Origin of the sequence: Hyunsoonleella ulvae (assembly GCF_016827605.1) — a bacterium.
GTDB classification, from domain to species: domain Bacteria; phylum Bacteroidota; class Bacteroidia; order Flavobacteriales; family Flavobacteriaceae; genus Jejuia; species Jejuia ulvae.
Genome location: NZ_JAEPJQ010000003.1, coordinates 115,343 through 173,013, shown reverse-complemented (window position 1 = coordinate 173,013; position 57,671 = coordinate 115,343). Strand labels below are relative to the sequence as shown.

48 protein-coding genes and 1 tRNA gene (2 of these 49 running past the window's edge) are annotated in these 57,671 nt (G+C 32.5%); 22 read left to right on the top strand and 27 right to left on the bottom strand.

Annotation, left to right across the window (positions count from 1 at the left end):
- Together JS605_RS09755 and JS605_RS09750 are read left to right on the top strand one after the other, a co-directional pair.
- Positions 1-213: the 3' portion of a HopJ type III effector protein gene (locus tag JS605_RS09755; protein ID WP_203257533.1), read on the top strand. The gene continues 132 nt to the left of window position 1, outside the view; 213 of the gene's 345 nt are visible here — the last part of the coding sequence; the start codon falls outside the window, past its left edge; the stop codon is at positions 211-213.
- A 40-nt stretch (positions 214-253) separates the two neighbouring features.
- Entirely contained in the window at positions 254-829 is a 576-nt protein-coding gene (locus JS605_RS09750) for a uracil-DNA glycosylase family protein (protein WP_203257532.1), read from the top strand.
- A gap of 141 nt (positions 830-970) precedes the next feature.
- Here JS605_RS09750 and JS605_RS09745 read toward each other — a convergent pair whose 3' ends face one another.
- The 5 genes from JS605_RS09745 to JS605_RS09725 all read right to left on the bottom strand — a co-directional run bounded on the left by JS605_RS09745 (position 971) and on the right by JS605_RS09725 (position 10,657).
- Positions 971-1,603, bottom strand: coding sequence for a toxin-antitoxin system YwqK family antitoxin (locus JS605_RS09745; RefSeq protein ID WP_203257531.1), 633 nt, complete (start codon positions 1,601-1,603; stop codon positions 971-973).
- 322 nt (positions 1,604-1,925) lie between these two features.
- Positions 1,926-6,497: a TonB-dependent receptor plug domain-containing protein gene (locus tag JS605_RS09740; protein ID WP_203257530.1), complete on the bottom strand. Its 4,572-nt coding sequence runs from the start codon at positions 6,495-6,497 to the stop codon at positions 1,926-1,928.
- A gap of 4 nt (positions 6,498-6,501) precedes the next feature.
- A complete protein-coding gene (locus tag JS605_RS09735; protein ID WP_203257529.1) occupies positions 6,502-9,336 on the bottom strand; it encodes a carboxypeptidase-like regulatory domain-containing protein in 2,835 nt (944 codons plus the stop codon).
- A gap of 153 nt (positions 9,337-9,489) precedes the next feature.
- Positions 9,490-10,002: a hypothetical protein gene (locus JS605_RS09730; protein WP_203257528.1), complete on the bottom strand. Its 513-nt coding sequence runs from the start codon at positions 10,000-10,002 to the stop codon at positions 9,490-9,492.
- A 64-nt stretch (positions 10,003-10,066) separates the two neighbouring features.
- The gene (locus JS605_RS09725; protein ID WP_203257527.1) at positions 10,067-10,657 is read right to left on the bottom strand and encodes a carboxymuconolactone decarboxylase family protein; all 591 of its coding nucleotides are present in this window, start codon (positions 10,655-10,657) and stop codon (positions 10,067-10,069) included.
- Positions 10,658-10,715: 58 nt separating this feature from the next.
- Between JS605_RS09725 and JS605_RS09720 the strand changes: the two genes are divergently transcribed.
- The 3 genes from JS605_RS09720 to JS605_RS09710 are packed head-to-tail and all read left to right on the top strand — an operon-like array spanning position 10,716 to position 14,149.
- Positions 10,716-11,138: an OsmC family protein gene (locus tag JS605_RS09720; RefSeq protein ID WP_203257526.1), complete on the top strand. Its 423-nt coding sequence runs from the start codon at positions 10,716-10,718 to the stop codon at positions 11,136-11,138.
- A gap of 51 nt (positions 11,139-11,189) precedes the next feature.
- Positions 11,190-12,881 (top strand): single-stranded-DNA-specific exonuclease RecJ, encoded by a 1,692-nt coding sequence (gene recJ / locus JS605_RS09715; RefSeq protein ID WP_203257525.1) that lies wholly within the window; start codon positions 11,190-11,192, stop codon positions 12,879-12,881.
- A 2-nt stretch (positions 12,882-12,883) separates the two neighbouring features.
- Positions 12,884-14,149, top strand: coding sequence for an MFS transporter (locus tag JS605_RS09710; protein WP_203257524.1), 1,266 nt, complete (start codon positions 12,884-12,886; stop codon positions 14,147-14,149).
- 15 nt (positions 14,150-14,164) lie between these two features.
- On the opposite strand, the gene JS605_RS09705 is transcribed toward JS605_RS09710, so the two are convergent.
- Together JS605_RS09705 and JS605_RS09700 are read right to left on the bottom strand one after the other, a co-directional pair.
- Positions 14,165-14,884 (bottom strand): phytanoyl-CoA dioxygenase family protein, encoded by a 720-nt coding sequence (locus JS605_RS09705; RefSeq protein WP_203257523.1) that lies wholly within the window; start codon positions 14,882-14,884, stop codon positions 14,165-14,167.
- 34 nt (positions 14,885-14,918) lie between these two features.
- On the bottom strand, positions 14,919-15,689 hold the full coding sequence (locus JS605_RS09700) for a UDP-2,3-diacylglucosamine diphosphatase (protein ID WP_203257522.1): 771 nt from the start codon (positions 15,687-15,689) through the stop codon (positions 14,919-14,921).
- Positions 15,690-15,788: 99 nt separating this feature from the next.
- Here JS605_RS09700 and JS605_RS09695 point away from each other — a divergent pair, with 99 nt between their 5' ends.
- Positions 15,789-17,360 carry a hypothetical protein gene (locus JS605_RS09695; RefSeq protein ID WP_203257521.1) on the top strand — a complete coding sequence of 524 codons (1,572 nt, stop codon included), beginning with the start codon at positions 15,789-15,791 and terminating at the stop codon, positions 17,358-17,360.
- Here JS605_RS09695 and JS605_RS09690 read toward each other — a convergent pair.
- From JS605_RS09690 to JS605_RS09670, 5 genes are all read right to left on the bottom strand, one after another.
- Positions 17,357-18,655, bottom strand: a complete 1,299-nt coding sequence (locus tag JS605_RS09690) for a M48 family metalloprotease (protein WP_203257520.1) — start codon at positions 18,653-18,655, stop codon at positions 17,357-17,359. The two genes, JS605_RS09695 and JS605_RS09690, sit on opposite strands and share 4 nt — an antisense overlap.
- Positions 18,656-18,854: 199 nt before the next feature.
- The gene (locus JS605_RS09685) at positions 18,855-19,304 is read right to left on the bottom strand and encodes a 6-pyruvoyl trahydropterin synthase family protein (RefSeq protein ID WP_203257519.1); all 450 of its coding nucleotides are present in this window, start codon (positions 19,302-19,304) and stop codon (positions 18,855-18,857) included.
- 124 nt (positions 19,305-19,428) lie between these two features.
- Complete coding sequence (locus tag JS605_RS09680) at positions 19,429-19,596, bottom strand: hypothetical protein (protein ID WP_203257518.1); 168 nt, start codon at positions 19,594-19,596, stop codon at positions 19,429-19,431.
- A gap of 33 nt (positions 19,597-19,629) precedes the next feature.
- Positions 19,630-20,964, bottom strand: a complete 1,335-nt coding sequence (locus JS605_RS09675; protein ID WP_203257517.1) for an MATE family efflux transporter — start codon at positions 20,962-20,964, stop codon at positions 19,630-19,632.
- Positions 20,961-21,461 carry a GNAT family N-acetyltransferase gene (locus JS605_RS09670; RefSeq protein ID WP_203257516.1) on the bottom strand — a complete coding sequence of 167 codons (501 nt, stop codon included), beginning with the start codon at positions 21,459-21,461 and terminating at the stop codon, positions 20,961-20,963. Before JS605_RS09670 ends, JS605_RS09675 begins: the two co-directional genes overlap by 4 nt.
- A gap of 61 nt (positions 21,462-21,522) precedes the next feature.
- Between JS605_RS09670 and JS605_RS09665 the strand changes: the two genes are divergently transcribed.
- On the top strand, positions 21,523-22,317 hold the full coding sequence (locus tag JS605_RS09665) for a universal stress protein (RefSeq protein WP_203257515.1): 795 nt from the start codon (positions 21,523-21,525) through the stop codon (positions 22,315-22,317).
- Positions 22,318-22,324: 7 nt separating this feature from the next.
- Here JS605_RS09665 and JS605_RS09660 read toward each other — a convergent pair whose 3' ends face one another.
- From JS605_RS09660 to JS605_RS09650, 3 genes are all read right to left on the bottom strand, one after another.
- Complete coding sequence (locus tag JS605_RS09660) at positions 22,325-23,425, bottom strand: adenylate/guanylate cyclase domain-containing protein (RefSeq protein WP_203257514.1); 1,101 nt, start codon at positions 23,423-23,425, stop codon at positions 22,325-22,327.
- A 36-nt stretch (positions 23,426-23,461) separates the two neighbouring features.
- Positions 23,462-24,076, bottom strand: coding sequence for a hypothetical protein (locus JS605_RS09655; protein WP_203257513.1), 615 nt, complete (start codon positions 24,074-24,076; stop codon positions 23,462-23,464).
- A 174-nt stretch (positions 24,077-24,250) separates the two neighbouring features.
- A complete protein-coding gene (locus JS605_RS09650) occupies positions 24,251-26,749 on the bottom strand; it encodes a hypothetical protein (RefSeq protein ID WP_203257512.1) in 2,499 nt (832 codons plus the stop codon).
- A gap of 246 nt (positions 26,750-26,995) precedes the next feature.
- Here JS605_RS09650 and JS605_RS09645 point away from each other — a divergent pair.
- Positions 26,996-27,069 (top strand) — tRNA-Ala (locus JS605_RS09645).
- 33 nt (positions 27,070-27,102) lie between these two features.
- On the opposite strand, the gene JS605_RS09640 is transcribed toward JS605_RS09645, so the two are convergent.
- The 5 genes from JS605_RS09640 to JS605_RS09620 form a co-directional block, all read right to left on the bottom strand.
- Entirely contained in the window at positions 27,103-28,779 is a 1,677-nt protein-coding gene (locus tag JS605_RS09640) for a glycerol-3-phosphate dehydrogenase/oxidase (protein WP_203257511.1), read from the bottom strand.
- A gap of 2 nt (positions 28,780-28,781) precedes the next feature.
- Positions 28,782-29,630 carry an alpha/beta hydrolase family protein gene (locus tag JS605_RS09635; protein ID WP_203257510.1) on the bottom strand — a complete coding sequence of 283 codons (849 nt, stop codon included), beginning with the start codon at positions 29,628-29,630 and terminating at the stop codon, positions 28,782-28,784.
- Positions 29,631-29,632: 2 nt separating this feature from the next.
- Positions 29,633-32,389: a PD-(D/E)XK nuclease family protein gene (locus JS605_RS09630; RefSeq protein WP_203257509.1), complete on the bottom strand. Its 2,757-nt coding sequence runs from the start codon at positions 32,387-32,389 to the stop codon at positions 29,633-29,635.
- Between the two features lie 80 nt (positions 32,390-32,469).
- Positions 32,470-33,873 (bottom strand): OmpA family protein, encoded by a 1,404-nt coding sequence (locus JS605_RS09625; protein WP_203257508.1) that lies wholly within the window; start codon positions 33,871-33,873, stop codon positions 32,470-32,472.
- A 171-nt stretch (positions 33,874-34,044) separates the two neighbouring features.
- On the bottom strand, positions 34,045-37,188 hold the full coding sequence (locus tag JS605_RS09620) for a UvrD-helicase domain-containing protein (RefSeq protein WP_203257507.1): 3,144 nt from the start codon (positions 37,186-37,188) through the stop codon (positions 34,045-34,047).
- A 122-nt stretch (positions 37,189-37,310) separates the two neighbouring features.
- Here JS605_RS09620 and JS605_RS09615 point away from each other — a divergent pair, with 122 nt between their 5' ends.
- Positions 37,311-37,919: a superoxide dismutase gene (locus JS605_RS09615; protein WP_203257506.1), complete on the top strand. Its 609-nt coding sequence runs from the start codon at positions 37,311-37,313 to the stop codon at positions 37,917-37,919.
- 516 nt (positions 37,920-38,435) lie between these two features.
- On the opposite strand, the gene JS605_RS09610 is transcribed toward JS605_RS09615, so the two are convergent.
- The 5 genes from JS605_RS09610 to purN all read right to left on the bottom strand — a co-directional run bounded on the left by JS605_RS09610 (position 38,436) and on the right by purN (position 42,992).
- Entirely contained in the window at positions 38,436-40,334 is a 1,899-nt protein-coding gene (locus tag JS605_RS09610) for an amidophosphoribosyltransferase (protein ID WP_203257505.1), read from the bottom strand.
- Between the two features lie 87 nt (positions 40,335-40,421).
- Positions 40,422-41,348, bottom strand: a complete 927-nt coding sequence (locus tag JS605_RS09605; RefSeq protein ID WP_203257504.1) for a PfkB family carbohydrate kinase — start codon at positions 41,346-41,348, stop codon at positions 40,422-40,424.
- Positions 41,349-41,437: 89 nt separating this feature from the next.
- Positions 41,438-42,079 carry a ribonuclease H1 domain-containing protein gene (locus JS605_RS09600; protein WP_203257503.1) on the bottom strand — a complete coding sequence of 214 codons (642 nt, stop codon included), beginning with the start codon at positions 42,077-42,079 and terminating at the stop codon, positions 41,438-41,440.
- Between the two features lie 31 nt (positions 42,080-42,110).
- The gene (locus JS605_RS09595) at positions 42,111-42,419 is read right to left on the bottom strand and encodes a hypothetical protein (RefSeq protein WP_203257502.1); all 309 of its coding nucleotides are present in this window, start codon (positions 42,417-42,419) and stop codon (positions 42,111-42,113) included.
- A gap of 6 nt (positions 42,420-42,425) precedes the next feature.
- Positions 42,426-42,992: a phosphoribosylglycinamide formyltransferase gene (purN, locus tag JS605_RS09590; RefSeq protein ID WP_203257501.1), complete on the bottom strand. Its 567-nt coding sequence runs from the start codon at positions 42,990-42,992 to the stop codon at positions 42,426-42,428.
- 184 nt (positions 42,993-43,176) lie between these two features.
- On the opposite strand from purN, the gene JS605_RS09585 reads away from it, so the two are divergent.
- The 8 genes from JS605_RS09585 to JS605_RS09550 all read left to right on the top strand — a co-directional run bounded on the left by JS605_RS09585 (position 43,177) and on the right by JS605_RS09550 (position 50,240).
- Positions 43,177-43,410, top strand: coding sequence for an acyl carrier protein (locus JS605_RS09585; protein ID WP_009778413.1), 234 nt, complete (start codon positions 43,177-43,179; stop codon positions 43,408-43,410).
- Positions 43,411-43,423: 13 nt separating this feature from the next.
- On the top strand, positions 43,424-44,674 hold the full coding sequence (gene fabF, locus JS605_RS09580; protein WP_203257500.1) for a beta-ketoacyl-ACP synthase II: 1,251 nt from the start codon (positions 43,424-43,426) through the stop codon (positions 44,672-44,674).
- 7 nt (positions 44,675-44,681) lie between these two features.
- Positions 44,682-45,422, top strand: a complete 741-nt coding sequence (gene rnc / locus JS605_RS09575) for a ribonuclease III (protein ID WP_203257499.1) — start codon at positions 44,682-44,684, stop codon at positions 45,420-45,422.
- A 115-nt stretch (positions 45,423-45,537) separates the two neighbouring features.
- Complete coding sequence (locus tag JS605_RS09570) at positions 45,538-46,023, top strand: IPExxxVDY family protein (protein ID WP_203257498.1); 486 nt, start codon at positions 45,538-45,540, stop codon at positions 46,021-46,023.
- Entirely contained in the window at positions 46,023-47,465 is a 1,443-nt protein-coding gene (gene pyk / locus JS605_RS09565) for a pyruvate kinase (RefSeq protein WP_203257497.1), read from the top strand. Before JS605_RS09570 ends, pyk begins: the two co-directional genes overlap by 1 nt.
- 302 nt (positions 47,466-47,767) lie before the next feature.
- Positions 47,768-48,343, top strand: a complete 576-nt coding sequence (locus JS605_RS09560) for an RNA polymerase sigma factor (RefSeq protein WP_239000321.1) — start codon at positions 47,768-47,770, stop codon at positions 48,341-48,343.
- Positions 48,330-49,079: a hypothetical protein gene (locus JS605_RS09555; protein WP_203257496.1), complete on the top strand. Its 750-nt coding sequence runs from the start codon at positions 48,330-48,332 to the stop codon at positions 49,077-49,079. The genes JS605_RS09560 and JS605_RS09555 overlap by 14 nt, the downstream gene beginning before the upstream one ends.
- Before the next feature lie 78 nt (positions 49,080-49,157).
- Entirely contained in the window at positions 49,158-50,240 is a 1,083-nt protein-coding gene (locus JS605_RS09550) for a hypothetical protein (RefSeq protein ID WP_203257495.1), read from the top strand.
- Positions 50,241-50,344: 104 nt separating this feature from the next.
- Here the strand turns inward: JS605_RS09550 and dinB are convergent, their stop codons facing one another.
- A complete protein-coding gene (dinB, locus tag JS605_RS09545) occupies positions 50,345-51,445 on the bottom strand; it encodes a DNA polymerase IV (RefSeq protein ID WP_203257494.1) in 1,101 nt (366 codons plus the stop codon).
- 114 nt (positions 51,446-51,559) lie between these two features.
- On the opposite strand from dinB, the gene JS605_RS09540 reads away from it, so the two are divergent.
- Genes JS605_RS09540 through JS605_RS09530 form a run of 3 tightly spaced genes read left to right on the top strand, consistent with a single transcriptional unit; the run spans position 51,560 to position 53,468 of the window.
- Positions 51,560-52,033, top strand: a complete 474-nt coding sequence (locus JS605_RS09540) for a CYTH domain-containing protein (protein WP_203257493.1) — start codon at positions 51,560-51,562, stop codon at positions 52,031-52,033.
- Positions 52,030-52,593, top strand: coding sequence for a YciI family protein (locus JS605_RS09535; protein ID WP_203257492.1), 564 nt, complete (start codon positions 52,030-52,032; stop codon positions 52,591-52,593). The genes JS605_RS09540 and JS605_RS09535 overlap by 4 nt, the downstream gene beginning before the upstream one ends.
- On the top strand, positions 52,593-53,468 hold the full coding sequence (locus JS605_RS09530; protein ID WP_203257491.1) for an endonuclease/exonuclease/phosphatase family protein: 876 nt from the start codon (positions 52,593-52,595) through the stop codon (positions 53,466-53,468). Before JS605_RS09535 ends, JS605_RS09530 begins: the two co-directional genes overlap by 1 nt.
- 3 nt (positions 53,469-53,471) lie before the next feature.
- Here JS605_RS09530 and pbpC read toward each other — a convergent pair whose 3' ends face one another.
- Entirely contained in the window at positions 53,472-55,823 is a 2,352-nt protein-coding gene (gene pbpC / locus JS605_RS09525) for a penicillin-binding protein 1C (protein ID WP_203257490.1), read from the bottom strand.
- Between the two features lie 126 nt (positions 55,824-55,949).
- On the opposite strand from pbpC, the gene JS605_RS09520 reads away from it, so the two are divergent.
- Together JS605_RS09520 and JS605_RS09515 are read left to right on the top strand one after the other, a co-directional pair.
- Positions 55,950-57,299 (top strand): hypothetical protein, encoded by a 1,350-nt coding sequence (locus tag JS605_RS09520; RefSeq protein ID WP_203257489.1) that lies wholly within the window; start codon positions 55,950-55,952, stop codon positions 57,297-57,299.
- 344 nt (positions 57,300-57,643) lie between these two features.
- On the top strand, positions 57,644-57,671 hold the start of the coding sequence (locus JS605_RS09515; RefSeq protein WP_203257488.1) for a hypothetical protein. The gene runs 1,301 nt beyond the window's last position; 28 of the gene's 1,329 nt are visible here — the first part of the coding sequence; it begins with the start codon at positions 57,644-57,646; the stop codon falls past the right edge of the window.

The window sequence follows — 57,671 nt, the reverse complement described above, 5'->3', positions numbered from 1 at the left end:
GTAACAGGGCAAAATTCTGGCTCTTGTAAACTATTTGCTTTTGCTGAAGCGCAAAACTTAACAAAAGATGAAACTTTAGCGTGTTTTGGTAAGTATTATTTTGTAGATGTACTACAAGACCCTAATGGGGACGGACATCAAAATATTAGAAACTTTATGAAAACGGGTTTTGAGGGCTTGTCTTTTAACAACACACCTTTACAAAAAAAATGATTTATTATTCTGAACTAGTTTCAAAATCTCATATTATCTTTTGCAACAATTACTTCAAGACATAAAAAACTGCACCATCTGCAAAGGGCATTTACCATTAGGACCTCGCCCTGTGGTATCTGCACATCCAGATTCTAAAATTGTAATTATCGGGCAAGCTCCTGGTACAAAAGTACATGCTTCTGGGGTGCCTTGGGATGATGCCAGTGGCAAGCAACTAAGAAAATGGTTAGGTGTAAGTGATGACATGTTTTATGATGACACCAAATTTTCTATCGTACCTATGGGATTTTGTTACCCTGGAAAAGGAAAAACAGGCGATTTACCTCCTCGCCCAGAATGTGCACCTCAATGGCATAAACCTTTATTTGATAAATTGAAACATGTTGAGCTGGTTATTCTAATTGGCATGTATGCCCAAAACTATTATTTAGGCAAACAAGCAAAAAAAACGTTAACGGAAACTGTTAAGAACTACCATGAATATTTACCAAAGTATCTAACACTACCCCATCCATCCCCAAGAAATAGATTTTGGTTAACTAAGAACCCTTGGTTTGAGGTTGAGGTTTTGCCAGAGTTAATGAAACAGGTAAAAACTATCCTGAATTTGTAATAAGGTTATTAATGTTTTTAGGGATTGATTTCTTTCAGTTTGAAAAACAACTAAATACAAAATAAACATTAAACCATTATATAACAAAAACAGCCTTTCACTAAGGGAAGGCTGTTTTAAATCAGTGCAGTTAAAGGTTTTCTAATCTCTACTAATATCGTTAATGGTTATTTGATTGTTACCAGCATTATATGGTAAAATATCTTCAGAAATCATTTTACCATCTTTATAGACCCTAATGGTTTTTGTATTGTTTTTTGCTGATATTTTAGAGGTTAAATTCCCCTTTTCATCATAAACTAAAGATGAAATTACTTCATCATTTTTCTTTCTGGTTTCAGAGCGCACCTGTCCCCCTTCATAATACTCTATAATCTTACCGTATGGGACACCTCTGTTATATGCTGAAAACTTTTTTAATTTTCCAGACATATAATACAGCAAGTCTTCTCCATGAAGTTTTCCATCATAATACTTAGAATGTGTAAATACTTTACCATTGTTGTGATAAATAATATAGTCCCCATTTAACACACCCTGTTTCACAGTAAATTCTTCCCATTTTTTAATTGAGTCCCCAACAATGTAATGGCCATCCATTATTTGTTTTGTAGAGTTTTCTCTATGAATTTTCTTTCCATTGTGAGAATAGATAGAGTAAGAATCTCTTGGAATAAACTTTGGACCCTCGTTTTTTACCTCGGTTTTACAATTAAGTAAACATAAAAATGCACACAAAAACAGTGCTTTTAAAGTAATCGTAGATTTTTTCATATTTAGATTGGTATAATTGGTTGCCCCTAAAGTAACAACAAACTCTTAAAAAACAAGTTATTATGTAAAAATAATCGACGAAATGCACTTTTTTATATAAATTTAGGTTTATTATGCACAATGTAACTAGTAAAACATTATCAAAAAAATAAGTATAAAACCTAGATATTCATGTAGCAAGTTTATGTTTACAAAAGAGTAAACTTTTACTTCTAATTGATGATGACTATTTAAAAAATTAAATAGTTCCAATCTTTTTTTGTGAAAAAAACCTCCCTATTTATAGAGAGGTTTCAAATACTAAGAGGCATAAAGCATCCGTTTAATTTTCAATATTTAGAGAGTTTCCAAAAATCCAAGTTTTATATTCATCGCCGTAATATAAATATGCTGTACTTGCCGGTGCTTTGTAATGTCCTGCAATATCTGCCTTTAGATCTAAACGTAGCGTTTTGGTTTGGCTACTGCCAAAATCTCTCCAATAAAACACTAAATAATTATCAAAAACTTCGTAGAAAGCTACCTTTTGTTGTTCTAAAATTTCCTTAAGCTGCCATGGTTGTACTGTGGTTCCTGAGGGGATACCTATTATTGCTGTTACCATTCCCAATGGTTCTTTACTTGTATTTTCAACATTTAGAGTCATACTAACATTATCTCCTACTTTATAAGATGTATTAGTATTGGCAAAAACAGTTTCTAATTTTAAAGGACACTTTGTTGAAGTATCGGGTAAGGCACTATCCCAAGATACATTTAATGCATAAGGGAAGGTAGCATTTGGATTGCTATAGTGTATTTCAACGGTTTGACTACCCTCTTTAAAGTAACTAGAAAGCTCACTTAATACAATTTTACCATTACCATCAACCTTTAATTTTTCTTGAAATTCATTTCCATTTATTACTAACCTTATTGTGTCATTAGCATTGATTATTTTTTGTTTTTCCAACTTAGTATAAGTAATTAATGCTTTTAGAGCCATTACGGTAGCTTGTGTAGAACCAAACCTACCATAGCTTCTTTTACTTAACAGGTGTTCTATACCTTTTACTATTAAAGTTTTATCTATTGTGTTTTCCTTTAACAATACAAGTAAACTAAAGGCCAGTGTTTCAATATTCTTAGAATTACCATAGGATCTTGTTATAGTATTTTTTACTGGTAAGTTCTCAAAACCGTATTTATCAATATTACTCTTAATGTTTTCAACTAAAACTTTGGCGTTTTCTAACTTCTTTAAATTATAACTTGCAAGTGCTAAAAGTGCCATCTTGTAGGTGTCATTGCTATTTAAGGCATCTTTATAGGCTGTATTATACTCCAAATTAAAATCTGTTTTTATTTTGGCTTCACTTAATGCATATACTATATAAGCGTTGGCTACATCAATAGGCGAGCTCCTAAAACTATCATATCCTTTATTGCTTTTGTGAAAACCTCCTAAACCATCTCTTTTACTTATTAGCCATTTTACAGTTCTATCAATCATTTTTTGATCTACACCTTCAAATACTGCTTTCATCTCGGTAAATTCAATTATCCCATAAGCAGTTAAAGTCTCATGTGGTGGCGTATGCCCAAACCATTCAAAACCACCTTTTTTCGTTTCAAAACTAACAAGACGTTCGTATCCTTTTTTGATATAGTCCATCGCTTTCGCCTCAATTTCTGGATTACTTTTTCCAGTTTCTTTTAAATATTGTAATACCATAATATTAGGGTAGGTAGAGGATGAGGTTTGCTCAAAACAACCATAAGGCTGCCTTAAGATGCCCTCAATACCGTTCATTACATCTCCAACTACATCTGTGTAAATATTAAACTCTGCCTTTATGCTGTTGCCAACAACATGATTAATTTCAAAACTAAATGATTGTGATTTAGATCCTGAAACCGACATTTCTGTTGGAAAATAAGGACTTAAAATGGTTGCTTTTCGTTTTACAACATCAAAACTATGTTCTGATTTAAAATTTGCTGCAATGGTTACATCTTCTGCTTTTTCTAAAGGAACAATCTTAATGTTTTTAACGACAGATTGTTTAGCTTCCATAGTAATTTTAGACTCATAAGAATCTAATATTTTTAAATGTTTTGGTAGTATTAATTCCAGGTTTCCTGAAATACGCTTTTCTGTATCGTTGGTAATTGTAATTGGTAAAACAACAGTATCGTTTAAAACCATGTAATTTGGCGATTTAAAATCTACATTTATAAATTTATTTGTGGCATACGTTGTTTCATTTCTACCTACCAGCCCATTAAAACCAACACCTTCGGCTGTAATTTTAAAAGATGTAATAGCATCAGAATTATAAAATTCAAATTTAGCCTTACCAAGTTCATCAGTTTGTATTACTGGGTTCCAATAAATGGTTTGTCTAAAATCAGTACGTTCCTCTGGTACTATTTCACTATTATACTTTGGCACATAAAATACTTTTGAAGCATACGTTTTTTCGTTTTGAGACGCCTCATAATAATAAAAAACAGCCGATGCATAGTTGTTGTACTTAGCATTGTTTAACTTTTTCTTACCCCAGTTTCCATATAAACCTTTGCTTTTAGTAGTAATTACTATAACGCCATTTGCTCCTCGGCTACCATATAAAGAAGTTGCTGCTGCATCTTTTAGAACAGATAGCTCACTAACATTATTAAAATCTATATCACTAATTTTTTGTGGTACGCCATCTACAATGATTAGTGGACTGCTATTACCCTTAAAACTACTTGCGCCTCTAATATATACCTTAGAACTAGTTCCTGGAGCAAACCCATCAGAAATTGTAACTCCGGAAACACGCCCTTGGAGTGCTTTTACAGCAGCATTAGTATCCGATATATCTTCTGATTTTACATAACTAACAGCACCGGTAACCGTACTTTTTTTACTAACTCCATAACCAATAACCACAACTTCATCTAAAGCATCTGTATCTTCGTTTAAAGCAATATTTGTGATGGCTTTTTGCTTAATATTAGTTTTTAACGGTTTGCTGTTTTTTAAAAAAAGTTTTGATTGTTCTTCCTGCGATATATCTTTCTTGTTTAGGTTATTTGTAATAACTCCGTTTTTATATTTGTTTTTAATAATGCGCAATTTTTTACCATCATCAGTGTAAGCAAGTAAAACAAGGGTTGCCAAAGCTGTAGATTTAAATTGAAATTCGCCCTCATCATTGGTTTTAAATACCAAAACATTATAACCGTCTTTATTGAATAATAACAAATTGGCTTTAACAGGCTTTCCTTTTTTATCTACTACAACTCCTGAATACATACCTTTTATTTCTGGCTGAAACACTGCATTTTCATAAGTTATAATCGGTTTCTTAATATAATTTCTCCACCCATGAGTTAACATTACATAGTCTAAAGCAGCATAAGATTTCGGTTCTTTAGGATTGAAATAAAAAGAAGGTTTATGAATTTTTCCTTTTAATTCTGAAGACAATAATAAGCCAGACAAAATATGGTCTTGTTTATCATCAGCGAAAGATAATAACTTATTATCGGCAACGGCAACTGATATATTTGAGGGTATTGGTCTACCATTTATATCTGTTGTTGTAATAGTAGCTTTTACTTTTTCTCTTGTTTTATAAATGGATTTATCCAATGCAATATCTACCTTAAGTTGTTTGCGGGCATTTAAAAAAACCAACCGCTCTGCCATTACCGTTTGCTTTCTATCTAGAATGCTAAATTTTGTAATTCCCATAGGAAATTTTTCAGTCTCAATTTTAATAATTCCCTCAGAGGGAGAAATACGTTTACTAACAAGTATTTTTGTACCATTGGACACCTCTAAGAATAATGGTTTTTTCTCTGACGAGAAGATGTTAACCTTAGCGTCTATGCTATCTGTAATTACTGAAAATTTAGTGCCGAAGTTATGAACTTCAGGAAGTTGAATTCGTCTTTCTGAAATAAAAGGAGTTTTTATTTTTGCAAAATACGATGTGTTTTTTGCCAACATATCAAAGGCTCCCATGCCATCATGAAAACTCTTAAAGGTTTTAATGATATTGCCATTTTCATCAAGAATATTACCTGAAACGTCAACAGGTTCCCCAAACTCGTTAATTGCTTTAAATGCTATTTTGTTGGTGGTATTTGCAATAATTTTTCCGCTTTCAGGAAAAAACTGTAAATCGATATTATCTAAAACAACAGGTACACTTCTCGATATAGATTCAGTATTTCCCTTATAAGGCATTAACACATTTAGAACAACATCAGTTGTATTTAAATCCTCTGGTAATACAAATGTTGGGTTAGCTTTACCTTTGTTATCTGTGAGTATAGTTTTTGTAATTATAGTTTCGCCTTTTACAGAAACTTTACACGTTACAACTTTTTGTTTTAAAGGATTATTCTTAAGATCTTTTGCTTCAAAATTTGCAATAACTTTTGATGCTTTCCCATAGCCTTCTTTTTCAAATTTTAAATTTAGTAAAACGTTTGGTTTTACTATTTTTTGAATAGTGATTTGTTTTGTAAAAAAAGATGTTGTGCCAAAATTGCGCATCCAGTTGGTGTAAGTTTTTAAGGTGTAAATACCGCCAACCCAATTGCTATTAATATCAAAATCGCCATAAGCATATCCATTTTCAACTGAAAGCCTAATTGTTTTTACTACCGCTCCTTTTGGAGAAATTAATTCGGCAATCATTATATCGCTAGTACTTGAAATAGTATTGCTTTTAGTTACAATATAGGATTTAAACCAAATGGTTTCTCCAGGGAAATAAAACGATCTATCAGTTTGAGTATATATTTTTTCAATTGGTGCTTTTTTACCAGATATTGATGTGAAAGACACCAACGAAATTACTGTTATAAAGAGTACTATAGTGTGTTTAAATTGACGTTTTATATGTATCATAATATTATATTTTAAGGTTGATATTTACACCTACTTCGCTGGTAAGTGGTACGTTAAAAAAATTAAGTCCGTTTGCTGAAGTATTGTCGTATAGATTGCCGTAGGGCGAAGCTCCATGAAACTTTGTCCATGTTATGAGATTATTGGCATAAATACCCACATCCAAAGAGCGAATAAAATCGTCTTTGGCATTTTCTTTAAAAGTATAATTAAGATGTATTGATTTTAAATTGATATAACTCCCGTCTTCAATAGCATTCTCGGCTATGCCTTCAAAACCATAACGTACAAATCGGTTGTCTGAAACTGGAAGGTTTGGATTATAAAAATCTACTGGAACCGTATTTGTGACACCTTGGGCATTTACACCGTCAAACACAAAATTACTTATGTTTCTTTCAATGGCACTTTGCTGGGATGTACCAAAATAATTCAATACATTTTGTGTACCATTCCAAATATCTCCACCTTTTTGAAAATCTATTAAAAAATTAAGAGTAAAGTCGTGTAATGTTATTTGATTATTAAAACCAAGATTGAATTTGGGAATAGGATTCCCAATTATTTGGGGCTCAGGATGCACCAGTGGAAATCCATCGCTGCCAATTATAAGTTTATTGTTTTCATCTCTAGCAAAAGCTGAGCCGATAATAACACCCGCTAGATGCCCTTCAATCAAGTTTCTTGATACTGTTGAGAAACCGGCAATAGGTATAGAAATTCTATTATTTAACACCTTAAACACTCTGGGTCTATATGTGGAAAACGTAAGTTTAGGATAATATTTAAAATTGTTTGCGAAGTCTATGTATGCGCCTAAAGCTATTTCAACACCAGAGTTTTTAACATTTGCCACATTATCTAACCTAAATGTATTGTTTTCAAAAATGGGGAATACCGTATTTTTTGTAGTATTTGTAAAATGGGTAAAACCAAAATCAAAATGCGATCCTAATGCTCTAAATTGAAAATTAAAGTTAAACTCTAGGTTTTGTTTCTCTTCAAGGTTTAGGGTATTATCAATAAATAAATCATTAATTTCCCTGTAGCTTAGAGTCTCTTCAGGACGAAGGTTTAAACTATTATGACTGAGATTTTCGTACAACAAACTAGCATCGTTAATGTCTCGCGATGCGCTTGCAGAGAGTGTTATATTGTAAAAATCGTAAACATCAATAATATCGTCTAACTTCCATTTAACCTGCAATGCTGGTAAAAACCATGCATTCTTTTGTATGGATGAAGCATAAGAGTTATTACTTAAACCAATAATTAAGTCATCATAATTTAAATTATAAGTTAGTTTTTGTTGTAGCCTTAAAACGTGCCTAAACAGGTATTTTTCGTTGGAAATGGTTGTTTGAGGATTATTGAATGAATCATTAAACCCTTCAGCTTGAAAGAGACTATATTTTAAATCTTCATAAAGATAATCTGTAGATGAGTTAAGATTGAATTGTGATTGATTAACTTTCTTTTCAAAATTAAAATTCACGAGTGCATTTACTTTGTTATTATTCCAACTTCTATCGCTTAAATAACCTTCTACAAAACCATTAGTATTACGAATTACACCAAAATATTGTTGGTTTTTAAAACCACTGTAATTCACTTTTGCCACCATGGTATTGTCTTCTGAAATTTTCAATTCATTTGAAAGTGCGGCAATAAATCCTGTATGTGTTTCTTTGTTTCTATTATTTTGAAATAACCAATTAGGATTATTGAATCTATTTGGACTAAAACTTCGTTGTGTACCATCTGGTAAAGTTGAACTTTGATTGTTTGAAAAACTTGGAGGTGTAATCCATGTATTGAAAAGTAGGTTGTTTTGAAATCCGTTAATATTTGGCTGATTACTTTGTTGGCTATTAAATTTCACAAAAGCATTCCACACATGTTCATGATTAAGATTGTTTTCATATTTTAATATCATATTATTAGAATTGTTTCTTTCCTTATTATAAAGGTCTTTTTGCGATTTGTGGGTCATATCAAATCTAAACGAAGAAGCATTAGTATTGATATTGAAAAACAGGTTGTGGGTAGCATTTAAACTCGCATTAAAAATAGAATTATCATATGCATTAGAAGATAGGCCGTTGCCATTTCCTATATTTACCAATTGCCCATTAGTATCGTATGGATAGCTAGCACCATTAAATTCTAGTAGATTTAACTGTGGCCCATAAGAAAAAACAGTTCCTGTTTCTGGACCTTGAAATGTAAAAGTACCATTATTGGAAGCACCTTGGCTGTATGTGTTTTGTAGTTTTGGTAAGTTGCGCTGTTTTACAAACTGAAATCCGTTGATGGTTTTTAAACCAACTTCAAAATAAATATCTGGATCAAAATACGTAAGTTTAACCTTGTCTTCCTTAATATCAATAGTCTTAATCCTGTTATGTTCGAAACTGGAATTTCTATTGTAACTTCTTGGGGAATCTGCAATTGAGGTAATTACAAATTCTGACGATTTATAATTTTCTAAAGCATTTATATAAGCATTACTCTTTATCAATTCAGCAGGTACCTTTTCTGTAATTACCGTTTCTGAAGATGTACCAAACATATCTGAGGTTACAGTAACTTCTTTTGTAGCAAACCCTATATACTTGAATACTAGAGCATCGCCTACACTACAAGTAATGCTGTAATTGCCATCAAAATCTGTTGTTACACCAGTAGTTGTACCTTTTATCTGAATGTTAACACCTGGTAATGGATAACCCTCATTATCTTTTAAAACCCCTGAGACTATACCTTGTTGAGCATATGCTGAAAAGAAAGATAAAGTAAATAAAAGTACAAATAGAACTTTGGTTAGATGTGTTTTCATTTGGTTTAGTCTTTAGATACATCAAACCTAATTCTGAAAATAGTATTACAAAACCAAAAATGAGTGAAGTGTCCTTTTTATTGAGTAAACAACAACCATTAAAAAACCTCTCCATTTCTGAAGAGGTTATAACTTTTAAAATGATGAAAATGTCTAATCCTTCTCCAAAAACTTGTTCTCTTTCTTTAATTTATTGGCTTCCATAGAATTCCAAATACCATAAACTAAGAATGATACAATAATGATTTTCCACAAAATGCCTCTAAGAACCAGTTCAGGATTGATGAAATATAACAATCCGTAATAACTTAAAATAACTATTAACGCTAAGGATAGAAATAGAATGGGTTTCTTAGAAGAAAAATAGCCCAAAACTCCTAATAACAATCCAAGAATAATGTAAAAAGAAGTATCAAAAACACTCTTTGTTTTAAAATAAATCAAAATAGCGTTTAGTATTTGAAACCCAGCAATAATGTATAAAATACGTTGTGCTTTTTCTTGAGACTCTTTGGCATCTCCTATTTTAGACTTATTAGAAATTTGCCTTCCTATAAAGATAGCCTTCTCTTTATCTGTCCCTGATAACGGAAAACCACAATTTTCGCAATCTATTTCTACCTGAGAAATTATTTCATTACAGTTTGGGCATCTTAGTTCTTCCATGTGTATATTAGTTTATTCAAAAGTGAGATTATTCTAATTATTGAGATTATTGCTTTCTCAGAAATCACACATGCTTCCCCTTTTCCCAACCGTGTTTTCCTAAATATTGCTCTCCACTTTCTACCGCACCATCTTCAATACTAGTACCCATAGAGTCATTCCATCTATTTAAATACCCAAATAAAGAAATAACACCTAACATTTCTACAATTTCGCCTTCATCCCAATACTCATATAAACGTTTTTTAATAGCTTCATCTACTGCATTTGGCACTTGCGAAGCAGCTAGACTAAAATCTAAAGCAGCACGCTCTGCTTCACTAAAAGCAGGATGTGTTCTGTATTCCCAAATGTTATCGAGCTGTTCTTGTTCTGCACCATAACGTTCGGCTGCCCTAATAGCATGGGCTTGACAATAGCGACACCCCGTAGCGTTGCTACTTACCCAGGCAATCATGCGTTTTAAGGCCGAAGTTACACGCCCCTCATTAGCCATAACCGCTTTATTTAAATTAATAAAAGCTTTACTAATGGCTGGGCGACGCTGCATGGTTAATACCGAGTTTGGACAAAACCCCAAAGTTTCATTGAAGAACTTAGCAAGTTCTTTAGTTTCTAAATCATGCTCTGGAGATAATGGTGTTACTAAAGGCATATTTTTATTTATTAAATAGTATTTTTGACTACTACAAGAAACAAAAATAATTAGAAAGATGGCAGTTAAAGTTTCCACAAAATGGTTAGGTAACATGCGGTTTGAAAGTACAAATCCATCAGGTCATAATTTATTTATTGATGCAGGCGAAGAAAATGGTGGCAAAAGCGAGGGGTATCGCCCCAAAGCATTAATGCTCTCAGGGTTAGCAGGGTGCTCAGGATTGGATGTTGCAGCATTAATTAAAAAAATGAAATTAAACGTGGATGATTTCAATATAGAAATCGAAGCCAACCTTACGGAAGAACACCCCAAATACTATGATAAAGTTGCAATGCATTTTCATTTTTATGGTAAAGAATTAAATGAAAAAAAATTACAACGTGCAGTAGATTTATCTATTGAAAAATATTGTGGTGTAATGGAAATGTTTCGTCAATTTTCAGAACTCAGCATCAAGACGTTTTTTCATAATAATTAAGTTTGAGTGAGCAACTTTTAAACTTTTTAACTCAAAACTTTAAACTGAAATATGCGCTGGACGCTTAAACCAAAACCAGACTTAGAAAAAGTAAAGCACTTACAAGAGGTACTACAAGTAGAAGCCACTACTGCTGAACTTTTGGTACAACGCGGTATTGAAACTTACGAAACTGCAAAAGCGTTTTTCCGCCCAAGTTTAAGTCATTTACATGACCCTTATCTTATGAAAGATATGGATAAGGCCGTTGCAAGAATTGAAAAAGCCATAGCCAACAAAGAAAACATATTGGTATATGGGGATTACGATGTGGATGGTACAACTGCAGTAGCTTTAATGTCTACATATTTAAAAACAAAACACAATCTTGTTTATACTTATGTGCCCAATCGTTATGATGAAGGTTACGGCGTCTCTAAAAAAGGGATCAATTTTGCATTGGAAAATGACTTTACACTAATTATTGCTTTAGATTGTGGTATTAAAGCTATTGAAAAGGTTGAATATGCAAAATCTCTAGGTATCGATTTTATTGTTTGCGACCACCATAGACCAGGCAATAAAATCCCTGATGCTGTGGCAGTATTAGATCCTAAACGAGAGGATTGCAACTACCCTTACAAAGAACTGTGTGGTTGCGGTGTTGGGTTTAAATTAATCCAAGCATTAGCACAAAAAGACGGTGAGACTGTAGAGGATTTAATTCCGTATTTAGATTTGGTAGCAACTGCCATAGGTGCAGATATTGTTCCTATTGATGGCGAAAATAGAGTATTGGCATATTTTGGTTTACATGTTATCAATACAAACCCCAGACCAGGGATTAAAGCAATTTTAGATCAAGTTGAAAAAACAGAACTAACCATTACGGACGTGGTTTTTATAATTGCTCCCAGAATTAATGCTGCAGGACGTATGGAACACGGTAATTTTGCCGTGGCGCTATTAGCTGAAGAAGATTATGAATTGGCAAAAACACATGCCATTAACATAAATAGTTATAATACGGAGCGAAGAGCCGCAGATAAGACTATTACAGAAGCTGCTCTAGAGCAAATAGAAGCTTTAGATGAACAAGACCGATTAACTACAGTTGTGTATGATGAAACATGGCACAAAGGTGTTATAGGTATTGTAGCTTCTAGACTCACAGAAACTTATCATCGTCCTACATTGGTATTTACTAAAAGTGGAGAGAAATTAGCAGCTTCTGCGCGCTCGGTACGTGGTTTTGATGTTTATAATGCCTTAGAGGCATGTAAAGAATATATTGAACAGTTTGGCGGACATAAATATGCTGCAGGTTTAACCTTAAAAGAAGAAAATTACCAGGCTTTTAAACAAGCTTTTGAGGACGAGGTCTCCAAAACTATAGATAAAAACTTGTTAATTCCTGAGGTTAAAATTGATATGCAAATTGATTTAAAAGATATTACTCCAAAATTCTACAGAGTATTAAAACAGTTTGCCCCACATGGCCCCAGTAATATGACACCAGTGTTTATGACAGAAAATTTACGAGATACAGGTTATGGTAGGTGTGTTGGTGCTGATAAAACACATTTAAGATTAACCGCTTCTCAACCCGAATCCAATACCATAGTGTGCATAGGTTTTGGAATGGGAGATAAATATGAATTGATTTCAGACAGAAAACCATTTAAAGCCGTATACTCCATTGATGAAAATGAATGGCAAGGTAATGTGTCTCTACAATTAAAACTACGAGATATAAAAGCGTAATTATGGCCAAAACAGACCCATACTCAGCCTTACGTATCAAAGAGTTTAATATTTTTTTAGTGTTACGCTTGTTCTTAGTATTTGGCTGGTCAATGCAATTTATAGTGATTGAATGGCAAGTCTATAGTTTAACAAAGGATCCGCTATCATTAGGGATTATTGGGTTAATGGAAATTATTCCTGCTTTTACTATGGCTTTGTTCGCAGGACACATAGTAGATCAAAAAGAAAAGCGAAATCTATTTGCGCTGTGTATAGCTGCTTTTTCATTAATTAGTTTAGGATTATTTTTGTTAACTTATAAAAATGTAGTTGAAGATTGGTCTACACAAACTATTTTATATTGCATTTATGCCTTAGTGTTTTTTGGTGGGTTTTTACGTTCCTTTTTTGGCCCCATTATTTTCTCTCTAGTAGCACTTATTGTTCCTAAAAAGATATATCCCAATGCTGCTACTTGGAGTACAAGCACATGGAAAACAGCAGCTGTTTTAGGAGCGCTCTTTGGAGGTTTTTTTATTAGTTGGATAGGGGTTGCAAAAACCTTATGTATTGTTTTCCTTTTAGTTATAATTTCATTTTGCTTAGTGTTTTTTATTAAAAAGAAGCCTATTTTAAATAAAAAAATAGGAGAACCAGTAATGGATAGTTTACAGGTTGGCATTCAGTTTGTGTTTCAAAATAAAGCAATTCTAGGAGCACTAACTTTAGATATGATTGCTGTATTATTTGGAGGTACTGTTGCTATTTTATCTGTTTTTGCTCAAGACATTTTAGAAGTTGGCAGTAAAGGGTTTGGCATTTTAAATGCCTCTATTTCTATGGGAAGTATTGTTACTATGTTCGCTACCACTTATATTCCCATTAGTAAGAATACAGGTAAAAAACTACTTATTGCGGTATTTATTTTTGGTGTGAGTATTATTGGTTTTGGGTTATCTAATATTTTTTGGCTAAGTGTACTAATGCTTTTTATTAGTGGTGCTGCTGATGGAATTTCTATGATTATACGTCAGACCATTTTACAGTTAAAAACACCAGATGATATGCGTGGACGCGTGTCTTCAGTTAACTCCATGTTCGTAGGATCTTCTAATGAATTAGGTGCTTTTGAGAGTGGTTTGGCCGCTAAACTTATAGGACCAGTAGCTGCAGTAGTTTTTGGCGGCTCTATGACATTACTAACCGTTTTTACTATAGGTGTAAAAAATCCTATTTTGAGAAACTTAGATTTAACAGAAGATGTTGCTGCTAGTGAGGTAGAATAAACCTTGATTATTAATCTAATTTATACTTAAGTACTCTAACCATTTTAATGGTTGAACCAATTTATGATGATTAAATTCTAAGTGAATAACTCTACGTTTTTTACCATTAGTTGTTCTATTTGATGTATGTAATGTCAATGGTTTCATTAACATTACCCCTCCTCTTTTTACATTACAGGTGTATTCATTTTTAATATTCCAATGTTCAGATTCTGCACGAATAATTCCATTTAAATGAGATTTTGGAATTACTTTTAATGCTCCATTATTTTCATTTGTATCATCTAAATGAACTCTAACAGTAACCGTATCTTCTAAAATTTTAACAGGAGGCTGAACTCCATACTGTCCTTTTTTGTAAGTCCAATTTTTATAGCCCTTTAGCTGTAGTTTTTTGTCTACACTTATACTTAAATCTTGATGATACCCTACAAACCAATTGGAATTGCTTGGCTTATCAAAATAAATAGCTTTGGAAAGAAAATAACTAGATTTCGAAAAATTAGAAATTAATTCTCTAAGACTACTATTGAAAATAAGGTGCTTTAGCTCTGGAATATTTATAATCAATTGCCTTATTGCAAATAGGTCTCTAGTTTTTAAAAATGAATTATTGTTTTGTTCTGTATTTTCTATACAAGTTAATATGTGCTCAACTTCATTATTAACGTATATATTATTTAAGATAGAATATCCATTCTCATTAAAATCTTTTATGATGTTTGCGTAACTCATTTTTAAGAATTACAAGAGATACTTTTTCTTGTTACTATAAGGGTAAAGGCTTTTTATATTCTTTTAACTCCATACGTTCTCCATCAAACTCAGCATAAGTAAAATACTGGATCCAATCGCCTAGATTAATGTATTTTGAGTTGTCGTTAAGACTTATATCTAAAGGCAAATGCCTATGTCCAAACACAAAATAATCGCGATGTTTATCTGCTAACTTTCGTTTGCTATATTGCACCAACCATTCATTTTCTTCTCCTAAAAACGTAGCATCATCATCTCCTGAAATTAACTTATTCTTTACTGAAAAGTATTGAGCAATACGCATACCTATATCTGGATGTCCCCATTGGAATATCCATTTAAAAAACGGATTGGTAAACACTTTTTTTAAGCGTTTGTAGCCCTTATCTCCAGGACCCAAACCATCGCCGTGACCTATAAAAAATGTTTTATCATTAAAAGTGAATTCTTTGGGTTTATGATATACAGGAATGTTTAATTCTTCTTCAAAATAGCCATTCATCCACAGATCGTGATTACCTACAAAATAGTGAATAGGTATACCTGAGTCTGAAATTTCGGCAAGTTTCCCTAGAGTTCTTGTAAACCCTCTAGGCACTACGGTTTTATACTCAAACCAAAAATCAAACAAGTCACCTAAAAGAAAAATTACTGCAGCATCTTTTTTAATCTCATCTAACCACGCTACGAATTTCTTTTCTCTGGGAAACGAAGCTTCTTTGGTTGGTGCTCCCAAGTGATTGTCTGAAGCAAAATATATTTTTTTTCCTTTTGGGATTTGCATGATGTAAATATAACAAGTTTGATCTCTATAATAAATGTGCTTTTATATATTTGTGCATACTTATATATTATAAGTGGCAACTTTTACCAATCTAATTATATGAGAAACTTCATTTTAGTACTTTTTTATGTCTCTACTGCTTTTGTAGCAAACTCACAATCACAAGATTTATTTAATCTAGCTAACGGAACTTTTATAGATTTTAATATTCTTTATAATAATTACGACCCAGAAAACACATGTTATATATGTACTGAAACCGATGATGTATTTGGTTATTATTCTTTGTATAACAATGGAGAAATCTCAGAAAACATTGAAGAAATAGAATACATACTGTTAGATAAGAACTTAAATAAATTTGCAAATGGCACATTTAAAAAATTGGTAGCTCCACGAAAGGCATCATCAAGCTTAAGGGTTTTTAAAAATAAAGATACTTTAGTAATTTATAATGCTGTGTATTCTTCAGCTGTTCTTAGCTCGTTTAATTCTCTGGGCGTATATCAAAAATTAGTTTTAAAAGACAATACACTTTTACCTCCGTATTACTATGATAAGAATGGTAAACGAAAAAAAATTAGTTTAGATAGTTTAGCAAAAACATTTACAAAAAAAAGACTAAAAGAACTTGATAATGAAAATGAGTATTCAAAAGAAAAGAAGGACTCTTTAGCATTACACAAAACATTGTTTTCTTACAATGATGAAAAACGTAAAGTAGTTTTAAATAAAGATGGAGAAATAAAGAAAAAATATATAAAGAATAAGCATGATAAGTCTCTTTCGTTTATAGTTGATAAAGAAACTAAGTGGGAGGCACCACTTTTAAAAGCCGCTAAAAATGATTACATAGGTCATTATCCATTATTTTTAGACAAGGATAAAGATAATATAGGCTTGATACGTTACCACACGAAAAAAAATGAAGATTTATCAGATATCCTGATATATGATTTAAAAAATGGAGAACAAAAACGTTCTTTTTCATACAATACAAATAACGATTACAACTATAAAGATTTTTTTAATCTAGAAAATGAAAGGTTAACCATTTTATCCTCTGTTATCTCTGGTTATTACTTTTTAGGCTTTAACTTTAACAAGTTTAATATAGAAAACGATAATTCTAGGGAAAGTGACATTTTTAGATGGAAAGATGCCTCTAAATTTATTGAGATCAAGAGAAACGGATTAACTGAAAACGGATTAAGACTACGATTATTAAATTATTTTTTCCTCAAAAACGGAGACATTGGAATTCTTACCGAAAAATATAAAGTAAAACCTAATGGAAAAGTGATTACTACCGATTATGTATTCTTTATGTTTAATAAAGATTTTAAACTGGTAGATGCCTCTATTATAGAGAAAGACAAATCGAAGAGTTATTCAAGCAATATAGATTATTTGTTCTCTCAAGAAGTTGATGGAGGCTCTATTATATTTTACCGCGATTATAAAAAAGATGCCGAAACTAAAGACAGAAATTGGGTACTAGGTATTATAACCTATATAGATGGGGAATTTGGGCACCAAACCTTACCTATAACATCTGAAGATTATAATATTATTCCCTTTTTGGCAAAAGAAGGATATGTGCTTTTAGCAGAATTTAATGCTAAAGAAGAAAAATATAATAAAATAAGATTAGAAAAAATTAATTACTAGGGATAGATTGAAGTATAATAATCTGCTATTGTTTTCATTTCAGAAAGCCTTAAATTCCATATAAAATTTAAAAACAGATTATAACTATCACTTTGTTCTTGTGGGTTTAACTTTTCCACATAACGGTTTAGCGTATAAGCTTTCTGAGCATTATATATTTCATTAAAATTTAAACCAACGTATTTTAATAAATACGCATTATCTGGGTAGTTTTCTAGTAATATTAATGTAGAGTATAAGCTAGCACCATACTCTTTTAAATCAAAAAGATTTGCTACTTGTTGAAACACAGATTTATATTGCAATTTTGAAAAACTTTCATTGGGTTTAACAATAGTGGAATCATGGTCTTTTGGCATTAACGCCCTTATTTTAGCAATTCTATTGGTTAATTCAGGATGAGAAGCTATAGAATCAGCACTAATTTTTTCTTTAAAATGACTGTAATTATAGGCACTAAAATCTTCTTTCTCTAGCCATTTAGCTTTAAATGGTTGATCTTCCAAATCGAACAAACGGGAATAAATCGTAGAGTCTAAAACTAAGCTTGGTGCATCTTCAAATGTTTTTAGCCTAATGAAAGAATTGGCAAATGATTGTATTGGCCATTTTGTGTTTTCATACAACACATATCCTAAAGAATCTGCTTCTAACTCTTCTTTTTGATTCTTCTGACTTTGATTAATCAGCAATGCCCTCATCCTTTTAAAAGCCAAACCTCCCTTGTTATATTCTGCATTATTAATATCTTGAATTGCTTTTTTTGAATCGTTAGATAAATTTATTTTTGCAATGTTGACAACAGCATTAAGGTTGTGTTTTTTCATATCGTGAGCCAATTCATGCATAATAACAGATCGCAATTGATATTCATTTTCTAAATATTTAAATAAACCCATATTTACCATTACAGTATTGTAACCAATACTAAACGCATTTGGAGAGGGAGATTTTGATAATAAGAGCGTATAATCCTCTTTTATCTCAGGATTGTGTATTAAAATCGTATCTAACGATGTCTCCAAGAATTCATTAAATTCATTATCAAACAACAAACTTCTATCTGAAAACATTTTTAGAATTTCTGCTTGTCGTTCTTCAAGAAGTCGTATAATTTCTTTTTTAAGTTTTCCAGAATAATCTTGAGAAATAGCTTTATTAAATACTTCAAATTCAGACTCGTAGTTACTTTTTAATACTTTGGTTTTATCATAGCTAGTTGTATCTAAAGCCGTATAGTTTTGGGCATAGCTAAACGTTGTAAATGCTAATACAAATACAAGAACAGTTTTCATATAAGTTTTGAGTATCAATTGTTTTGAGGCTATGTATATTCTACGTTTGATAATTTACGTGGCCTAAATATAGTTGTTTTACACGGAAGATAGAAAGCCTTTAGATAAAGTATACACTTTCACAGATAGTATGCTAATAATTGTAGTGATAGCTTTCGTCGTAGTGAAAGTACAAGTCAAAAAGCTATGCTATAACCCACTATTGATCGCTTGCATACCATTCTGCATAGCTGGTAGCTGTTTCTCTTAATTTTAAAGAGTGAAGCTTGATATTTTCTGGTAAGTATGCTTGAATTTTTTTTGCAAAATCTATAATCATCATCTCACTGGTAGGTTGATAATCTACCAATAAAACATTATGACCCTCAGCAGCTAAATTTCTACCAAGCTCGGCGTGAGGTGTATTTTGATTAAATACAATGGCATGATCAAAAACATCAACAATTTCAGTTTTAACAATCTTTTTTAAATCACCAAAATCTATAACCATACCGTGTTTTACATGCGAGGTATCTGTAATAGGTTTACCAATAACGGTTACTTCCAGACTATAACTATGGCCATGTATGTTTTTACATTTGCCATCGTAACCATGAAGGGCGTGCCCTGCTTCAAAAGAAAATTGTTTGGTAATGCGTATGCTACTCATTTGTAAATTATTGGTTGGCAAATATACTATTTAAGACGTTTTCTATCTACTTAATAAAAGATTATTAATAACTCAAGTTAAAGTAAAAAAAATATTACTAATTAGGCAAGTTATAATGTACATATTACATGTTAGAGTTACGTTTTTTATTGTAATAGTAAATCATATAAGCGATGATTACCAGTACTACAAAGGGTATCATAGACCCTATAAGAACACCTATTTCATAACCACTATCGGGTGCTTCTTTAAGTTTTTCCTCAATATCAGCACTTTGTAATATGCTAAGCATTATTTTAAAATTCTTGAAAAGTACGATACAAAGTTAGTTGTTTTTGGCAAGTGGTATAAATTGTTTGTTAAAATAAATTAAAAGAGGTAATGCCCTAGCAATCATCCAAAAAGTTAGTGCAATAAAAATGCCATTGAGTTTTAGGTTAAAATAATCTAATCCATAAAGTATGGGAAGGAACACTAAAAATGTGGCTCCTAAAAGTACGTTTCTAAGTGTACTCATTTTACCGAGCCCCTTAAAAATCCCATCAAAAATAAAAGCAATTGCACAAATAGGTTGCATTATAAGCACTACCCAAAACATATTGTAAAACAGCTCTAAAACTTCAGACTCTTTTGTAAATAGCATACCGATGGGTTTATAGATAATAAATCCAACTATAGCTAAAACACTACCTATTATTAACCCTATTTTAATAAGCTTCTTGTTAAGGCGCACTAAATCTTTGTAGTGCTTTGCTCCAAATAATTTACCCGACATAATATTGCCTGCACCTGCATACCCATCAATAATAAATGCTCCTAAAAACCATAAGTTAATGGCAATAGTGTAAGCAGCTATGTAGTTTTTACCATAGCCTGTTGCAAATCTTACAGCGAAATACAATGTTATGTTAAGCGCAACTGTTCTTATAAATAAGTTAAAAATCATCAGCAATAGCTTAATAATTTCGCTATTAAAAGGAAGTTTTGGTATAAGTGGAATGTTTGTTTTTTTCAATAAAAAAAATGCTGAAAATAACGCCATGAGTATCTGCGCAATAACACTAGCATAAGCTGCACCTTTTATATTCATGGGCTCTATGTATCCTGGAATTCCATAAACTAAAACAAAGTCTAGAATAATATTAGCAACTGCCCCGATAATGGCAATAATCATGGGATAATAGGTATTTTGCAAACCTCTAAATGTGCCAAAAACAGCTATGGTAAATAATGTAAACGGAAAACCAAATACCCTGATTTTATAATATATAATACTGTAATCTAAAATAAGACCTGAAGCATTGTAGAGTTTAAAAATTTGACTAGTTAAAGGATATGTAACCAGTATTATTAAAACACTTAAAGATGTTACTATAAAGATGGCTTGTGCTGGTAAGTTTTTTACAGCTTCAAGGTTATTTGCCCCTAGGTATTGTGATACTATGGCAGATATGGCACTTCGGGTTTGCCCCAAAACCCATATTAACATTGATAAAAATGTACCAACGATACCTACTGCTGCGAGCGATTCTACCGGATTTACATCAATATTTCCAACAATAGCCGTGTCCGTAATAGAAAGTATAGGTTCTGATATCCCAGAAATGAGTGCCGGGATAGCTAGTTTATTAATGTATTTTAGGGTTATGTTATTACTCACAAGACCAACTCATAACAATGAAACGGATATTTACTTTGTCTAGGAAAATAAATATCGCCTAGTTTTTTATAGCCGCGAAGTTCGTAAAACTTTTGGTTTCTTTTGTTTTGTGAAAAAGTATCTAGCCGTATTGATTGGTATTTGTTTTCTTTTGCATATTGTTCTGCAAATTGTATCAATTTTTGTGCGTACCCTTTACCTTGATGTTTTGGGTGCACGGCTAAACGGTGTATATAAATATTGTTTTTATTTGCTGTAAGCCACTCTACTGGAATATACTCTTCATCCATTAAAGTAGAAACAGTAATACAGCCAATAATGTTGTCTTCAATCTCTAAAACATAACATTCACTACGTTTTATATCTTTTCTAAAAGCTTCTGCATTTGGATAAAATTCATTCCATTGAAAAATGTTTAGTTGTATCATGTGTGCTGCACATGCGTTTGTGATACCTAAAATGTTATCTATATCTTTAAGAGTTCCCTTTCGTATCATTAATTGTTTTACTTTTGCCCTGAAATTTTATTGTAAATTTAAGTTTTAACTTCCAAAAAAAATGAAAAATATTTTAGTTCCTGTAGGTTCGTCAAAAAATGCAGTAAGTCATTTACAATATGCTATAGATTTTGCTGAAAATTTTGGAGCAAAGGTGTTTGTTGTTCAGGTTTATAATGTATTTACTAAGGCTGGAACAATGATAAAGGTTGACCAAATTATTGAACGTGAAAGTTTAGCGTTTTTAAATAGTTTGGTAGCTCAAATTGACAAGAAAAATGTTGATGTTTTTGTAAAAACCTTAAAAGGGGATTTAATAGATACTTTAGAGCTTGCTTGTAAGGCTGCTGATGTGGACTTAGTATTGATTGAACCTAAAACGACATCTATAAAAGAAGAGGTATATTTAGGAAGAACCTCCGGAAAAATAATTAAGCAAATGGATGTGCCAACATTGATTGTACCTGAAGGCTATAAATTTTCCGCACCCTCAAGTATTTTAATGGCTATAAAATCTGCAATCATTAAAAAAGATAACGTATTAAAACCTCTTGAGGATATTAAAGCTAAATTTAAGTCTGCTGTAGATTTACTGTTAGTTAAAACTAAGTACCACAAAGAAGAGGATTTTGAAGTTAATGATGATTTAAAAAGCATTATAAATAAAACTACTAAAACCGAGAATGTAACCACGTTTCAGGGTGTATTGGAGCATTTTCAATTGCACAACCCAGATATGTTATGTGTAGTTAGAAGAAAACGTGGTTTCTTCGCTAAAAAATGGGAAAAGAATACTATTTTGAAGAAGGATTTTCATAGTAGTATTCCTGTATTGGTGTTGAGTGGGTTGAAATAACGAATTTCTAAAAACCGTTTTCTTGAACTGAAAAAATAGTCACCAATTCAGATTTCCCTTTTATTTGGTGTTTATGTAACGCTTCGATAGCATAATTATCTCCTAAATTAAGTTGATTTTTAAGTTGTTCTGAAATTAAAAGCTCTGTGTCGTATGTGTTACACAAGCTTTGTATTCTAGCGGTTGTATTCAAAACATCTCCTGTGAAGAAAATTTCTTTTTTTAAAGCACCAATTTCACCAGTAGTAACTTCTCCGCAATGCAATGCTGCCTTAAACTCTGGAAAAATCTTATGCCTTTTTAGATAAGATGCTTTTTTCAAAAACAAATCTTTCTTCATATCAAAAAAACATTTAACACAGTTGTTGTTTTGAATTCCTTTGTGGAGTTTCCATGAAATTACTATTTCATCTCCAATATATTGGTATACTTCTCCATGGTTTTTTACAATTGCATTAGCTAAATCGTAGTAGTACGAACGTAAAAATGTAAAGTATTCAATATGACCTAACTGCTCTGCTATTGATGTTGAAGATTTCATATCTACAAACATAAAAACTCTGCTTTCTGATTTTGGATGATGGTACTTGCCTGTAAAAAAATTGAGTAGTAAGTTTTGTCCTAGGTTTTCACTAATTTCAGAATACAACAAAGAAATAAGTAATGAAAAAGTAAGTTGTATTATAGCACTTACATGGGTTAAACTAAAAAAGAACGTGGTATACTTATCCCAAACTCTCTCATCTAGTATAGATGTATTAAGTTCTATACTTGCAGCAATAGGATAATTTATCAAAATCATCAAGAAAAAGAACAACATATAGATAAAAAACTTAGAAATTATTTTTACTATGAAGCTCTGTTTTACAAAAAGTCTATTTAGAAAAAGTATTTCTATACAACCAATTAAAAGTCCAATAAGCGTAATTCCTGACAGTGCAAATATCAGTATACTAGAAGTGATTTTTATAGCAGCTTTAGGAGTATTTGCCTGATCTCCTATGGCAGCGTATTCTATCCATAAAAATAAGCATGCGAATATGAGCCAAATTAGACCAAATGGAAGAATTCTGTATATATTTCTTTTTGTAATAGGAGATATTCCCATAGAATAATACTTGGTATGTTCAGCAAGTTAAAGATTCTATTTACAATCAAATTGTACAATTTTATTTTTCCATTGAATCCAATACTCTTGCAGTCCTTCAGGTGTGACTTTTAAGTCACTAATATTTAAAGCATGTCCTTTCATTAAAGCTTTGTTTAGCTCTGCTTTTCTCCTTGACATAGCTGGTTTATGATTCCATCCACCTACATGGTCAAACGAAGTATAAGCATCACATTTTTCTTCAACCGTTATAAAAGGAATTGATAATTTGTAAGTTACAATACCTGAACTCATACCTTCGGTACTCATTGTAATATTTGGAAAGTCTACTTTAGAGTAGTCCCCTTTCTTATAAAGCTCTTTCAATTTGTCTCCCACTGCATTGGACATTTTATTTGAAAATTGATGTGCTATATCGGAGCCATCAATAAATTCGGGTCCATGATATTGTCCTTCGCAGTTTGTGTCAGAACAGATTATTTCTGCTTTATCTTTAGATAACAAGTTATTATAGTCTTCAGGTTTATTATGTGTCATCGAAGCTTCACTAAATGTTGTGTTGCCAGTTATTATTTTAGGAGACATATATGAAATTAGGAGCACTGTTATGACAATTATAGCAGTTTTTATAATTATGAGTTTTAATTTCATTGTCAAAAGGTTAAGTAAGATGCATTTATTTTTTTTAGTAGTATCACCTTTTAATTTAGTCATGACACTGATGTTTATCACTTGGTTTAATATATTATATGTTTGGTTCTATGATAATTCAAATTGTATATAATGGTACATATACGGTATGGCTATGTTTAGCCGACGTAAAAGTTATATGCTTTTCTGGTCATCGTTTTTCTTTTCTTCTAATTTGTAATCTCTAATTGTTGCTTCTTTAATGATTTCTTTACATTGATTTACAAAACTTTGAACATTGGGAATGTTTTCTCCTAATATACTTTCAAAAAAATGCAAAGCTGTCATTGTATATTTTCTAACTAGTTCATTTGTCTCTTTGGAAGGCTTCTTATGAACAAGGTTAAAAAGCCCTAATTCCATGAAAGTTTTTGCGTATAACTCTCCAAATGTCTTTGGGTCAACTTCCATTAAATAATAGTAGCTTGTACAAGCCTTCAGTAATATGTCTTGAGCACTTTTTAAATCTTTTAAAGCCATTTTTAAGTGAAACATTCTACGTTGCGTTTCCGCCAAATCTTTTAAATAAATTGCAGCATTTTTATTGAACAAGTCTTCCGCAATTGATAAGGCTTCCGTAAGAATTGGTTCGGCTTCTTTTGGGTCTTCTTGAAAATGTGCATAATTATAGAGTACATCAAATAAACCGATTGACCAATCTGATTTTCCATTTTTTAGTCCATCTCGAAATATCTCTATTGACTTCTGATAATATTCTTCAGTTAACAGTCTAGCAGCATTTATTTTATCTTCATTACTTAACTTGTCAATTGCTTGACGTGCTCGTAAATACTCCTGTTCAGTTAGATTGCTGAAACTTTTTTCATCGGGATGAATTCTTAGTTGTTGAGGGGCTATATTGGAAACTGAAACAGCCAATTCAGAATATATTTTTCCCTCAAAATATTTGAGGCTACTATCATTTTTTTCTAATTCTTGGTAAATTTTGAGAGCTTCGCCGAATTCAATAATGGATTGATAATACTTTTTTTGTTCTCTTTGTGAAAGCCCAATGTTAATATGTAATTCCCCTATTTCTTTTTTAAGGCTTTTTTCTTTGGTGTTTTCTTGTTTTGATTTCAATGCACTTTTCAAATAGTATTCTGCCTTATCATATTCTCCAAGCCTCATTAAACATTCTCCAAAACTTCTGTAAATTTTATAAGTATTCTCAGGAGTTTCTGCCGACGTGTCTAAGAAAGCCTTTTGATAGTATTTAAGTGCTTGAGAATTAAAATGGTATTTTGATAGAAAATGTGCATATAGCAAGCAAGTATCGAAACCTTCATACGTCTTTATTGCATCTTCATAATATTGTTTTGCTTGTTCAAAACATTTATCAGGTTGAGTAATCTCAATAGCTTGTGCTTTAAAAAGAAACTCTTTAGAATAACTCTTTAATCCTTCTTTACCTCTTTTAATGTCTGCATAAATATCTTCATCATTAAGAACATTGATTGCTTCTTCAAATTTGCCTAAATAAAACAACTTTTCAGCTTCTTTTCCCCGTTCTGTAATTATATTTTGCGATTGAAGAAAATTAGACAGATTGATTACTTCAATAACAAAATTGTTCAGCCGTTTTTCTATCTCAACTCTTTCATTATTCGTATTTATAAGTTCTTTTTGTGATGACCGAATAAACCAAGTATTTCTTTCCTTTTCAAAGTTCTTTAATTCCTTTTTGGATTCTGATTTTCTATGCTCAATTTCCGTTTTCAGATAATTTTCTCTTTCTATTAAGGTTTCAATTTTTTGATTCAAAGAAATATATGTTTGATTGACTTCTATTTGAGGGAAGTTCTCATGAAGCCGAATTTCATTAACCAAATCACTCTTTACATTTTCTAATTTTTGAATGATTTCTACTTTTGTGTTTTCAAGAATTGTAAAAATTTCTTTGACTTGTGGAAGTAACTCTTTGTAATAATCAATTAAGGAGTCAACTTTATCATCAAAACTTTGGTAGTCATTAGTTAATTTAGATATATTTTCCTTAATGTCCAGTATGTATTGAGTTTGAATTATCTTAGAAAGACGTGAATTGCTCTTTAATTCTTCCGAAAAGAAGGCACTCATTAAATCATACCAATCAATTGTTTTTTCGTTATCTTTCCAACCGTTTAAAATTGCATCTTTTAGACTTCTTTCAACCCAATATAAATTCGCATTTTTAAGTTCGTCTATTATTATTTGCTTTTGCTTATCTTTTAATTCGGGGATTCTTTCTTGGATAGTTTTGGCTTCAGGTTTAATCAGAAACTCGGGATTTTCAATTAATTTATTTTTATCGAAAGCATAGTCCGATTTATCTATTTTTTGTATCTCATTTTTTAAGTATCGAGTAACCTCTCTTAAATTTTTTGGTGCTCGTGAAAATAATTCATCCCAAGCATTGTATTTAGATTTAGCTACATACATACAAGCCATTAAGGAACTATTAAGTTGTGCTCTCCTTACAGCTTTTAGAATGTCATGATTTGTTGGTTCTTCTAATCTTGAACTAAGCTTATTATAAATCCCTTCAACTGATTTACAAAAATAATGGTCACTTTTATTTACTAATATACCTTTACCTATTTCTGTAAGTAACGAAGCTGCTGATATACCTAATATTGTGAATGGTTCTGGCAATTTAATTATGGTTAACAATTGGATAAACCCACTCTGGGTTTATTTATTTTATACTTCTTAAAGATAGTTCCTACACATTAATAATCATAATATATTCTCTTACTCTTTAAGATATAAATATAAAAGGTGGTGGGTTTTCGTGGTGGGTTTTTGCCCTTAAATGTATATATTTGCCAAGTTTTGCAGGCAAATGCGCTTTTACTTAAAAGTATCAAAAGGCTTGTAGACACTATAATTACAGCTAACGGGGATGTAGCTCAGCTGGCTAGAGCGCTTGACTGGCAGTCAAGAGGTCGTCGGTTCGAATCCGATCTTCTCCACAACAAAAAGCAACATTTTAGGATGTTGCTTTTTTATGTAAAGTCCTCATCATAATATGTAGTGGCGTCTTTTAGCACCGATTTAAGTTGCTCCTCTTCATGTTTAATTCTACTAGCATCCCAATTTAAATATTTTGACATATCACTAATAACACTAGTTTTATATTGTTCTATACTTTTAATATCAAAATACAACCTACCTGTGCGCCTTACAAAAAAATCATTAAGGGTATTAACCATTTCAAAGTGCACACCATACCAGAGTTCTGCACGAATTAAACATTCTACAGCATCATCGTTTTTAAATTCTTGCGATTTTTTAATGATTATATCTGCTTGTTTTCCATAAGAACTGCACAAATACCAAGCGTAATACAAATCAGTAATTCCTAATTTCAGTAATTGCTTTTCAATACTTTTCTGGTAAGTCTGCACTTCTTTATTAGATGTAAGTGGAGGATTTACCAGAGGCATTGTTTCCGTAGTTGGCTGCTTAAGCTTTGAGTTGTAATCTTTAGCATCATACGTTTTTAAAACGGCGTCTAAAGCGCGGTAAGCCATTTTTCTATATCCTGTAAGCTTACCTCCTGCCATAGATATTAGCCCGCTATCTGAGATAAAAATTTCATCTTTTCGGGATAACTCCGAGGCTGTTTTATTCTCTTTATGTATAAGCGGTCTTAGCCCTGCCCAATTCGATTCTATATCATCAATAGTTAAATGTACTGTTTGAAACATATTGTTTACAGCATTTAAAAGATAATTGGCATCCGCTTTTGTAGCCACCACACGGTCTAAATTACCAGAATACGCTGTATCGGTTGTACCTAGATAGGTTATTTTGCCCCTGGGTATCGCAAATACCATTCTGCCATCTGGCACATCAAAATAAATAGATTGTTTTACAGGTAATTTTTCATATGGAAATACCAAATGCACTCCTTTGGTAAGAAACAACTGTTTTTTAGTTTCCAAATTATCCTTTTTTCTAACAGTATCTACCCAAGGACCTGTAGCAGAAATGTAGTGCTTTGCTTTTATGGTTACAGATAATTCTGTATTTAAATCTTTACAATTAATACTTTCTATTTTAGCCTGGGCATCATAATTAAATGATGTCATTTCACAATAGTTAACAATAGTTGCACCTATACTTGTTGCCTTTTTTAAAATCTCAATGGTAAGCCTAGCATCATCAGTTCTATACTCAGCATAAAGTCCTCCACCTACAACTTTATGTTGGTTTAATAATGGTTCTTTAGCAAGGGTTTCGGTTTTATCCAACATTTTTCGCCTATCTGCAGATTTTACATCGGCCAAAAAATCGTATACCCTTAAACCTATAGCAGTCATCAATTTCCCATAGGTTCCACCTTCAATCAATGGTAATAACATTTTTTGTGGGGATACTAAATGTGGTGCCAGATTATGTACTATGGAACGTTCCGAGCCCGATTCTCTAACTAGACTAATCTCAAAATTTTTTAAATAACGTAACCCTCCATGTATGAGTTTTGTAGATTTATTACTCGTACCCGAAGCAAAATCATTTTTTTCCACAAGGCAAACCTTAAGTCCTCTAGCAGTAGCGTCTAAAGCAATGCCTGCACCTGTTATACCACCTCCTATAATAGCTAAATCAAACACTTCAGAATTTAATTTATCTATTTGTTTTTTTCTATTTAAAACTGAAAAATTAGAAGCGTTCAAATTTAAAGTGTTGTTTTTATAAAAGCCTTAATTACGTTTATGGCACTATTCAACGCTTCAGACATAGTTTGATGTTCCCAAGGATGTTTTACATTAAATACATGGTCTGCACCTTTTATAATCTCTAATTGACTTTTTGGATACCATTTGTGAAGCTGTTGTGCTTCTTCTATAAAAATACTGGTATCATTATCTCCATGAATAATTAGATAGGGTACCTTAAGGTTTGATACCGCACGCTTTATCGTAAGACGTTCTTCATTTTTAATAAAATCCTCATAAAATTGATAATAGTGCGGCATTTGTTGTTTTGTACGACCGTTTAAAACATATTTTACACCCTCTTTTTTCCACGCTTTTAAATCCCCAATTGTAGAGCTCCTTTTTCCATAGTCACAAACGCCCGCTAAGCTTATTACATTGGCAATACGACTATCTTCTTCTGCTTTAATAGTTACGATACCTCCTCCTCTACTATGGCCTATCAAGCTAATATGGTTACTGTTAATGTTGTTACGGTATGCCTCATTATTAAAAATCCAATCGATAACAGTGCCCAAATCATCTAATTCTTTAGTGTAATTATTATTGCCAAAAGCCTCCAAATCTGGAAAATCTATGGGTTGCTTAACTGTACCTCCATTATGGGAAAAATTGAATTTAATGAAAAAGTACCCTTGGTCTGCAAAAGCCTTTGCCATCAAATCCCAAGCCCCCCAATCCTTAAACCCTTTATAGCCATGACAAAAAACAATTACGGGTTTAGCTTGATTGTTGTCTTTATAAAAAACATCTGTAAGTATGGGTTTGTTATGCTGTCCTTCTAGAATAATATTTTTAGTTATCATCATAGTTATACTTCTTTTTCAATAAAATCTATCTTTGGATTACATATTTCTGAAATGAGTGTTTTTAGTTCCATTTCAAAATTCAAAATCGTATCCTCAGTAATTAAAGTGTTTTTAGTTCTACTCCTTGAACTCTCTTTTTTTGCAAACTTTAAAAACCCTGAATTTAAGTTTTTAAATGAAATAATACCCGCTTCTATAGGAAGGCTGATTTTATTGGATTTGTACATCATATAAGCATAGGTTAGTACCTGAAAACTTTTGCTGTATTTTTTGTAATCTGATGTAATATCCTCCCAATCTACAACCTCAACTTGCCCTTGTTGTACATTCCCTGTTTTATAATCTATAATTCTAGTCATCCCATTGTATTGATCTACACGGTCTACCTTTCCTGTAATGCTAACTGGGAAATTAAGCTCTGGTATAGTAATTTCTATAGTGTTATCTTCTGCTTCAATCTCTAATATTTTTATTTGATTTCCTCCATTTAAATCGGCAATTTCAGCATTCAAAAAATTAAGTACGTAACGTTTTGCTATTTCAAATATGATAAGGTTTTTACCTTTTGAAATGTCGCCTTCCTTATATTCGTTTCTAAAATGATACCTAACACGGGCTTCAATTTTAGGTTTTAAGCTTTTTATAATATCTACCGTTAAAAACTGCCCTACATAGGGTTTATAAAAATCTTCAAGCGTATTATGCACCACAGTACCTAAGGTATTTGAGGCTACGGTTTCCTCAACATCATCATATTCACGGATTTTTAGAATTTTCTGATAATAAAAATCGATTGGGTTTCTTATATAATTGGTTAAAGATGAAGGTGAGAAACCTGCTTTTGCGACCTCAACAATAGCTTGCAATAACTTATTAGTTTTTTGTATTACTACTAAGTCTTTTTCAATTTTAGGTACTATAGGGACAATTGTTTTATTATGAATAGTGTGAATACCCTCTAACTCCAATTGGGTAATAAAACGACTTTTCTCTCCACCAGTAAGCACATCTGCCTCTGTGTTATAAAGTATATATACATTTTTTGCACGTTGTAATAGCCTGTAGAAGTGATAGGTGTATACTGCATCCTTTTCTTTATAGGTGGGTAGGTTGTTTTGCAACTTTACGTCAAAAGGAATAAATGAATTATTACTCTTTCCCGATGGTAAAACCCCTTCGTTAACCGAAGAGATAATAACGGTTTCGTAATCGAGAACACGGGATTCTAGCATACCCATAATTTGTAAGCCCTCTAAAGGTTCGCCAAGAAAATCTAATGTTTCGCTGTTTAACAACTCTTTATAAACGCTATATAGGGCTGATATATCTTTTATATGATGATAATCTCCATTTAACCGTTTTATTTCATTGAATAAAATATTAAAACGGTATAGGTATTCTAAAGACAATCTATTAGAGGATTTATCTACATCTAACCTTTTTTTGATTTCTAAGATTAATGCTGAACATTTAGATAACACAGTGTTTATGGAAGACTGCCAGTTTGAAAATAGCAGATCAATAACGTCAACATGTTTTGGGACTATTGTTTTTAATCCTTCAATTGAAATATAGCTAAGATTACTATTATTTATATGTGCAATAAGCTTATTTACAAGATCCTCACGCTCTGTATCAAACAAGAATCTCACGAATTGATGTGACAAAATAGATTGTACATCTCTGTAATAAAAACTATTTGAGGCTATTTTGTGAATACGAAATAAATTTTCAAACAAAGAAGCTAGGGGAATAGACTTCAAAGGAAACCCCATAGTTATATTTAATGCTCCTATATCTGAGGGAAGTGAATTTAAAATAGGAATCAACAAGTTTTCATCTCCTAAAACTACAGCTGTATTTTGAAGATTTTTATTTTCCTTTTTTAAATTTTGAAGTAACTCTCCAATATACTTAGCTTGTCCTACATTTTTTGGTACTCCAAAAACAGATATATGCTTTGGTTTAGTATAGTTCTCTGTAGCCCATTTAAAGGGATGATTTTTAAAATACACCCAGTTTTTATGGGCTTTGGTAAAAAGTGCTGCGTCATGCCTTGTGTTATTCAAAAATACTTTATCTATGTCCCAATATATTTTTGCAAGATCGTTTTGAAGCAACTCTTGAATAATGGTTTTCTCGGCTGTATTTAGCGCATTAAATCCTAAAAACACAAACTTGTTATTGCTTGTATTCTGAATATAAGATTCAATATTTTCTACTGCTTCTCTATATATTAAACCTTGGTATCCTATACCCTTGTTTACTAATGAAGTTGTAAAATGTTCGTAATAGTTGTTTAGTTTATTCCAGAAAGACAAATAGTTTTTAATAAACTCTGTTTGGTTGTTTTCAACCGACCAATGATTAATTTCTTGTATAGCGCTTAAATAGTCAAAAATTTGCTTTTGTGGTATAAGGTAACGATCTATCTCATTAAAATCTTGTAAAAGTAATTGTCCCCATTTAGAAAAGGATTCAAAAGTATCCTGTTTTGATGGGTCCGTAAGTTCTAGATATGTAGTATAGAATTCAAAAAGCAAATCAGTATTAGCAATACTTTTAAGCTGTGACAGTTCTTCAACAAACGCTTCAATACTTAAAATTTCTGGAGCAAAAATAGGTTGCTTGCTAATCTTTGATATTTCGTGTTTTAAAAATAGCCCAGCTCTTTTACTGGGGAGTACAAAAGTTAATTCAGATAGGTTGTAATTACTTTGTTGTAAGTCTGTTAAAACATCAAAAATAAAAGAGGTCATAGGTGTATAAAAATAAAAAACGCTTCGGTAATCCCGAAGCGTTTTTTCAACTTATTATTTTAAAAGTAACTAACTCGCTCTTACTTAGCTAAGTTAATTTCTACACGTCTGTTGTTAGCTCTACCTTTTCTAGTTTTGTTAGTATCGATAGGCTTAGACTCTCCATATCCAAGAGCAGATAGTCTGAATGCATCAATACCATGACTAGTTAAATATTCTTTTACTGAATTAGCTCTAGAATCTGATAATCTTTGGTTTAATTTTTCACTACCTACACTATCAGTGTGCCCTTCTACTGTAAACTTAGCTGTTGGGTATTCTTTAAGAATAGCTATGATATCAGCTAAAACAGCTTCAGATTGAGATTTTATGCTAGATTTACCAGTATCAAACAAAATAGTTTTTGCATACTCATTTAAAGTTTTTTGAACTTCTTCTGATACTTCTGGACAACCATTATTAGCAACAGTTCCCTTTACATCTGGACACTTATCATCTTTATCTAATACACCGTCTCCATCAGTATCTGGCCATGGACAACCTTTGTTAGCTGCAGGACCTGCTTGTTCAGGACATTTATCATCTGCATCAGTAACGCCATCACCATCAGCATCTGGACATCCAGCTAAAGCTTTTAAACCAGCAACTGTAGGACAGTTATCGTCTTTATCAACAACACCATCGCCATCACCATCAGGACAACCGTTAAATTCAGCAGCACCTGCTTCGTTTGGACAATCATCTTTACTATCTTCTATACCGTCGCCATCTGTATCAGGACATCCATTGAATGCTTCTAAACCAGCAACGTCTGGACAAGCATCATCTTTATCGTAGATACCATCTCCATCTGTATCAGTTCCTCCAAATTTAATTGAAAGTCCAGCTGTGTGTTGGAAGTGTGTTTGTAAATAATCTTCAAATGCATGTTTGTAAGCTGTCTGAACTGTTAAACCAATATTTTCGCTAAACCAAACATTGAAACCTAATGTTCCGTTTAATGTACCAGCTCCAACTTCATCAATCCAAGTGTATCCACCTCCGATACCTACATAAGGATCAAAAGTACCCCATCCTAGTGCTTCTCCGATACCGTATTTAATGGTTCCATCAAGAGCATAATAAGATAAATCATCTACATTATTTGTTTGTTCAGGAACTAATTTTACTCCGTTTGCATCGGTAGCATCTCCCCATTTGTCTATTTTGTTTAAAGATCCAGCTATTCCAAAAGAAAAGCCATCTCCAACGTACTTAGAAACAGAAACAGTAGATAAGGATGGCAAAATGTTGTAGTGGTCACTTGCGTTAGCAAACTCATCAAAGATAGTTTCGCTAAAGTTTCCACCATCACCAGATGGATATGCATCAACTGCATTTACCCCTATGGTAATTTGCCATGGGTTGTTTTTGTCTTGCGCATTTATGTTGCTATAACTTAGTACAAACAACATAGCGAACAATAATCGGCTAAGATTTTTCATATTCAAAAGTTTAATTTTTAAGTGTTAATTGTGAACAAAAGTAAGTTGTTAAATATTATTAACAAAGACAAATATATAAAAAAAATGAAGATTACCTTTATAGATGCGTATTTCAGAATGATTTTAGATAAATACTGAATATTAGCTTAGTACCGTTGTGAAGATATACAGCTAAAAACTTTTTATTAAAACTTGATCGTTTACATAAACAAGTATTTTTTCCCTTACTACATACCCCATCTCTTTCATTAAAACCTCATATTCATCTAATTGTTGCTTATGTTTAAGATGTTCTTCTCCTGTTTTGTAATCTATAATGGCAATGGTGTTATTTTCTTTATCTAAAACTAATCTATCTGGGCGCAGTATCTTTCCTGTACTAGAAATTATATCACGCTCATTAAACACCAAGTATTGTGAATCATAGTATTTTTTTAGCTGAGGATGGTCTACAACGCTTATAATTATTTCTTCAAGTGCTATCTTTTGAATTTTTGTTATTTCTGATGAATGATAACATTGATTTATTGCAGCTTCTATATCATCGCTAGTTTTTATATCTGCCATTATATTGTGAATTAGATTTCCTTTTTCTATGGCTTCTTCTTGCTGTGTATCCCACAATACTCCTGCTTTTGTAACTATTGAGATATTATGGTTTTCTTTTGGATTTGAAATAAATGTATGTTGTTGATGTACTGCTTGTGTTGCTTCTGTTTTAATAATAATTGGTTCCTGACTCCCAAAACTGTATGTCCTTTTTAAGCTGTCCCATAGATTTTTCTGCTTTAAAAAATTTATAAATAACCCAGAATATTTCTTGTTTTTAGAATCTTCTTTTAGAGCATCATCGTTTTTAGATATGATGTAAAGTTGTTCTTCAGCTCTTGTGAGTGCAACATATAAAAGGTTGATGTTATCTAGCTCTTGTTCGGATTTATGTCTCTTGTAAATGTCTAATCCTTGACTTCCAAAATGTTCAAAGTCACTATTAAAATTCAATAATGCATGCTCAAAATTATTGTAGTGTTCAGCGTCTAAGTGAAACCACTCTTTGGGCTCTATTTCTTGATACAAATTTAAATCTGCAAATGGAAAAATCACAATAGGGAACTCCAAACCCTTAGACTTGTGAATCGTCATAATCTGCACAGCATTTTGTCCATCTGGAGAGACAATCGCAAAAGTATCTTTCTTTTTGTCGAAATATTCCAGGAACGAAGCAATGTCCGATCCTTTTTTCTGGTAAAAGTCAAGCACTATATCTAAGTAATATTGAATATAGGCATTAGAGATATTTGCTAAATTAAAGCATCTAATTATGGTTTCAGCTAAATCATACAAAGGTAATTGCACTAAATCGTTATAATTTACATAGATACCATATTGTTCTAGCGCTTTAAATAGTGCCTTTATTGGTAGATTAATATATAACGAAAAGAACCCATGTTCATCCTCAATACTAAGTGTTTTGGCTATGTATATTAAAACCTTAATTTTTACCTCATTATTTTCAGGTTGTGATAAAAGCCTTAAAACATTATTAATAAAATCAACCTCTGGACTATGGACCAACAATAAAGTTTCAGATGACACAATGGGAATGTTGTTTTTGCTTAAATAGTCTGCAACAGCAATTCCCTCTTTTTTGTATCTCACTAAGATTGTAATATCTAAATATTCGAACCCTTTAGAAATACAAGTATTAATTGTATTAAGTATAGCACTGCAAAACGTATCATTTCTATCATCATCTTTTTCAATATCTAAAAAAGATAATTCAACATAACCATCATGTTCTCTATGTGTATTTTGTCTTGCGTTTTTGTAGAGACTTGCATATTCAGGATTTTGGAATACTGTTTCTGAAATAAAAGTGAATAAATTATTATTGAATTCAATGATACTCTTGGCACTTCTATAATTGGTATCCAAATCATTTACATCTTGTGCTATAAAAAATGGCTGTTTTGTTTTATTAAACAAGTTAATAAACTGTTCCGCTTTCCCACCTCGCCAACGGTAAATGGCTTGTTTTGCGTCGCCAACCAACATAGTGCTTCCTCCCTCTGCAGAAAGCGCATTGTTTATAAGAGGCATTAAATTCTCCCATTGCTTTACTGAGGTATCCTGAAATTCATCAATAAAATAGTGTTTAAATTTCTCGCCAATACGTTCGTAAATAAAAGGTGTTGGTTGATCTTTAATTTCTTCACTAATAATACTATTGAATTCTGATATCAGCATCTTATTTTGCTCTTCTTGTATTAGTGTTAATTCCTTGTGAATAACATTTAAAACAGATAGCGGTGTTATATTTTTATAAAAAGCCTTTAAAAATTTAAGATGAAATACATTCGCCTTTATGGTTTTGTAAGCTATTTCAATTTCAGGAAGAATTCCATCTATCGTATTGGCTAAAACAGGATCTATGGTTTTGTTATAAATACTTTTTCTTTCTGAAAGATATTCTTCTAATTTATTATCATATAAACGGTTTAAATCTAGTTTTGCTGCTTTTTTAAAGTGGTTGGGCAAAGTGCCTCTTGAAAAATCAGAATGCTCTAAACCCGCTTGTCCTATGAGGGACAAAACACTTTCAGCCTTTGACTTTACATTAGTTTCTGTCTCAGAGATTTTTACATTTAAAACCTTTTTCAATACCCTAAAATCGTCAAGCGTTTTGTCTTCTAGTTTTTTAATGTAAGGCAGGTCGTTTTCACTTAATAATAGTTTCGCTATTTTATTAAAATCTAATGCAACATCCCAACTTTTATCATCATCTGCTTTTTCAATGGCAAAATCCACCAGAATATTTGTAAAGTGTTTATCAGCTCCTGCTTTATTAATTAAACTATCTACAGCTTCATTTAAAAGTGAATCTTGGTCTAATTCAACTTCAAAATTTAAAGGTAACTTCAAATCGTAAGCAAAAGTCCTTATAATTCTATGTGTAAAACCGTCAATAGTAGAAATATCAAAAGCAGCATAGTTATGAATTATTGTGTCTAAAACGGTTTTTGATTTATCGTGAAGTACATCTTTTGATACATTCAATGCTTTAGACAAATCATTAAACATATGATTATCAGTAGTACTTAAAATCGACTCATCTGAAAACGTTTTAAGCGTATCTATAATACGTCCTTTCATTTCAGCAACAGCCTTATTCGTAAAAGTAATTGCCAAGATACGTTTAAAAAGATCAGGGTTTTTGGCTCCTAAAACTAACTTTAAATACGATTTTACTAGTGTATAGGTTTTACCACTACCTGCGGAGGCATTATAAATAGTAAAATCACTGTGCTTGGCCATATTTACAATTTGCTTACAAGATAAAAACTCTCAATGAGTTCATAACTATTTATTATTTTTAATTGATGCCTTTTATCTCTAACTTTGTTGAAATTAAATAACAAAACTTTAAATAAATAATTATGGCTTTTGAATTACCAGAATTAGGTTATGCGTACGATGCGTTAGAACCACATATAGATGCGAGAACTATGGAAATACACCATTCTAAACATCACGCAGGATATACAAGTAAATTGAATGCTGCTATTGAAGGTACCGATTTAGAAGGAAAATCTATCGAAGATATTCTTACTAACTTAGACATGAGCAATGGTGCAGTTAGAAATAATGGCGGAGGGTTTTACAACCACTCTTTATTTTGGAGCGTAATGAACCCTAATGATGGTGGTTACCTTTCTGGAGAACTTAAAGATGCTATTGAAGAAACGTTTGGTTCTAAGGAAGGGTTTATGGATGCGTTTTCTAACGCAGCTGCAACTCAGTTTGGATCAGGATGGGCTTGGTTGTGTGTTCAAGAAGGTGGTAAAGTAGAAATATGCTCTACTGCTAACCAAGACAATCCTCTAATGCCTGGAATTGGATGTGGTGGCACGCCTATCTTAGGTATTGATGTTTGGGAACATGCCTACTATTTAAATTATCAAAACCGTCGTCCTGATTACATTAAGGCATTTTTTAGTGTAATTAACTGGAATGAGGTTGAAAAGCGTTATGCTGAAGCGAAATAAAACTTAATAGTTTTTTTAAAAACATAAAATCGTCTAATTTAGAATTAGACGATTTTTTTTATACCTTTTAATTACTATCATGAAATGAAAAAGGTGAACCGTTTAGCTCACCTTTTTGCCCCAAATCTACCATAAACTTAACCTACTTATGTTATGGTGAGTCAAATGTACATTGATACTAAAGCATGCGAAAATATTTTGGCTGAACTACTTATAAATTGGCTTAAAGGAAGTAAGGTTAAAAAATACTGATGAATGGCAATCTTAAAAGAAACCTAGACTGGAAGAATAAAATCTTAACTTATGTTAAGATGAAATATTATTGCATAAAAAAAGGCGAACAGTTGTTCACCTTTTTTTGCCCCAAATCTACCATGAACTTAACCTACTTATGTTATGGTTCAACGAATTTATATCTATTTAAGATAATCAGAATATTTATTAGATGAATTGCTCATTTATCAGACAAAAAGCATCTTTTACGGTTTAACCGTAACAAAATTATCAATTTGATAATTAGTACGCCCTTTCTTTATTGCCTTCGTAAAAATTAATGAATGCACGGTTTACTACTCTATTACCTCCATCTGTAGGATAATTACCGGTAAAATACCAATCTCCTAAGTTATGTGGACAAGCTTTATGCAAGTTCTCAACGGGTTGAAATAATATCTTTACTTCTGCTTCAATAGAATCGTCACTAAGCAATTCTGATATCTTTGCGGATACCTCTTCATCCGTAAAGTTATCATAGATTTCTTTTACATAATTCTGAACATTTTTATCTTCAAAATTTTCTTGAGATTTACACTTATTGTAAACTTCTTCAACAATGTGATACTTTCCATGGTCTTTCAATAAAGCTAGTGCAGCCCTGAACGCCACCAAATCTTCTAATCGGGCCATGTCTATTCCGTAACAATCTGGATAACGAATTTGTGGTGCTGAAGACACTACTACAATACGTTTAGGATCTAAACGGTCTAGCATTTTAAGGATACTTTTTTTAAGAGTGGTACCACGCACAATACTGTCGTCTATTATTACCAGATTATCATTAGGCTTTATAACTCCATATGTAATATCGTAAACATGTGCTACTAAATCATCCCTACTACTATCTTCAGTGATAAATGTTCTTAGCTTAACATCTTTAATTGCTATTTTTTCAACACGAATTCTTTCAGAAAGAATCTCTGTGACTTTATCTGCTGAAATGTTACGCTGTCCGTTTAAAATAGTTGCGGTTTTAATTTTGTTTAGTTCTGATTCAGCAGTTTCAATCATTCCAAAGAAAGAGGTCTCTGCAGTATTTGGGATATAAGAGAATACAGAATTTTTTAAATCATTATCAATTGCATCTAACACTTTAGGCATTAATAATTTACCTAACATTTTACGCTCTTGATAAATTTCAGCATCACTTCCTCTCGAGAAATAAATACGTTCAAAAGAGCATGCTTTTCTTTCAAGTGGCTCTAATATCTTTTTAATAGAAAAATCTCCAGATTTTTTTGTAATTATGGCGTGACCAGGTGGTAATTCATTAACGTCTTCAAACTTTACATTAAATACAGTTTGTATTACAGGACGTTCTGAAGCTACAACAATTACTTCATCATCACTGTAATAATAACAAGGCCTTATACCTGCAGGATCACGTAAAACAAATGAATCTCCATGACCAATCAACCCTGCCATAGCATAACCTCCATCCCAATTTTTTGCAGCACGCTTTAGTATTTTAGAAACCTTTAAACGTTCTGCAATTAATGGAGAGGCTTGTTGTTTGTTGTAACCCTCTTTTTTTAAGTCTTTGTATATTTTACTTACAGCGTCATCAAGGAAATGACCAATTTTTTCCATTACCGTAATAGTATCAGTATATTCTTTAGGATGCTGCCCTAGTTCTATTAAATTCTGGAAAAGCTCTTTAACATTAGTCATGTTAAAGTTACCTGCCATAATTAGGTTTCGGTGCATCCAGTTGTTTTGTCTTAAAAAAGGATGTACACTTTCTACACTATTTTTTCCAAAAGTACCATAACGCACATGCCCTAAAAACAACTCTCCTATATATGGTATATTTCTTTTTTGAAGTGCAACATCATCATTGTATTCTGGATGATTTTTAAATTCAGTATTTATACGGTTGTTTATTTGATCGAAAATATCCTGAATAGGTTGTTGTGCAATGGAGCGTACTCTACTTATGTAACGTTGCCCTGGTTTAACATCTAATTTTATACTTGCAAAACCAGCACCGTCTTGTCCACGGTTATGCTGTTTTTCCATCATTAGATACATTTTATTTACACCATAAAATGCCGTTCCGTATTTTTCTTTATAATACTCTAGTGGTTTCTTGAGTCTAATGAGTGCAATTCCGCATTCATGTTTTAAAGCATCGCTCATGTTTGTAATTTATAATTGTATTCCTCTCGCTTTCGCGGAACTTACCTATAATTAAAACAAAAACACACTCGTTTAGAGCGTGTTGGTTTAGGTTAATTCTATTTCAAATTGCGTAAGTTGTTTAAATTGCAACAAACGCTTTTCAACTTCTTGTTTGGACAAATGCTGCATACGTTCTGTCCCGAATTTTTCCACACAAAATGAGGCTAAAGTTGAACCATATATTACTGCATTTTTCATATTCTCGAAAGAGATATCTCCTGTTTTTGCTAAATATCCTGAGAACCCTCCTGCAAAGGTGTCTCCTGCTCCAGTAGGGTCAAAAACCTCCTCTAGTGGCAATGCAGGTGCATAGAACACATTGTCGTCATTAAATAATAAAGCACCATGCTCTCCTTTTTTAATAACTACATATTTTGGCCCCATGTCATGAATCTTTCTTGCAGCTGTAACCAAGGAATATTCTCCTGTTAATTGTCGTGCCTCTTCATCATTAATGGTAATTACATCTATACGCTTTATAACATTAAGTAAATCTTCTAAAGCGCAATCCATCCAAAAGTTCATGGTATCCAAAATGGTTAACTTAGGTTTTACAGCCATTTGATCTAATACGCTTGCTTGAACAAGTGGGTGTAAATTTCCCAACATTACGATATCAGCATCAATATAATCTTTAGGGACTACAGGTTTAAAATCTGCCAATGTGTTAAGCTCGGTCACTAAAGTATCTCTGGAATTCATATCGTTGTGGTAACGACCACTCCAAAAAAATGTCTTACCATCTTCTACTATCTCAATACCAGATATGTCGAGGTTTTTACTAGTTAATACGTCTAAATATTCCTGAGGAAAATCTCCGCCAACAACAGACACTAAAGATGCGTCTACATTAAAGTGGGAAGCAGAAAGCCCAATAAAAGTAGCTGCTCCACCCAGAATTTTGTCGGTTTTACCAAATGGTGTTTCAATAGCATCAAACGCTACCGTACCAACAATTACTAATTTACTCATAAAAAGGAGTCCTGAATTTTGTGCAAATATAATATTTTTAATGCTAAACCAATGGTTATTTTAGCGAGAAACACTGGCTAAATCAAGACCTATTTTCTACCAAAATCTGCAGGAATTTCACCCCATGCCTTGGTTTCCCATTTAACAATTACCGTAGTGTATGTATTTGCTTTTAGCCAATCTACAGCCCTATCTACCAAATCGAACACCGGTTTGTTCTTTTTGTTTCGTTTCAGTTTGGTATTACATTGTTTTTTTCTAACCCAACTCATAGCAGTTCTGGAATCGGTGTATATTATACGAGTACTCTTCTTTTTTTTCAGTATAGCTAAAGCATGTACAATAGCCAAAAACTCGCCTATATTGTTAGTGCCTTCTTCAAAAGGCCCTTGAATAAAAAGCTGTTCTTTTGTTTTTGTGTCTACGCCTCTATATTCCATTTTTCCAGGGTTACCAGAAGAAGCTGCATCTACAGCAATAGAATTGTAATTGGGGTTACCTATTTTTTTTAGCTGCGCTTCAGAAAGTTCTGAAGTGAATTTTTTTTGCTTCCCTATGTAATCCTTGTAATTACCTTTAAATGCTTTTTTGGCAGCTTCAAATGTAGAAAAGGATTTATATTGTGCACCTTCAAAGTTTGTGATTTGCGCTTTGCAATCGTCCCACGATTCAAAAACCCCTGTATGATGGCCTTTCCAAACGGTATAATATTTTTTCTTTTTTTTACTCATTTCTGTCATTCTTGCGTGGGCAGGAATCTCATTAATCTTTTCCTTCTATTGTTATATTAAGATGTTCATTGCCGATATTTAGGCCTAACAGAATATTCAAATCTTGGTCATCCCCTTTAACTATAAGAAGATTATACGTCTCTTTTTGACCAGAAACTTCAACTTTTTCAATATTTGATACTCTTAAAGTTATGGATAAGGAATTATTTACAACAACATTAACAAACCAACCTTCTTTGATTGTACCTTTGATCAAATTTCCAATAAGGTAAAATTCGTTTTTGTTTCTTATTACAAAACTTTCAAAGACTTCAAATACACCTTTGATAATTTCTTTCATGGGATTCTAATCTTTCAATAATTTCTCTACCACCTTAGAAAAATGCTCCATCTCCAATTCATGTATTTTAGCTGCCACATCTTCAGCAGTATCAGTATCAACTACCTTACATTTCACCTGAAAAATAATAGCCCCCTCATCATAATTTTCATTTACATAATGAATGGTAATACCAGTTTCAGTCTCATCATTATCAACAACGGCATTATGTACATGCATCCCATACATGCCTTTCCCTCCATATTTAGGCAATAAAGCAGGATGAACATTAATAACTTTATTAGGAAATGCATTCAAGATAACCTCGGGAAACTTCCAAAGAAATCCAGCCAAAACAATTACATCAGGTTTTGATGCTTTAAGAATATTCAACACATCATCCGTTTCATAAAACGCTATTCTATTGAAAGACAAAGCACTAACTTTAAGTTTTTTTGCTCGTTCTAAAACTTTGGCATGAGGATTGTTACACAATACTTGAATAACAGACGCATTATCGCTGTTGTGAAAAAACTTAATTAGATTTTCAGCATTACTTCCACTTCCGGACGCAAAAATTACAATACGTTTCATTTACAGACTATAGTGTTAAAATTGTTCAAACAAAAAAAAGAATAATTATTAACAATTAGTAGGCAATTCACAATTACTTCAGCGTAATTTTGTAAATTACAAACACATTTTTTTTGCAAAACTGTGTATTACAATAAAGTTTTTTATTTTTGCCAACTAATTAAACCTTTAAAATTAAAAGATTATGTCAGACATTGCATCAAGAGTAAAAGCGATTATCGTAGATAAGTTAGGTGTTGATGAAAATGAAGTAGTTGCAGAAGCTAGCTTCACTAACGATCTAGGAGCAGACTCTTTAGACACTGTGGAATTAATAATGGAATTCGAAAAAGAATTCGATATTCAAATACCAGACGATCAAGCAGAAAATATTGCTACTGTTGGTCAAGCTATCTCTTACATAGAAGAAGCAAAATAAGCAAAACATTTTTATGGAAATAAAGCGCGTTGTAGTTACAGGACTAGGAGCTTTAACACCTATAGGCAATACCAAAGATGAATATTGGGATGGCCTTGTTAGTGGTAAAAGCGGTGCTGCGCCTATAACATATTATGATACCGAGAAGTTTAAAACCAAGTTTGCATGCGAGGTTAAAAACTTTAACGCAACCGATTTTATAGATCGGAGAGAAGCTCGTAGAATGGATAAGTTTGCGCAGTATGCAATGGTAGCTTCTGATGAAGCCATTGCTGATGCAAAACTTAACGTAGACGAACTCAACAAGTTGCGTGTAGGTGTAATATGGGGAGCAGGAATTGGTGGACTTGAAACATTTCAGCAAGAAGTATTAAACTATGCTGCTGGCGATGGCACACCACGATTTAACCCGTTCTTTATTCCAAAAATGATAGCAGATATAGCACCTGCTAACATCTCCATAAAATATGGTTTTATGGGGCCTAATTACACAACGGTTTCTGCCTGTGCATCTTCAGCAAATGCTATGTTTGATGCCTTAAATATGATACGTTTAGGACATTGTGATTTAGTAGTAACTGGAGGAAGCGAAGCAGCTGTTACTATTGCTGGCATGGGTGGTTTTAATGCAATGCATGCCTTATCCACTAGAAATGAAAGCCCAGAGACAGCCTCTCGCCCTTTTGATGGGACAAGAGACGGTTTTGTTCTTGGCGAAGGTGCTGGCGCACTAATTCTAGAAGAATATGAGCATGCTAAAGCCAGAGGCGCAAAAATATATGCTGAAGTAGCTGGAGGAGGATTATCTTCAGATGCGCATCATATGACGGCTCCTCATCCAGAAGGTGTTGGTGTCGTTGAAGTCATGAAAAACTGTTTAGACAATGCAGGATTAAAACCTGAAGATGTAGATCATATAAACACACATGGTACTTCAACACCATTAGGCGATGTAGCTGAGTTAAAAGCCATTTCTAAAGTTTTTGGAAATCACGCTAAGAATATAAATATTAATTCTACAAAATCTATGACAGGACACCTTTTAGGTGCAGCTGGTGCCATTGAGGCCATTGCTAGTATTCTTGCCATAGAAAATGGGGTTGTTCCACCAACTATAAATCACACAACAGTTGATGAGAATATAGACCCAGAATTAAATTTAACACTTAACAAGGCTCAAAAAAGAGATGTTAAAGTTGCAATGAGTAACACCTTTGGATTTGGCGGACACAACGCCTGTGTGTTATTCAAGAAAGTAGATTAAATCCCGAATGGCATTCATTCGTAACATACTAAATTCCCGTTCCGAGCGAAACGGGAATTTTTTTATGCAATTACATAAAATCTTAGGATATAAACCTAAAAAAACAGAGGTGTTTAAAAAGGCATTTACTCACCGTTCTATGAATTTAAAAGATGATAATGGAAATCCTTTAAATTACGAACGATTAGAATTTTTAGGCGATGCTATGTTAAGTGCCGTAATTGCATCACATTTATTCCAGGAAGTCCCTGGTGGTGACGAAGGTTACCTTACCAAAATGCGCTCCAAGGTTGTAAGTAGGGAACATTTAAATGAACTGGGGAAAGAACTCCAACTTATTGATTTAGTGGAGAGTAAAATTCCGTCAGGACAGTTTGGAGACAATATACATGGTAATCTTTTTGAAGCTTTGGTGGGAGCCATCTTCTTAGACAAAGGCTATAAACAATGCGAAAAGTTTATATACAAACGTATAATTACTCCACATGTAGATATTGAACAATTAGAAGGAAAAGTAATAAGCTACAAAAGCCTATTAATAGAATGGTGCCAAAAAGAAAAGAAAACCTTCAATTATAATGTTTATGAGGACACAGGTAACGATGATGTAAGGCATTTTTCCGTTAAATTATCAATCGACAATAAAATTGTTGCCAAAGCCAGAGCCACTTCAAAGAAAAAAGCAGAGGAAAAAGCATCAAAACGTGCCTTTTTTGCGTTTCAGAATAAAATATCTAGAATAATTTAGGTTTCTTACAAATATTACTACAACGTTTTAGTGAGATTTTGATATTAAGAAATCGTAATCTCTTTAGTTCTATGTATATTTAACAGTATATTTACATCGCTAAAAGTCAGGTAGTATGGCAGTACACAAACTAATTCTTGATGATGTTTTTGAGGATGTGTCCTGTACTTTAATTGCAATACATTGTGCAGTTGAAGATTACAGGTTAGCCTATCTTTTAAATAAAAATTTAAATATTACTTTAACCAGAAAAGCTCAGGATTTAGATTTTGACAAAGGCATTACGAGGTATTCTGTTTTTGATTATGAGGACACCAAAAAACTTATAACTTGGAATTTGGTGTCGAACATTTGTAAAATAGAAACAGACTCTACCATAGTAAAACAATCATTATTTAATGCACACCATAAAGTAATTAAAACCTACAATCTAATTCCAGAATACGGTAAAGTAAATTACTTTTTAAAAATTGATAGTGAATTTAGCAATAGTAAAGAAAAACAAATTATAAATAACCTCCTTAAGATTCCCCAAATAGCAATGGCATACAATGTAGATCTGGGCACATTAAAATCTAAGGACAATTTAATTTTTGATTAATGGGATTAAGAAAAAAAACAAAAATAGTAGCAACATTAGGACCAGCAACTAGTACAAAAGAAGTACTAAAAGGAATGATGGAAGAAGGTGCTAATGTTTTTAGAATTAACTTTTCGCACGCTAACTATAATGATGTAAAAGAACGCATCAAGATGATTCGTGAACTAAATGAAGAGTTTGGATATAATGTAGCAATTTTAGCCGATTTACAAGGACCAAAGCTACGTGTGGGAGTCATGAAAGAGGAAGTAGAAGTAAAACCTGGAGACGAAATTGTTTTCGAAACAGGAGAACGCTTTGAAGGCACGAAAGAGCGTGTGTATATGACCTATGAAAGGTTTCCTCAAGATGCAAAACCAGGAGAACGTATACTTTTAGACGATGGAAAACTTATCTTTGAAGTCGTTTCTACTGATGAAAAAACCCAAGTAAAAGCAAAAGTAATTCAAGGAGGACCTTTAAAATCTAAAAAAGGTGTAAATCTTCCTAACACCAACATTTCGCAACCCGCACTTACAGAAAAAGATATTGAGGATGCCATTTTCGCTATCAGTCAAGATGTAGACTGGATTGCGCTTTCCTTTGTGCGTCATGCTGAAGATTTAATGCAACTTCGAGATTTAATTAAAGAGCATAGCGAGTATAAAATCCCAATCGTTGCAAAAATAGAAAAGCCAGAAGCTGTTGAAAACATAGATAAAATAGTGACACAGTGTGACGGCATTATGGTAGCGCGTGGAGATTTGGGTGTTGAAGTTCCGGCCGAAGAAGTACCACTTATCCAAAAGCAATTAGTATTGCGTGCTAAAAAGGCAAGAATACCTGTAATTATTGCCACTCAGATGATGGAAACCATGATTTCCAGTTTAACACCAACAAGAGCAGAAGTAAACGATGTAGCAAATTCTGTTATGGATGGTGCCGATGCCGTAATGCTATCAGGAGAAACCTCAGTTGGACAATACCCAATTCAGGTTATCAAGCAAATGAGTGACATTCTAAAAAGTGTAGAGGGTTCTCCTTTAATTAAAGTACCAGAAATGCCCCCACACATTCGTACCAATCGTTACATTACAAAATCTATTTGTTATCATGCTGCAACTATGGCCAACGAAATTGATGCAAAAGCCATTTCCACATTAACCAATAGTGGTTATACGGCATTTCAAATTTCAGCTTGGCGACCATCCTGTCATATTTTAGTATTCACATCAAATAAACGTATTTTAACACGTTTAAGTCTCTTATGGGGTGTACGTGCATTCTATTACGACAGATTTGTAAGCACCGATGAAACTATTGAAGATGTAAATGCCATCGCCTGTAAAATGGGCTATTTAGATGTTGGCGACATGCTTATTAGTTTAGCCGCAATGCCAATACAGGAAAAAGGAATGGTAAACACATTAAGAGTTACTGAAATTGAAACATGTAGCTTTTAAAAACTAATTATTTGGGCGTTACCCTGCGGGTCGCGCTTTCCACTATATCTTTTATACACCAAATGCTGCTTTAAGCAGCATTTGGTGTATAAAAGGATGCCGTTACAATCGCTAACGCACTATCTGCCAACTTTTAGTTACCCCTTTTCTTTTTGTGTATTTGCCTACTAAATCTTTAAAGTAAACCTAAGATTTTATGGTTTTGTTCTAAATTTTGATTTGAATTTGAGTATTTTTTAAAAAAGTTTAAACCTCAGGCAACCATTTTTAAACCACATGCGTCTTTATAAACAGAAAGTCAAATGAAATCTTTTTTGAAAGTAATACAACTGCATAAAAATGAAGGCGCTTTAATCAAAAAAGCGATAAAGCATCATCGTGAAGCACAGCATATACTATTTAACATGCATGCTCCAAAAATGTTAAGCATTTGTAGATACTATATTAAAGATATTCAACAAGCTGAAGAAGCAATGCTTAATGGTTTTTTTAAAGTATTTAAAAATTTAAAAACCTATAAAAGCGAAGGGGCTTTTGAAGGATGGATACGACGTATCATGATACGAGAGTCCATTTCATATTTAAGACAAAAAAAAAGACTTGAATTTGTTTCAGATGAAGATGTAAGTACTAATGATTACAGTAACAATATTCAAACTGATTTAGAAGTTAACGATATTCAAAAATTGATAGATAAATTACCCAAAGGATACCGAATGGTATTTGTAATGTATGCTATTGAAGGGTACAAACATCAAGAGATAGCTGAACTTTTAAACATCAGCGAAGGCACATCAAAATCACAATTATTTAAAGCACGAAAGATGCTTCAAGAACAAATAAAGACATTAAATAAAACAAGCTATGGCTCCAACTAATTTTGAAAACGACTTTAAAGAAAAGCTAGACAAGCGTACTATAGCACCATCTAAAGACGCATGGAACAGGTTAGCAGAACGTTTAGATACAGAAGAAAAAACAGCTAACAATAAGAAATTTTGGTGGATAGGAATTGCTGCAAGCATAGTTGGGATTTTGTTTATAGCAACACATTTTTTTAGTAATGATGTAGCGGTAAATACACCTGAAGTAGTTAATACTGAAGAAACAGTAGCACATCCAGAAAAAACTATAAATACTGAAAATAATACAGAAATAGCAATAGAAAACCCTGATAAGGAAAACAGTACTAAAGAAGACAATAATCCAATTCTAAATAAAACTGAAAATTACCAAGAAGCACCTTCAACCCATATAGCCCAAGAACAAACAACTCAGACTATAAATAAGGAAAGAGATATAGAAAAACACAAAAGTATTGAAGCAGTCTCATTTGAAACTAAAAAAGCGCAAGAAGTTGCTGATGCTATTTTCTCATTAAGCGAAAAAGACTCTGGTATTTCCGATGCTTCTATTGATTCGCTTTTAAAAGCAGCGCAACGTGATATTCTTTTAAGTAGGATGAAAAACGAAGATCAAATTACTATTGATGCAGCATTATTACTCCAAGAAGTAGAATTTGAGCTGGATGAATCTTTCAGGGAAAAAGTATTTAAAGCCTTTAAAAGTAGCTATGGTTCTATAAAAACAGCCATTGCGCAACGTAACGATTAATATCATCAATCATAGTACATAAATCATCAACACGCATTATCCCAAAACTTTGGGATTAGCATCAAAAAACGAACAGTTATGCAAACAATTACAAAGTATTTTATACTAATTATTTTAAGCTTAAGTGTGCAACTCATCACTGCACAAGATAGCATTCCAAAAACAGTAAATAAAGCCGAAATACAAAAGCTAAAAGCATCTATAAAAAAGGTTGAAGCCGAAGAAAAAGCACTTCTAAAATCTGAAGTAGAAGCTATTGATGCACGATTAAAAAACGGAGAAATTACTCAAGAAGAAGCTCAAAATCTTAAAATGGAAATGGCAAAAAAACGAGCTTTAAATATTGAAAACCGTACTGCTATTTTAACTAATAAAATTGCTTTATTAGAGCGTAACGAAAAAGGATATGGTACAGAGGAGGATGAAATTGTATTTAGGATAGGAGGAAGTGAAGATGGAGATGCAAGTTTTGTCTTTTTTGGCAAACAAAAAGATGACAAGCCAAAACATAGAAAATACGACAGACGTACCAAAAGTGATTTTGTCCTAGCATTTGGCTTAAACAATGCGATTATAAGCGGACAGAGTTTAGACGACACGCCCTACAAAATTGGAGGCTCCCGTTTTTTTGAAATGGGTTGGGCATGGAAGTATCGCTTATTTAAAAACTCAAATTTTGTGCGTTTTAAATATGGTGTATCCTTACATATTAACGGTTTAAAACCTAATGACAATCAGTATTTTGTAAAAAACGATAATCAAACCATGCTAGAGGAATTTCCTGAAAGCTTAAGAAAATCTAAATTAACAATAACCAACTTAGTTTTTCCCATGCATTTTGAATTTGGTCCATCCAAAAAAATAGAAAAGGAAACCTATTTTAGATACTCAACTAAAAGAAAGTTTAAAATAGGCTTAGGTGGCTATGCTGGGTTTAACATAGGTACGCGTCAAAAACTAAAATACGATTTAGATGGAGAACGTATAAAAGACAAGCAAAAACGCGGTTTAAATACAACCGACCTAGTTTATGGGCTTAGCACCTATGTGGCTTTTGGAGACACCGCACTGTACCTTAAATACGACTTATCTCCCATTTTTAAAGACCAAATAGTAGATCAAAACAACATATCCCTTGGTGTTCGTTTTGATATGGATTAAGTGTTCTTTGAGTTAGTCTACAAAAGCCTCCAAATGGAGGTTTTTGTATGTAACTAGAACATAAACGATATTCTGGTTAAAAAAATACTAAAAATAATCAGTCTCTAAAATTCAAACTTCAACTGCACACTTACACTTTTCTTAGCTTTTGGTTTTTCTTTTTTTTCAGTATTTAAATTAGACAATGAAATTCCTAATAACCTAACAGAATTTTTAAGTGCTTCTTGATAGAGCAAATCTTTAGCAGTTTCCATAATAATACTCTTATCACTAATAAAATAAGGCAGGGTTTTGCTTCTTGTTTGCAACGTAAAATCACTATACTTTATTTTTAACGTTACTGTTTTACCCGCTACTTTACTTTTGGATAATCTTCGTGTTACCTCCTCGGCTATATGTTCCAGTTTTTCTAGCATAAAAACTTCAGAAGACAAATTTTCACTAAAGGTACGTTCAGCAGCCAGGCTTTTTCGCGTGCGGTGCGGTTTTACTTTACTAGTATGTATCCCTCGAACAATATAATAGTAGTATGCTCCAGATTTGCCAAAGTTATTTTCAAGGTATTCTAAAGATTTTTGTTTTAAATCTAGCCCTGTAAAAATCCCTTTTTGATACATCTTTTCTGCAGTAACTTTTCCAACACCATAAAATTTCCTGATGTCCAGCTGCTCTAAAAACTCCAAAACTTCCTCTGGATTTACCGTTTTTTGTCCGTTAGGCTTATTATAATCGCTCGCTACTTTTGCTATAAACTTATTGATGGAAATTCCTGCTGAAGCTGTTAAGCCTATTTCATTAAAAATACGTTCCCTAATGTCTCGGGCTATTAGAGACGCACTAGGATTGCCCTTCTTATTTTGCGTCACATCCAAGTAGGCTTCATCTAAAGATAACGGTTCCACCAAATCAGTATATTCATAAAAAATAGTTCTAATTCGTTTTGAAATTTCAGAATATCGCTCAAAACGAGGTCTTACAAAAATTAAATCGGGACATAACTTAGCGGCTAAAGTACCTGCCATAGCACTTTTAACTCCATATCTTCTGGCCTCATAACTTGCAGCACTCACAACACCACGCTTTCCACCTCCCCCAACAACAATAGCTTTACCTTTTAGTTCTGGATTATCCATTTGTTCTACAGAGGCATAAAATGCATCCATATCTACATGAATTATTTTTCGAATTGGTAAATCGGCAGACATACAACAAAATTATGCTAATTTTGAGAAACCAAACTACAAAGCCCAAAATCCAAAGGCAAAGAAAAAATACTGTTTTTGGGATTTAGTGATTGAATTTTGGAATTTTTTAGAATTATGATAGAAATAGAACGGAAATTCTTAGTAAATTCAAATGCTTTTAAAAATGAAGCAAAAACCAAGACAAGAATAGTTCAAGGGTTTTTAAATACCGATAAGCAAAGAACTGTTCGTGTAAGATTAAAAGGAGAAAACGGATTTTTAACAGTAAAAGGGAAAGCCTCGAAAGATGGATTGTCTAGGTTTGAATGGGAAAAAGAAATCTCTAAAACAGAGGCCGAAGCCCTGTTGAAACTATGTGAACCCACAATTATTGATAAAATACGTTATGAAATACACATTGACGCACATGTTTTTGAAGTAGATGAATTTTTTGGCGAGAATGAAGGTTTAGTTATTGCAGAAGTAGAATTAACAACCGAAAATGAAACGATAACAAAACCAGATTGGTTAGGAAAAGAAGTTACCGGACAAATAAAATATTACAATTCGCAATTAAGCAAACAACCCTATAAAACTTGGTCATCATGAAAAAAACAAAAATCATTTACGTTATCCCATTTCTAGTAATTTTAGGTTGTAAAGACGCAACAAGCACATCTACGTCTGAAACAAATAATGCATCCAACAAAGGCGATGCAACTATTGAAACAATAACTGAAGCAGAAACAGAAATCACCAAAGTTATTGAGGCCCCAAAGAAAACGGCAAAACAAATAAAAGAAGAGCTTACAGCCAAAGGTTACAAGATTTTTTATGATATAGACCCTGTAAAAAAAGACACCTTTTTAATGCAACAATATTATTTAGCTTTTCTTAAAAAGGGGCCTATAAGGGGGCAAAATGAAGAGGAAGCCGCAGCTTTACAAAAAGAACACTTGGCACATTTAACCAAAATGTATGAACTTGGTTATGCAGATATTTCTGGACCGTTTGGAGATGATGGAGATATTCGTGGTATAACTATTTACAATGTACCAACTCTAAACATGGCTGATAGTTTGGCAAATTCTGATCCTATGGTAAAAGCTGGACGATTGGAAATTGAAATCCATCCTTGGTGGGCTGCAAAAGGATTTCTATTGCGTTAATGAAAAAGTTTTTAAGAACTCTTTATCCTACTATTAATATCGTAATAGTATTAGCTTTATTAATCATTCATTTTGCAATAAAAGAAGAATCTTTCCAATCTTCCCTGTTCTATTATTCATTTCCCCTACCAGTTGTTATTATTATCATTTTACTGCTATCCATATTTGCAAGTAAAAGCTTTAGGAAGTATAATTTATACATCGTATTAGTGCTGCTTGTTATTTGGTTATATAGAAGTTTTAGGATTCATATTCCTGATGATTTAAACGAAAACGACCTAGAAATTGTTTTTTGGAACGGATCTCACTATTTAAATGTTGAAGATGGGTTTCAAGAAAACGAGAGTATACCTGATATTTTTGTGCTAACCGAACATGGATCTTATGATTTAGAAACAGTACAATCAAAATACTCTAGTTACTATTTTCATAAGTCAAACCGTGGTATCAGTATATTTTCTAAAACGCCAATAACCAATGTTAGTGAATTCTTCTCTAAATTCAGCACAGCGGTAACATACTTTAAAACAGCAGGTCTTAATTTTTATGCTATTGATGCCGTAGCAAGTTTAGATGTACCAAAAGCATGGGGTTTGGAGTACATCGATTCTAAAATTGTACACAAACAAAATACGGTAATTTTAGGAGATTTTAATTTGCCTTACGATTCCAAACTTTTTTCAAATATTAAGGCAGATTTTAATCATGCCTTTTCTGAAAAAGGTAACGGATTTAGAGAGACTTGGGCGTTTAACTTACCTATATTATCATTAGACTATATTTGGGTATCTAAAGATTTGAATGTTAAGCAATATAAAAAAATCCACACCTTTAAATCTGATCATAATATGATAAAAACGTATATTGAAAGATAATTACTATCTTGATATTTCTAAACTACGTTTCGCCTCACTTCCAAACTCATCAACTACTGTTATCATGTGTTTTCCTGTTTTAGGCTGTATTGCTAATTCATGAATATCTTTGGTTACGCCAATAAATACATCATTCAAATACCAAAACACCGTACTTTCTGGTTTGGAATGTGCAATTTTTAAAATTAAATCATTTGTTTCTCCATCAAAATCCTTAGGTAAAAAAATAGTGTTATTGGCTTTTGGGTATATAAATTCAATTGAAATAGAATTACCGCCCAAACAATCTTCTCGAAATTTGGGTAAGGTTTTATAAAACGGGTTTTTTGTTTTGTAATAATATGCCATTAAAGGTGGCAACACAAACCAAGATTTATGTGTAATGGCAGATAAATCTTCACAAGAGGTATTCACTTGATATGTTTCTTCTTGGTTAAGATGTACTAATTTATGGTACGGGCAAGGTTTAGTTTTTAATCCACTTTGTTGAATATATGTAACTTTGATGTCATCACAATCTGGCGAAGCACGATAACCACTCAGTTTACAAATGGAAACTTCCTGCATTTCATCATAAGGTTTTGCAAACCATTCACTATTTGGCAAAACATCAAATACATCAAAAAGTATGGGTGCTGCAGCTTGTACACCTACTAATCCTGGTCGTCCTTCACCATCGGCATTCCCTACCCACACGCCTACTACATAATCTTTAGTAGTACCGATAGCCCAAGCATCTCGAAAACCAAAGCTTGTTCCAGTTTTCCAGGCAATTTGCTTAGAGCCATCAAAAAACTCCCAACTCTCATCACTTTCTGGACGGTTCACTTCCTTTAAACTTTCATACGTTAAATAAATTGAGGCAGCATCAAAAAGTATCTTACTTGTTGTTCTGTTATCAAAATCAATAGTTTCAGAAGCCAAAAAAGTAGGCTCACAAAATTCATTTTCAAAATATTCACTGGAGGTTTCAGTAAAATGGTTTAAAGTAGACGATAGGGCTGCATAACTTTTACATAAATCCCAGAGGTTACTTTCTGCGCCTCCAAGGGCAAGTGACAAACCGTAATGATTTGCAGTATATTTTAAATCCCTCAATTGCAATTGTTCTAAATAATGATGAAACCTATCCAATCCAAAATCTTGCAACATCCTAACTGCAGGAATATTTAGAGATTTAGCTAAAGCCCTACTTGCAGGTACTGCACCCTGATACGTTTTGTTATAGTTTTCAGGATTGTAATTCCCAAACTGTGTAGGTACATCTGCAACCAAGGTATTGGGAAGTAAATCGCCACTATCTAACATGGCAGCGTATAAAAATGGCTTTAAAATACTACCTGTACTTCGTGGTTTATCGATAATATCCACTTTGTTTTGGTGGAATTTATCTGTTGGTGTATTACCTACATAAGCCATAACTTTTCTAGTATTAACATCTAAAACCAACACCGCTGCATTATAAATTTCATTCTGACTTAGCTGATCATAATGGGTTTTCACAATCTGATTTACCTGTATTTGAAACGCTTTATCTATAGTTGTTTTTACAAACTCTCCTTTGTGTGTTTTCGCTATATTTTGTAGTAAGTGTGGTGCTATTTGCGGCAAAGGATATGGCTTTTGTGGTAAAGTCTCGGCTATTGAAAGCTCGAAAGTTAAGGAGTCGATAATACTATTTTTCAATAACTTTTTTAATAATCTGTTTCGCTTTTCCAGTAAGTGATTTTGTCGCTTTCCAGGATAAATTAAACTAGGCGCATTGGGCAAGACTGCTAAAGTGGCACTTTCTGCCCAAGATAAATCGTGCGGGCTTCTATTAAAATAGCGCCAAGAAGCAGCATCTAGTCCCACAACATTCCCACCAAAAGGTGCATTACTAGAGTAGTACGCTAAAATTTCCTCTTTAGAGGCTCTAAGTTCCAAACGTGTTGCCAATATAAGTTCCTTTAATTTTTCGAAATACGTACGCTTCTGTCCTTTTCTAGATAACCGGATTACTTGTTGCGTTAAGGTACTACCACCACGTTTAACGGTACCCGACTTTAAATTATCACGAAGCGCTTTACAAATAGATACAGGATTAAATCCAGGATGTTTATAAAAGTACTCGTCTTCAAATTGAACAATACAGGTTTTAAACTGCTCTGGCACACTATCATTATGTGGAAATCGCCATTGCCCATCTTTAGCAATTTTAGCACCCAATAATTCATTGTTTATACTTGTAATTACTGTAGCAGTTGGATCTTTAAATAATTGTTTAGGCAAGCATAAATAGTAAGCTAATGAAAGGAAGGTAAAGATTAAGAATTTAAGTCTTCTTTTTTTTATGTAGCCTACTATAGTGTTCATATAAGATATCTACTTACTAAAGTAAGTATTTAGATGTAGTTTAAGATAAGTTTATGATATTTTGTCAAAAGAGACTAAAAAGATTATTGTACTTTCGAATTTACCATCAATCATCTTAAAATCAATATGTTAAAATTAATTTGTTGCAGTTACTTTCTTTTATGCTTTGCATTTATTTCTCATCTACAAGCACAACTAGGGTTTTGTGGAGGTAACTCTGGCGACCCCATTTTTATTGAAACTTTTGGAACAGGAAGAATTGATAGTGAATTAAACCCAGGGCGTACAACCTACAGTTTTACGCAAGGGTCTCCAAGAGACGGTTTTTATAAAGTGTCTAGTAACACAAATTATTATGGGTGGTTTATCACTAAAGACCATACTCCAAATGATAAGGATGGTAGGTGTTTAATTGTAAATGCCAATAACCTTCCAGAAGAGTTTTTTACAATACCCGTTTCTGGTCTATGTGAAAACACAACCTATGAGTTTACTTCGTGGTTAATCAATTTGTTTCCTTATTATCATAAGGTATGTGGCTATAGCGGCAATCAAGTTGCAAACCCAATAAATGTTACTTTCGAGATTTGGGATAGTACCAATAGTTTTATCATTAAACAAGGAAACACAGGAGATATATATGGCTCAAATTCTCCAAATTGGCAACAATATGGTTTGGTTTTTAAAACTGCTCCAAAACAAACATCGGTAATTCTAAAAATGCGTAACAACGGATCTAGTGGTTGTGGTAATGATTTAGCCATTGACGATATCATGTTTAGAACCTGTGGCGATACCGTTATAATAGAAGATGCGTCAAAAAACAAAAACAGCATTAATATTTCACAAACTAATTTTCCTTATACAACACAGCTTACCGCAATTCCAGATTTTGCAGTATTTACATCACATTTTTACCAATGGCAAAAAAGTATAGATGATACTAATTGGGAAAATATAGAAGGGGCTACCAAAAATAATTTTTCTATAAAAAACTTGAGAAAAACATCTTACTATAGGGTCTTGGTTGCCGAAGATGCCAGTAACCTTTTAAATACTTCATGTCAGTTAATTTCAGATTATTTTAAAATTAACATAATTGAGCCGGACATAAAACTAAAAAGGAAGACCAAGTCTAAACTATCAGTCAATATTAAAGAAAATGAAAAAGCAATTGAAGAGTTAAAAGATAGTCTTACTGTTAAAAAAAAATCATCTAAAACAAAGCTTACAGTTACAAGTAAACTTCCTAAAACCTATAAAGAAGTTATTATAGTAAAAGACGGTTTAAATATTATTACAGATAAAGTTTGGATAGATGGAGCTGTAGGTTTTTATGTTCAAGCCAGTGAAAAAATCATAAGAAAAGGAGATGATAAAGGAGATATCATAATAGACGAAACTGTTTATTACAAATCTGCTTATGGTTATAACTCTAAGAAAAGAACGTATACAATAAAAGTTAAATCTAAATAATTAGCTCATAGTATTTTTTGATCATATAAACATTATACTTATTTATCTAACCACATATGATTACACTTGTAATTACTGTAGCAGTTGGATCTTTAAATAATTTTTTAGGCAAGCATAAATAATAAGCTAATGAAAGGAAGGTAAAGATTAAGAATTTAAGTCTTCTTTTTTTTATGTAGCTTATTATGTGTTTCATTTATATAGTAAGTACTGTCTAAAATAGGTGTTTGGATGTATTTTAAGATAAGTTTAAGACGCTTTTTCAAAATTAACCTATTATTACGTGTAACAATATATTACTACAATCTACTTACAAATAAACTTTCATCAATCAATAGAAAATTATGCCATTAGTTTTATTAAAAACTATAA

Bases quoted from the DNA above. Each gene is read 5' to 3' on its own strand.
- JS605_RS09630 (WP_203257509.1), bottom strand. From the start codon at position 32,389: ATGACCTCTTTTATTTTTGATGTTTTAACAGACTTACAACAAAGTAAT.
- JS605_RS09655 (WP_203257513.1), bottom strand. From the start codon at position 24,076: ATGAAATTAAAACTCATAATTATAAAAACTGCTATAATTGTCATAACA.
- JS605_RS09535 (WP_203257492.1), top strand. From the start codon at position 52,030: ATGAAAAAAACAAAAATCATTTACGTTATCCCATTTCTAGTAATTTTA.
- JS605_RS09690 (WP_203257520.1), bottom strand. From the start codon at position 18,655: ATGAAAACTGTTCTTGTATTTGTATTAGCATTTACAACGTTTAGCTAT.
- fabF (WP_203257500.1), top strand. From the start codon at position 43,424: ATGGAAATAAAGCGCGTTGTAGTTACAGGACTAGGAGCTTTAACACCT.
- JS605_RS09660 (WP_203257514.1), bottom strand. From the start codon at position 23,425: ATGGGAATATCTCCTATTACAAAAAGAAATATATACAGAATTCTTCCA.
- JS605_RS09700 (WP_203257522.1), bottom strand. From the start codon at position 15,689: ATGCAAATCCCAAAAGGAAAAAAAATATATTTTGCTTCAGACAATCAC.
- JS605_RS09595 (WP_203257502.1), bottom strand. From the start codon at position 42,419: ATGAAAGAAATTATCAAAGGTGTATTTGAAGTCTTTGAAAGTTTTGTA.
- JS605_RS09520 (WP_203257489.1), top strand. From the start codon at position 55,950: ATGTTAAAATTAATTTGTTGCAGTTACTTTCTTTTATGCTTTGCATTT.
- JS605_RS09735 (WP_203257529.1), bottom strand. From the start codon at position 9,336: ATGAAAACACATCTAACCAAAGTTCTATTTGTACTTTTATTTACTTTA.
- JS605_RS09625 (WP_203257508.1), bottom strand. From the start codon at position 33,873: ATGAAAAATCTTAGCCGATTATTGTTCGCTATGTTGTTTGTACTAAGT.
- JS605_RS09710 (WP_203257524.1), top strand. From the start codon at position 12,884: ATGGCCAAAACAGACCCATACTCAGCCTTACGTATCAAAGAGTTTAAT.
- pyk (WP_203257497.1), top strand. From the start codon at position 46,023: ATGGGATTAAGAAAAAAAACAAAAATAGTAGCAACATTAGGACCAGCA.
- pbpC (WP_203257490.1), bottom strand. From the start codon at position 55,823: ATGAACACTATAGTAGGCTACATAAAAAAAAGAAGACTTAAATTCTTA.
- JS605_RS09720 (WP_203257526.1), top strand. From the start codon at position 10,716: ATGGCAGTTAAAGTTTCCACAAAATGGTTAGGTAACATGCGGTTTGAA.
- rnc (WP_203257499.1), top strand. From the start codon at position 44,682: ATGGCATTCATTCGTAACATACTAAATTCCCGTTCCGAGCGAAACGGG.
- JS605_RS09540 (WP_203257493.1), top strand. From the start codon at position 51,560: ATGATAGAAATAGAACGGAAATTCTTAGTAAATTCAAATGCTTTTAAA.
- JS605_RS09695 (WP_203257521.1), top strand. From the start codon at position 15,789: ATGAGAAACTTCATTTTAGTACTTTTTTATGTCTCTACTGCTTTTGTA.
- JS605_RS09730 (WP_203257528.1), bottom strand. From the start codon at position 10,002: ATGGAAGAACTAAGATGCCCAAACTGTAATGAAATAATTTCTCAGGTA.
- JS605_RS09620 (WP_203257507.1), bottom strand. From the start codon at position 37,188: ATGGCCAAGCACAGTGATTTTACTATTTATAATGCCTCCGCAGGTAGT.
- JS605_RS09740 (WP_203257530.1), bottom strand. From the start codon at position 6,497: ATGATACATATAAAACGTCAATTTAAACACACTATAGTACTCTTTATA.
- JS605_RS09685 (WP_203257519.1), bottom strand. From the start codon at position 19,304: ATGAGTAGCATACGCATTACCAAACAATTTTCTTTTGAAGCAGGGCAC.
- JS605_RS09670 (WP_203257516.1), bottom strand. From the start codon at position 21,461: ATGATACGAAAGGGAACTCTTAAAGATATAGATAACATTTTAGGTATC.
- JS605_RS09725 (WP_203257527.1), bottom strand. From the start codon at position 10,657: ATGCCTTTAGTAACACCATTATCTCCAGAGCATGATTTAGAAACTAAA.
- JS605_RS09680 (WP_203257518.1), bottom strand. From the start codon at position 19,596: ATGCTTAGCATATTACAAAGTGCTGATATTGAGGAAAAACTTAAAGAA.
- JS605_RS09745 (WP_203257531.1), bottom strand. From the start codon at position 1,603: ATGAAAAAATCTACGATTACTTTAAAAGCACTGTTTTTGTGTGCATTT.
- recJ (WP_203257525.1), top strand. From the start codon at position 11,190: ATGCGCTGGACGCTTAAACCAAAACCAGACTTAGAAAAAGTAAAGCAC.
- JS605_RS09600 (WP_203257503.1), bottom strand. From the start codon at position 42,079: ATGAGTAAAAAAAAGAAAAAATATTATACCGTTTGGAAAGGCCATCAT.
- dinB (WP_203257494.1), bottom strand. From the start codon at position 51,445: ATGTCTGCCGATTTACCAATTCGAAAAATAATTCATGTAGATATGGAT.
- JS605_RS09585 (WP_009778413.1), top strand. From the start codon at position 43,177: ATGTCAGACATTGCATCAAGAGTAAAAGCGATTATCGTAGATAAGTTA.
- JS605_RS09570 (WP_203257498.1), top strand. From the start codon at position 45,538: ATGGCAGTACACAAACTAATTCTTGATGATGTTTTTGAGGATGTGTCC.
- JS605_RS09705 (WP_203257523.1), bottom strand. From the start codon at position 14,884: ATGAGTTACGCAAACATCATAAAAGATTTTAATGAGAATGGATATTCT.
- JS605_RS09560 (WP_239000321.1), top strand. From the start codon at position 47,768: ATGAAATCTTTTTTGAAAGTAATACAACTGCATAAAAATGAAGGCGCT.
- JS605_RS09610 (WP_203257505.1), bottom strand. From the start codon at position 40,334: ATGAGCGATGCTTTAAAACATGAATGCGGAATTGCACTCATTAGACTC.
- JS605_RS09665 (WP_203257515.1), top strand. From the start codon at position 21,523: ATGAAAAATATTTTAGTTCCTGTAGGTTCGTCAAAAAATGCAGTAAGT.
- JS605_RS09550 (WP_203257495.1), top strand. From the start codon at position 49,158: ATGCAAACAATTACAAAGTATTTTATACTAATTATTTTAAGCTTAAGT.
- JS605_RS09615 (WP_203257506.1), top strand. From the start codon at position 37,311: ATGGCTTTTGAATTACCAGAATTAGGTTATGCGTACGATGCGTTAGAA.
- purN (WP_203257501.1), bottom strand. From the start codon at position 42,992: ATGAAACGTATTGTAATTTTTGCGTCCGGAAGTGGAAGTAATGCTGAA.
- JS605_RS09635 (WP_203257510.1), bottom strand. From the start codon at position 29,630: ATGATGATAACTAAAAATATTATTCTAGAAGGACAGCATAACAAACCC.
- JS605_RS09530 (WP_203257491.1), top strand. From the start codon at position 52,593: ATGAAAAAGTTTTTAAGAACTCTTTATCCTACTATTAATATCGTAATA.
- JS605_RS09555 (WP_203257496.1), top strand. From the start codon at position 48,330: ATGGCTCCAACTAATTTTGAAAACGACTTTAAAGAAAAGCTAGACAAG.
- JS605_RS09605 (WP_203257504.1), bottom strand. From the start codon at position 41,348: ATGAGTAAATTAGTAATTGTTGGTACGGTAGCGTTTGATGCTATTGAA.